Source organism: Kitasatospora sp. NPDC001309 (assembly GCF_042896295.1).
In the GTDB taxonomy this organism is placed as follows: domain Bacteria; phylum Actinomycetota; class Actinomycetes; order Streptomycetales; family Streptomycetaceae; genus Kitasatospora.
Genome location: NZ_JBIAXC010000014.1, coordinates 111,696 through 169,366 on the forward strand (window position 1 = coordinate 111,696; position 57,671 = coordinate 169,366).

Sequence of the window (57,671 nt, forward strand, 5' to 3'; positions counted from 1 at the left end):
CTCTTCGAACCCTTCCAGCGCGGCCCGGAGCACCGCACCGAAGGCGCGGGGCTGGGACTCGCCGTGGTCCACGCCGTCACCCTCACCCACCACGGCACCGTCACCGCCGTCCCGCGCCCCGACGGCGGCCTCACCGTCCGGGTCGAACTCCCGCTCCGCGATGCCCCGGAGACCGGGAGCGGCCCCGCCTGAGGACGGGGCGCCGCCTCGACGAGCTGACGGCGATCGTCCGGAGCGCGCCGCCGTCACGGCTGCGGCGTCACGGCGCCTTCGTCGGGGTGTCGACGAGGAGGTCGAAGGCGAGGCCGCTGGAGCCCTCGCCGCGCCCGGCGCCGCGAGCGGCGCCGAGCCACACGCAGACCCGTCCGTCGCGCCACCTGGTCCGGTGGTAGGCGACGGTGAGGCGGGTGCCCGACTGCGGCACCTCCTCCTGGTTGACGAAGTACGCGTGCGGCGTCGTCGCGTCCAGCCCCTCCCGCAGCAGCGAGGTCCTCGGCTGGACGGGCGGCAGGACGCCGACGACGTCGGGCATCGCCGCGCGCTGGAGCTGGATCGTGCGGTTGTCGCCGGGCACGTGCACCGGGATGAACGGGATCCAGTTCTCCGGGACGGAGTTCATCGCCTCGTAGGCGATCGGCGCGAGCGGCCCGTCCGGTGGGGCCGGCGGGTGCAGCCGCAGGTGGTACGCCTGGATCTCGGAGGCGACCTCGCTGCCCCGGCGGCCCTCGCCGGTGGCCTGCGGGACGGTCAGTTCGATGCCCCAGACCAGGTCGGCGTTCTCGTCGCGGACCAGCGACACCTCCTCCAGCGACGGGCCGTCGGCGATCTTCGGCACGCTCGCGGGCAGCAGCAGGCCGGTGTCCGCGGCGGTGGCGGGGCCGGCGCCGACCGTGTCGAGGGTGAACATCGACCAGCGCTGCCAGTCCTCCTCCCGCCCGGTGCCCGCCGGGGTGATCCACAGCCGCTGCCCGAACACGTCGGTGATCGCGAGGCCCTGGATCGACGCCAGCGTCCCGACCGGCAGCTCGCACGGGAGCTGGAACCAGTCGTTGCTGTAGACCAGCGCGAACTCCAGGAAGATCAGCCGGGCCAGGTCCGTGCTGTCCGGCGACACCGCGGCGAAGTTGGTGCCGCCGTCCTCCACCGCCCACCAGCGCGACAGCGGCATGCCCGAGTAGCGCAGCCGCGCCGGGAACACCGTGCGGTTGATCGGCGGGGGCGGCGGCTCGGTGCCGCCGACCGGGGCGGTCGGGTCGTTCGAGAAGGCGTACCAGTCCAGTTCGCCGCCCGGGTACTCCCGCGCGGTGAGGACCTTCTCGGCCCCCGAGGGATCGGTGCCGGCCACCGAGAACCGGTGCTCCAGGCGGCGCGGGTCCCAGGCGTCGTCCGCCTGCGGCTGGTCGATCAGGTCGTCGAACCAGGCGACCAGGCCGTCGCCGAGCGCGTCGAGCGCGGCACCGTGCAGGTGCAGCAGGTCGTCGACGCCGTCCGAGGCGCGGCCGCCGTCCTTGATGTGCCGGTAGAGCAGGTAGCCGTCCATCCGGCGCCCGGCGACGGCTTGCAGGGTCGCCCAGACCTCCGGGTGGGCGACCCGGGGGGCGTCGCCGTCCCGGGTCGGGTCGGGCAGGGCGACCGGGTACAGCCGGACGTACTGGCCGCGGAAGTCGAAGGCCACGCTGCCCAGCAGCGGGTCGCTGCCCAGCAGTTTGAGCCACCGCCGGCCGATCGACAGCCGCAGGTCGAAGGCGATCCGGTCGGCGCCCGCCACGAACGGCACCGCGCGCCGCTCGGCCAGGGCCTCCAGCGGCCGGTCCGGCGGGAGCGGTTCGGCGGCCCCGTCGGCCGGGCGGAAGCGGCTGGGCCGGGCACCGGCGATCGAGTAGGTCGCGGTGACCGGGGAGCCGGCGTCGCTGCCGCGGAACTCGCCGAGCTGCCACTGCCGGGTCAGCAGCCAGAGCGGGTCGCGCACTTCGGCCCGCAGCGCCCGCGCGAAGTCGGTGGTGCGCGGCCGGCCCTCCAGCCGGTTCCAGATCCCGACGGTCGGCCGGGCCCGGTCGGTGAGCGCCTGCGCCAGGTCGTCGATCCGGGGCTCAGTCATGGGCGGCCTTCCAGCGCTGGTTGGCGATCGCGAGGTCGGTGGAGATCGTGATCGGCTGCCGGGTGGCGGACAGGACGGTGGCCGGCAGCAGTTGGGCGTAGGCGGTGCCGTCGAGGTGCTCGGGTTCGACGCCCCGGGACTTCGCCAGGTCGAGGGTCTCCCCGATCGCGGCGATCAGGTCGTCGGTGTCCCAGGTGCCGGTGCGCACCGGCGGCACGACCAGCAGCATGGCCTGCGGCGGTTCGGAGTCCGGCCCCTGGTAGTGCACCGCGATGCCGGTGGTCTCGCGTTCGGCGGGGACGACCTCCGTCCACTCGTCGAACAGCAGGCCGACCCGGGTGGGCGGGGGGACGAGCGGGTCGGGTGCGTAGTGGGCGGTGAACAGCACCTTGTCCTCGGTGATGGTCGTGCCGGGGGCGAACTCCATGGCCAGCCAGTGGTCGTCCGGCCGGTACGGCAGCTGGATCGGCGTCAACTGCGGTTCGGCGGAGCCGAGCAGGTCGCCGAGGAGTCCGCCGGGCCCGCGCAGGGCGTCGCTCAGCAGGACGGCCTTCTCCCACAGCCGGGGCTTCTCGCGGACCCGCGCGATGCCGTGCGCCCAGTCGTCGACGGGGAAGTCCCGGCCGAACGGCGGCCGGGTGAGGTGCCGGACGAGCTTGTCGCTGTCGCCGAGGGCGTTCTTCCAGTCCGCGGCGAGCTGCGGGTCGGGGGTGAACTCCGGTACGGCGAGGACGTCCTGGCCGAGGAGGGCCTTGAGCGCCTCGATCGCCGCGCCGACCTGGTCCGGCCCGGTGACCGCCGCGTCGTGGTCGGCCAGGGCCTTGTCCGCGGCGGCGAGCCGGGCGAGGATCTCGGTGCGCAGCGCGTTCGCGCGGTCGAGCAGGTCGCGGCCGAGCAGGACGACCCGGTCCTGGAAGGGCTGGAGGCTGAGGTCGGTCGGGTCGAAGTCGGTCAGCGGGAGCTTCGCGGCGACCTCGGCGAGCAGCGCGCCGAGCGTGGTGCTGGCCGTCCCCGCCTGCGCCCTGAGCGAGCGGAGCTTGAGGTCGAAGGCCTGCCGCCGGTTGGCGACGACGAGGCGCAGCTCCGCGGGCCGGGCCGGCAGCGGCGCGGTGGGCCGGGTGGCGATCAGCCGTTCCGCCTGTTGCAGCAGCCGGAAGCGCTCCGCGTCGGAGGTGCCGGCCGGCAGCCTGTCGTAGCCGGCCAGCAGCGCGTCGGCCTTGGCCAGGGCCGTGGTCATCCGGGTGGCGGCCCCGGCCACGGCGGTGAGCACGTCGGTGAAGACGCCGCGGCGCCACAGGGCGAGTTCGCTCCAGCCGCTGCGGACCGTGCCGAAACCGGAGGCCGTGGTGACCAGGCCGGCGTACCCGGTGAGCAGGGTGTCGATGCCGGCGAAGATCTTCGGGCGCTGGGGCGGGGCGCCCGCCGGGTAGAGCGGTGCGAGCGCGGCGAGGTAGGTCTCGACGTCCTTGCGCAGGGCGTCCAGGGAGGCGCGTACCGCGGCCGGGCGTTCCCGGGGCAGCGAGACGGCGGTGTCGGCGGCCCGGTCGGCGGGGGCGGGCCCGGCGGCGGGCACCAGGTCGCTGGGGCGCAGCGGCCGGGCGGTGGTCAGCAGCGAGCGCAACGCGCCGATCAGCAGGGAGAGTTCGAAGAAGGTGACGGGGTCGAGGAGCTGGCCGGCGGCCGGGCCGGTGATCCGCTCGGTGTAGCGGATGGTCAGTTCGGCGTCCGGCCGGGGGTTCTCGGCGGTGATGACGACGCCGACGATCCGGTCGTCGAGGTCGGTCATGACGCTCTCGCCCGCCGGGCGCAGCGCCCAGAGCAGGTCGATCGGTTGCAGGCCGGTGTCGGCCTGGCTGACGGCGCGGCTGCGGGCCAGTCCGGTGACCGGGTCGGTCCAGGTGACCAGGGCGACGACGGAGGTGGGCGGCGGGAGCAGGGTGGGCAGCCAGGCGTTGACGGCGGGTTCGGCCTGGGCGCGCGGGGTGGTGCGGGTCAGCGGCGGCACGCCGTGGTCGGGGGCGAGGCCGGGGGTCAGCCGCAGGCCGAAGCGGTGGGTCAGGGTGGTGCCGCTGCGGGGTGTGGTGACCACCGCGGGTTCGGGGGGCAGGCCCTCCTTGGCGTACGCGTCGAGGGTGGTGGAGGCGCGTTCGTGGTTGCCCAGCAGCGCCTGGTGGGTGCTCTCGGCGACGGCGAGGTCGGCGAGCGCGTCGTGGACGTCCAGCAGGTCCTGGACGGCCTGGTCGACGACGGCCTGCTGGTCGGGGTTGACCGCGGGGAGGCCGTCCAGGCCGAAGGGGTACGTGGCGGGGACGTTGTTGCGGGTCACGTGGCGGACCAGGGCGAGGCCGTCGACGACGTTGTGGGCCTCGATCTGTTCGATCGCGAGGGGTTTGGACGGGTCGGGCCGGTCGGCCTGCTGCGGGACGGTCTGCGCGATCCGGCCGGCCCGGAGGGGGAACCTGAGGCGCAGGGCGGAGATCAGGAAGTCGACCTCGGCCCGTTGGTGGCTGTCGTGCAGGGCGCGTTCCAGCCGGTAGCCGAGCAGGGCGCCCAGGGACTGGCCCTGTCGCATGCCGTCGAGCAGGCCGAGCGCGATCCGGACCCGCCCGGAGCTGAGGTTGACGGCGAACGAACCGGGGTTCTGCGGTGAGCCGTTGGCGAGGTAGCCGGCGCGCAGGACGGCCGCGGTGCGGGCCTGGCCGGGGGACGGCGCGTGCAGGTGGCCGCCGTTGCGGTCGTCGTGCACCAGCGGTTGGCCGCCCTGGAAGACCTGGGCGAGCGGGCCGGTCAGGGTGACGGGGGTGAGCTGTGTCCCGCTGGGACGGACGGACTCCAGCCAGCCGTACGCGCCGAGGTGGAGGCCGCGTTCGGCGGGGGCGGTGCCGTCGGGGCCGTACCGCAGTTCGGCGAGCCGTTCGTTGGCCAGGCCGAGGCGCCAGGCGTCGAGCCGGTAGGTGGCGCAGTCCAGGTGTTCGGCCAGGACGCGTTCCAGCCGGGCGGTGGGCAGGGTGGCCAACAGGTCGAGGGCGGCGGCCTGTTCGGCCAGCCGGGCGGTGCCGGGGGCGGTGCCGAGGACCCGCGGGATGTGGTCGACGACCAGGCGGCGCGGGTCTCCGGTGATCTCCGGTGCGGGCGAGTAGAGCCGCCGGAACCGGCTCTCGCTCGGGAGGGTGCGGCCGGGCGCCGGGATCCTGATGTGGATGAACGCCGGGTCCGCCGCGGCGATCTCGGCGGGGCTCGCGATCCGGGCGGCGATGGCGAGTTCGGTGGCGGCGTCCGCCCAGCCCAGCAGCAGCGCGTGGCGCAGCAGCAGGTAGAGCAGCGCGGACGGCCGGTCGTCCGCGGGGAAGCCGGCTTCGGTGCGGATGGTCTCCAGGTCGGTGCGGGCGTGTGCGGCCAGCCACTGGAGGTAGTTGGCGCCGTCGGCGGTGTAGGGCCGGACCGGGTCGGTCTCGGAGAGCGGGCGGTCGTCGACGGAGGGGGCGAGCAGCGGGTGCTGGGTGTCGACGAAGAGGCGGCGGATCAGGTCCGGGTCCTGGGCGGGGCCGCTGTCGGGGTAGCCGAAGCGGGTCAGCAGGGCGCGGATCGGGCCGGGCATGTTCAGCCGTTCCAGGGCGGGCAGCACGGTGGAGCCGAGCGCGCCGAGGTTCTCCCGGTTGAAGACGTCCTCGACGCTCTGGGCGTACCGCTGGTAGTACTCGGCGGAGGTGGGGTGCAGGGCGAGGATGTCCAGCAGGTGCTGGTGGGCGTCGTCGGCCCGGCCGCCGAGGTGGGCGACTCCGGCGGCGGCGGCCTGCCAGTCGGCGGCCGCGGCCTGGAGCACGGTGTGCAGGCCGCGCCGGTGGGCGGCGGTGGGCGCGGTGTCCGGCCAGGCGAGCCGGGAGAACGCGGTGGTGGGCAGGATGCCGTAGGGCTGGCGGCCGATCCGTACGGTCGGGACGGGGCCCCGGCCGGAGACGTGGCGGAGGTGGAACTGCCGGGTCTGCTCGACGACGTCGCGGCCGAACACCGGGTGCAGCGTGGTCTGCAGGTGGTAGCCCCAGGTGGCGGGCCACAGGGCGGTGTGGGCCGCGCGGGCGTCGCGCTGGTCGGTGCCGTCGGCGTTGGGCATTCCGGCGAGGTCGGCGGGGTCGATGCCGAGCAGTTCGGCGAACCACTGGCCGTCGGTGCGGGCCGTCCAGTCGGTCCCGGCGGGGGCGGCGCGCAGTCCGGCGGCGGAGCGCAGGCCCGCGTCGGCCTCCTGGGCGCGGTCGAGGCCGGCGGGTGCCTGGGTGGTGTTGTTGGTGGGGGTGCCCTGGGGCAGCAGGCTGAGCCCGGCGGGGCTGCGGAGTTGGCGGGTGAGCAGGGCGGTGAGGTCGGCGGCGGACTGGTCCGGGGTGGACTGCCGGCGCAGGCCGAGGACCACCAGCCGGTCGAGTCCGCCGGCGAGGTCGGCGGTCAGCGGGATCCGGAAGCCCATGCCGACCGTCACGGCCCGGTCGAACTCGATGAGCCAGCGCAGTGCGTCGGGGACGGTCAGCACGCCGGTGCTCTCGTCGACCGTCAGGTCGGTGGAGGTCGGGTCGGGGCTGACCGGCAGGCTCGCCGGGACGGGCCGGCCGTCGATGTCGACGACCTTGCGGCCGCCGGCCCAGCCCAGCACCCGGAAGCGGTCGGGCAGCAGGCCGGCCCTGGCCGCGACCGTCCAGGATGTGGGGGCGATGCCGTCGGCGGGTGGGCGGGGCACGACCAGGAAGGCCACCAGTGCGGTGCTGCCGGTGTCGAGCGGGGCCGCTTCGATCCCGGCGGGCCGGCGGGCGGCGATCGCCGCCGCCCTGGTCGGGCCGACGGCGGCGAGCAGCGCGGTGTCGGCCGCCCGCAGAGCGGCCCGGTCGCCGCGGGCGCGCCAGACCGCCGTCCAGTGGTCGACGGTGGGTTGGCGGTCGGCCGCGGGGAGCGCGGTGTCGCTGCGGACGACCAGCACGGTGGTGCCGGCGGGTACCGGCACGGGCCGGTCGGCCGGGTCGGCCGGCCGGTGGTCGCGCAGTAGCCAGCCGGCCCGGCCGGCGGCGATCCGGCCGACCAGTTCGTGCCAGGCCGCCCGGTCGCCGACGGGGTCCCCGCCGGTGCGCCACAGGGCCGTCCAGTACGCGTCGAGGGCGGAGAGTTCGGCCTCGGTGGGCCGGGGTTCGAAGGAGTCGACCGCCCACTCGTCGGGGAAGACGCGGACCAGCAGGTCGGTCGCGGTGAACCTGGTCTCGATCCGTACCGGGCCGAGCAGGACGGGGTAGTCGTCGCTCAGGGCGTTGTCGGCCATACCGGGAGCATCTCCTGTGCGTGGATGGCGACCATGACCGGCGCCCGGAAGAGGATGTAGGCGATGTCGGCCGAGCTCAGCCGGGAGTACCAGAGCGGCAGGGCGCTGTCCTCGGTGCGCTGCTGCTGCTTCTCCAGTTCGTCCGGGGAGCCGTCGAAGGGCGCGAGCGGGACGTGGGTGGCGTCGGTGAACTCGACGAAGCCGAGGTGGTCGGGGTCGACGTGCTGCCAGGTGAGGTCGTTCCAGACCTTGACGGGCGGCAGCGGGCCCTCGGGTTCGTCGACGCCGAAGCGCGGTTCGCCGGGGCGCTCCTTGAGGACGAAGAACCAGCCGGGGTCGCCGGGGGGCCGGCCGCGGGCCTCGGCGGCGTCGAGGTCGAAGCCGAGCAGGTAGACGTCGGGTTCGACCTTGGCCTCGTAGAGCGGCAGCCGGATCAGCTCGGCGGTCGGGTGGTCCTCGTCGGGCAGCGGCGCGGGGACGCGCTCCCCGGTGGTGACCGGGTTGCCGTCGGCGTCGAGCGGCCAGGCGGCCCGGTGGGCGTACACCGCCGTGTTGGGGTACTTCTTCAACAGCTCGCCGCGGATGACGAGCACCAGGTCCTCCTTCTGCGGGGTGCCGGGCGGCTTCTGCGGGGTGCCGGGCTGCTGCCGGTTGTCGTTCTGGCCGAGCAGCGCGGCCGGGCCCCAGCGGTGGACCGGCTGGATGTCGTACAGCCGCTCGCGGCGCTCTTCGGGGGTCTCGCCGAGCTGCGGGAGCGCCGCGCGCGGGTCCCAGAACTGCCGGAACGGGGTGCCGCGTTGGTCGGTCGGGTACTCGCGCCAGAGCAGTTCCCGGGCCATCTCGTGGTTGAGGCCGACCAGGAAGGACTCGATGAACCGGCGGTTGTTGGCCAGCAGGGTGATCGAGTTCGCCGGGATCAGGTCCAGGTGGGGGACGAACACCTCCACCGAGAGGTCGATCAGCGACTGGTACATCGGCAGGTCGATCACCGGGTAGGCCATCGCCTCGATGAACTCCTCGGCGAAGGGCCGCAGCCGCTCGGGCACGTCGACGGAGCCGAGCAGGCTCCTCGGGACGGTGGTGTCGGAGCGCAGCCGGGCGAGCACCGCGTCGGTGGTCCCGGCGACGCCGAGCCGCTCCCGGGGCACCGGCCGGCCGACGGCGGCGGAGGCGTCCCAGCCGTCGTAGAGCTCGTGGAGCGCGCCCTTGTACCGCTGGGCCTCCGGGCTGTCGACGGTGCCGCCGGTGGTCGGCGGGACGGGGTCGCCGATCTCCTTGAGGACGAAGTCCGGGCTGTTCGGGAGGGAGCCGACGGGGTTGGTGGTCCCCTGGGCCGCCCGGGCGCCGCTGCCGGGGTGGAGCACCTGGTCGAGCTGGCCCGGGGTCACCAGGGCGGCCGGCTTGACCTTGGGCGCGGCGGCGGTGACCGCGCCGGTGGCGGCGTCCATCCGGGGCACCAGCGCCTCGCGGGGCTGCTCGGGCGGGAAGGTCAGCGAGCGCATCAGCCGGCCGCCGGGGCGGGTGAGCCGGCGCATCGCGGCGGACAGCGGGGCCGCCGCGACCTGGCTGGCCGCCACCTGGAAGCCGACGGCCAGTTGCTCCGTCAGTGGCTCCGCCGTGTCGTCCGCCCCGGCGGGCCGCTGCCCGGCCGCCGGGGCGGCGGCGGGGGTGGTGACCCGGGGGTGGGCGGGGGCGGTCAGGGTCAGGTACTTGCCGGTCGGCGGCGGTGCCACCGCGCCGGGCGGCGCGGTCGGCGGGTCCAGGTGCTTGACCTGGAGCCGGTGGCCGACCTCGCGGGCCAGGTGGGCCGCGCGGATCCGCGCGTTGGCCTCCAGGACGTCGCCGATCTGGGCCCAGGCGGCGTCCATGAACTCGTCCTGCCGGGCCTGGACGACCCGGGTGCCGAAGTTCGCGGCGACCCGGTTGCGCGGGTCGAGGTTGAGCCGGTGGACCCAGTTGCGGTTGGCGGGCGAGGGCAGCGGGTGACCGGCGTCGTCGACCAGCAGCTTGGAGGTGAGCGCGTGCCAACGCCCGTACAGCGGCGGGGTGATCACCGGGTCGACCCCGGCCGACAGCGCCCGGGCCTGCGCGCCGGGCAGGGCGGCGTGCGCGGCCGCCGGGGTGCGGTCCTGGTAGGCGTCGGCCAGGTTGACCAGGTTCGCCAGTGCCTGCTGGAAGGGGTGCGGGTAGGGCGCGGCGGGAGCCGGCGCGTCGTACCAGTTGTCCCAGTTCTCCCAGTCGTCGACCGGCCGGCCGGGTGGCCGGGGCACCTGGAGCGCGCCGCCGAGCCGGAGCACCCCGCCGATCGACGCCGGGGTGGTGATGGGGGGCAGGCCGGGGCCGGCCGAGCGGTGCACGTCCATGTCCCGGCGGCCGACCTCGTCGGCGGGGCGGCGCGGTTTCAGCAGTGTGACCAGGTAGCGGAAGTCGCCGTTGTCACTGGTGGTGAAGGACCACCGGAGGTAGTACGGCAGTCGGCCCTCGCCCTTGCGGTCGGGGTAGTGCGGGCCCCAGGCGGAGTACAGGGCGCCCGGCGCGAGGGCCGGGTCGAGGCCGAGCCCGGCCAGCCGCCCGGTCTCGAACGCGGGGACGAGGAAGGCCTCGTACGTCCGGTCGTGCTGGAGGTGGCGCGGGCAGACCAGCCGGGAGCAGGCCCGGTCCGGGTCGGTGCGCAGCACCTCGGCGAGGCTCTGGAGCACCGGGTCGCCGGGGCCGGAGAGCTCTCCGGCCACCACGGCGTCGTCCAGCGAGCCGTGGACGTGGACGTGCGCCCAGGCGCCGAGCTGGTCCGGCGGGGGCAGCGCGCCGGGGTTCTTGACGGTGACGAACGGCAGCGGGGCTCCCCCGGCGCCCTCCTCGAACTCGGCGGGCGCGCCGGTCGCGTCGGTCCTCGCGGCCAGCACGACGAGCGCCAGCCAGGGGGCGAGGCGGTCGGTGGAGCCGTCGGCCGCGGCCGGGCTGTAGCGCCAGGGGAAGTCCTCGTCGTAGAACTCGATGTGCGCCAGGTGGTTGGGCTCGATGTTGGTGGTGCCGGGCAGCGGCTCCCGCCGGGAGACCGCGCGGGGGTCGATGCCGACGACGTCGCCCGGCCCGTAGAGCTGCACCGGCCGCTCGACGGTCCGGCTGAGCGGGGTGCCGTCCAGGGCCTCGCCGGTCAGCAGCAGCTTGACCGGGACGGTGGCGCGCTCCGAGGTGCCCGGGTCGCCGGTGATCCGGGTGGAGAGGCCGGAGCGCAGCCAGGGCAGGAACGAGTAGCCGTTCGCGGTCACGCGCCGCTCCCGTCGAACAGTTCGGCGGCCGCGGTGAGTTCGGTGACCGTCGGGTCGGCGGCGGCCAGGCCGGAGCGGGCGGCGCCGCCGGCCGCGAGCACCCGGTTGTCGGGCAGCAGCGCGGCGGCGAAGCCCCACCGGCCGGTGAGCAGCCCCGGTTGGGTGCTCCAGGTGTCGGTGCCCGCGTCGTAGCGCAGGACGCTGCGGTAGCCGGCCTCGTCGGCGTCGCCGCCGGTGCCGCCGGCCACCAGGACCCGGCCCGGGCCGAGGGCCACGGCCCGGTGCCGGGCGCGCCCGGCGGGCATGTCTTTCGCGGCCGTCCAGGCGCCGGTGGCGAGGTCGTACTTCTCCGCCGTCCGCCGGCTGAGCGGGTCGAAGCCGCCGTCGTCCCCGGCGCCCGGTGCCCGGCCGCCGGTCACCAGCACGGTGGTGTCGGAGAGCGCGGTGGCCTGGTGCAGGGCGCGCGGGTGCAGCAGGTTCCCGGTCGGGGTCCAGGCCTTGTGGTCCGGGTCGTAGAGCTCGCAGAAGGCGAGCGCCGGGTCGAGGTCGGTGCCGACGGGGGCGGTGCCGCCGACCACCAGGACCTTGCCGTCCTTGAGCACCACCGCGGGGTGGCCGGAGCGGGCGTCGGTCATGTCGCCGACGGTCGTCCAGCGGGTGGCGTCGGTGGTGGCGGCGGGGTCGTACAGTTCGGCGGAGCGCAGGGCCCGGGTGGTCCGGCCGTCCCGGACGGCGCTGCCGCCGGCGACCAGCACCAGGTTGTTCGGCAGCAGCACGGCGCTGTGGCCCCAGCGGGCCTGGTTCATGGTGCCGGCCGGGGTCCAGGTGTCGGCCACCGGGTCGTAGACCTCGGCCGAGGCCAGGCCGGGCGCGGTGGAGCCGCCGATGCCGCCGGTGACGAGGACCTTGCCGTCGTTGAGCACGGTCACCGTGTGCAGGCGCCGGGGCGAGGGCTGGGTGGCGGTGGGCTTCCAGGTGTCGTCGGCCGGGTTGTAGACGGCGGCCCGCCCGAGTGCGGCCCCGCCGGCGTCCGCACCGCCGACGACCAGGACCTTCGTGGTGCCCTTGAGGACGACCGGCCCATCGTGCTGGCCGTACCAGGCGGTGGGCCCGGCCAGGTCGTGGGCGGCGGTCCACTTCGCTGCGGCCACCACGGTGGGACTGGTCATGGTGTCGAACCTTCCGTCGTCGGGGCTTGCGTCGTGGGCTACCGCCGTCAGGGTCTACGTCGTCAGGGGGCGTACAGCTCGGCGGTGGCGGCGGGTTCGGTCGGGGCGGGACCGGGGGCGGCAGCACCTGCCAGGGCGGTGCCGCCGGCCACCAGCACCCGGCCGTCCGCCAGCTCCACGGCGGCGAAGTCGGACCGGCCGGTGGCGAGGGGCCCGGTGGCCGTCCAGGTGCCGAGGGCGGGGTCGAGGACGGTCACGTTGCGGTGGCCCGCCGCGAAGGCGGGGCCGCCGGTGCCGCCGATGAGCAGCACCAGGCCGGAGCGCAGGGCCAGGCAGCGGTGGCCGCGGCGGCCGCCGGGCATCGGGCCGAGGGCCGTCCAGGTGCCGGTGGCCGGGTCGTAGACCTCGGCGGTGGCGAGGCTGTGCGGGTCGTAGCCCCCCGGATCGGTCACCGTTCCGGCCGCCGGGTCGCCGCCGGTGACCAGGACGCGGCCGTCGGCGAGCAGGGTGGCCTGGTGCCCCTTGCGGGCGGTCAGCAGGCTGCCGGTCGGGGTCCAGGAGCCCGTCGCCGGGTCGTGGAGTTCGCAGTGGGCCAGGGCGGCGTCCGGTCCGCCGGTGGGCAGTGCGCCGCCGACCACCAGGACCTTGCCGTTCCTCAACAGGACGGCCCGGTGCCCGGTCCGGGCGTCGGTCATCGGCGGGCCGGCGGCGGACCAGGTGCGGGCGACCGGGTCCAGCAGCTCCACGGTGGCCAGGGCCCGGCCGTCCGTTCCGGTGCCGCCGGTGACCAGCAGCCTGCCGTCGGGCAGGACGGTCGCCGCGTGCCCGTGGCGGGCGGTGGTCAGCGCTCCGGCGGTGGGCGCCCAGGTGCCCGGGGCCGGGTCGTAGACCTCCGCCGTGCCCAGCGCGGGGCCGGGCGCTCCGCTGTCGGCGGAGCGGCCGCCCACGGCGACCACCCGGCCGTCGCCGAGCCTGCTGACGCTGTGTCCGCGGCGGGCGGTCGCCAGGGGCGGGGCGGCCGTCCAGGTGGCGGCGACCGGGTCGAACAGGGCGGCGGTGGCCAGGGCCGCGCCGGTGGCGTCCGCTCCCCCGGCGACCAGCACCGTGCCGCTGGTCAGCCGGATCGCCTCGACGCCCCGGGCGGCGGACGGGAGGCTGCCGCCGGCGGTCCAGCTCCCCGGTGTGGCGGGCGAGCCCACCGCCTCCTCCTCCGGGATGACGTGCAGCCGGTCGGCGAGGCTGCCGTCCCGGCCGATCCAGTCGGCGAGGGCGTCCTGGGCGGTGGTCCGGCTGCGGAAGGTCGCGGCGGCGAGGCCGCCGGCCGGCGGGTGGGCCTGGACGTTGTTGCGGAGGTTGGCGACGACGTAACGACGGTCGGTGAGGCGGACGGTCTCCTCGGGCGGGAAGGGCTGCCGGAGCCTGGACTCCCGCTGCGAGACCGGCGAGCGGCTGGTGCTGCTGCCCTGGAGCAGCTGGTTGAACACCGCGGGGCTGACGTCGTGGAAGCGCTTGGGCGCGGCGGTGCCGGAGCCGGCCGCCATCGGGACGACCCGGCGGGCGGCGGCGGCGCTCGCGGGCATCCCGCTGTCGATGACGTGCAGGTCGTACCGGGCACTGCGGCGGACCACCCGGGGCGAGAGCAGGGTGCCGGCGGCCGCGGTCAGTTCCAGTCCGGCGTCCTGGTTCTCGTACGCCGGCCGGGAGAGCTTGGCGGCGTCGTCCATGTCCTGGAACTGCGCCATCGCGAACTTGTCGCCGGTGACGGAGACCCGGACCAGGCCGCTGTCCGGCGCCGGCGCGATGGCGAACCGCCGTCCGTCGCTGGGCCGTTGGGCGCCGATCCGGTCGAGGCGGACGTCCAGCGGGATCGCGCGCTGGCGGACGAGGAGCGTGCCGAGCGGGTGGAGCACCAGCTGGTCGGTGTCGGGCAGGTGCCGGAGGGTGACGAGGGGGTTGAGGCCACCGGTGGGCAGCCTGGTCTGCCACCCCTCGGTCTTGCCGAACTCGCCTTCCAGCAGCGGGAGTACGGCCACCGGCGGGAGCGTGGTGTTGTGCTCCTCGCCCCAGCTGATGTCGAAGTCAGCGGAGATCTCGAAGAACAGCAGGGAGATGGAGCCGCGTCCGTGCGCGCGCCAGGGCGAGGGGCCTTCGAGCGCGAAGTCCAGGTCGATGCCGAAGACCCCGACGCCGAAGGCCTTCAAGGTGACCCCGGCGGAGATCGCGATGGTGAACGCGAACGGCGAGAAGCGGAACATCGCGTCGAAGGAGAGGTGCCCTTCGATGCCGAACCCGCCGAAGCCCAGCCGGAGTTCGGCCGCCGCACCGAACTGGACGGTGTTGCTGGTGACCGCGAAGTAGCCGGAGACCCGGATCAGTTGGCCGGGGCGGTTGAGGATGTCCACCGAGAGCCGCTTGGGGACGGGGAAGGGCAGCGGCGGCGGTTTGAAGGACGGGTGGAACCCGCCGACCGTCAGGACGAAGTCCGGTGAGTCGCCCCAGGCGACGAGCAGGCCCATCCCGCCGTCGATGGTCATGGTGAGGATGTGGGAGTCGAAGAGTTCGGCGAAGAACCAGAGCCGCGACCGGTCGACCTCCAGCGCGCCCACGAAGTTGACCTGGAGCGCCAGCAGCGGGAGGTCCTGGCTGGGCAGGACGCACCGGAGCACCCCGAGGACGGCGATGTTCCCGGGCGGGATCTCGACGACGACCCCGAGCGAGACGCTGACCAGCGTCGGGGTCCCCCAGCCGATCTTCGCCATCGGCCCGATCAGGAACCGGCCCTCCTCGGGCGGGAAGAAGCGGCGCAGGTCGGAGAGGATCCGGGGGGCGTTGGCGATGACGTCCTTGGGGAACATCACCGATTCGACCGCGCCGGTCCGCACGCCCTCCGCCAGGGCCTGGAGGTTCATCCCGCGGTTGAGGCCGATCAGCCCGCCGACGGCGAGCAGGGTGAACCCGTAGCCGAGTTGGATACCGGTGGCGCCGAAGTCGGTGGTGATCACGATCAGCAGCGAGAAGCCGTCGCTGCCGTCGGGCATCCGGGTGGTGATCAGGCCGATCGCCTTGAGCTCGACCAGTCCGGCGAACTCCAGGTCGAGGGCGCCGGCGTACTCGCCGTGGTCCGGGTCGAAGGACAGGTACCCGCCGCCCTTGACCGGCCCGGCGTCCACGGCCAGGCCCACGCCCTTGGGCGGTTTGAAGCCGAAGGAGAGGTCGACCGGGCCCAGGTTGCCGTCGCCCCCGGACCGGAACGCGATGTCCGCGGAGAGGCCGATCTGCTCCACGACGGCGGTGACCGGGCCGAGTCGGGCGCGGAACGACACCCCGAGGCCGATCGGCAGCCCGTCCGGGCCGGGCGAGGCGGAGATGGTCAGGCCCTGGATCTCCAGCGGGCCGAGCTCCAGGTGGGTCGGGAGCTGGATCTCCAGGTTGGAGGTGCCGCGGAAGTAGAAGCCCTGCCGGTAGGAGACCCCGACGGTGAGGTCCGCGCCGACGGTGAACCCGCCGGCCGGCAGGACGGCGCCGACGAAGCCGTCCGCGCCGGCCGGCGAGAAGACGAACTCCAGCCCCTCCAGGCCGAATTCGGCGAAGAAGTCGACGGCATCCCCGACCAGCCGGACCCCGCCCGCACCGGCGATCCGGCGCAGCTGGAGCCGCGTGCCGCCGGCCGAGCCGAACAGCACCTGCGGCTCGCCGGTCAGGCCGGACCGCTCCACCTGGACGTCGATCGACCCCTTGGCGTGGACCGGCCCGGTGGACGACTCGAAGCCGAGGACCATCTCGATACCCCGGCCGGGCCGCACCAGCAGCGCGACGCCGCCCTGGAGGTCCAGGTCCCCCCGGATGATGACGGCGATGTCCGGCCCGAGTTCGAAGCGGAAGCCCTGGCGGCCGGTGAACGAGGGCAGCAGCGCGAGGCCCGGCGGGGCGCCGCCGGCGGCGGGCAGCGGCAGCAGCCGGACGGCGGCGGCCATCGAGGCCGAGGGCTGGACGCGCTGGAAGAGCACGGCGGCCAGCGTCGTGGGCGGCGGGCCGAACGGGTCCGGCGGCGCGCCCTGGAGCGCCAGCGCGGTCGACGGCGGGACCTCCCCGGTCTCGACGTTGGCGCCGATGGTCCGCAGCAGGTTGTCCAGCTGGGAGAGCAGCGCCGGCTGGTCGAAGTCGGCGGTGCCCCAGCCGAAGGCGTCCTTGAACACCTGCGAGGGGTCGGCGAGCGTCCGGGGCAGGTCGCCGAGGTCGAGGCCGAGGTGCACGTACGGCGGGCGGTTCCCGGCGGCCGGGGCGTACCGGGCCTTGACCACGCCGAGGCCGCGCAGGGCGAAGCCCAGTGTCGGGTGGTAGCGCTGGAGGTAGGTGACGATCAGGAAGTCGAGGAGCTGGCCGGGGAAGAGGGTGGGGAAGCCGTCCGCACGCAGCACGTCGGGGATCGCGGAGGCCGGTGCGTCGGTGATCGCGTGGATGCCCTTGACGACCGCCTGGACGGCGCCGAGGGCCCGCTGCACGTCGTCCGGCGAGAAGGAGGCCGCGGCGGAGGCACCGCCGTCGCCGACCGTGCCGTCGACGTTCAGCCCGCCGTCGCCCAGCAGGGTGTGCAGGCTGTCGTAGAGCGTCTCGACGGCGCCGCGCAGGTCCACGAATGGCTGCGGGACGTCCGTGACGGACCAGCCCAGGCGGCGCAGCAGCCCGGCGAAGGCGGCCGGTCCGGCCAGCGCGTCGCGCAGCGGCAGCAGCGCCTGCCCGACCTCCGCCAGGATCCGTTCGAAGGTGCCCGGCTCACTCATGCCGCTTCGCCTCCTCCTTGGACTCCGGGTAGAGCTTGCTGTCGAGGAGCGCGTGGAAGGCGGGGTCGACCCGGTTGACGATCAGCCAGGCGCAGACGTGGCAGAAGTCCTGGGCGCTGCCGCGCATCTTGCAGCGGCCGGTCGGCCGGTAGTGGGAGGCGGAGTAGGTGGCGCCGCCCTCGTAGATCCCGATCAGCCGGGCGCCCTTGCAGGGCGGGCTGAAACCCGGGATGTCGACGGGGGTGTCCTCGCCGGAGTTCCGCTTCCTGTTGTCCGGGTCCAGGTTGAGCGGGGCGCGGCTGTTCCGGAGGAAGGTGAGGACCTCCGGCTCCACCACGAGGAGCGGCTGGTGCTGCCCGTCCTTCAACGGCGCGAAGACGATCGATCCGGCCCGGAACGTCGGGAAGGGGGCGCTGCCCGCCCTGGTGAGGATGATCGCGCCCTCCGCGGGGAGGACCTTGCCGACGATCAGCCCGTCCAGGTAGTGGGCGGGCTTGGTCTCCAGCGGGAGTTGCTGCCCGAGGGGTTTGATGCCGAAGTCGCGCAGCCGGACCTCGGTGAGGAGGGCCTGGGCCTGCTGCCACTGCGCGGTGTCGCGGGTGCCGATGGCGAGCCGGACGCCCTGGACCGGGCTGGTCACGTTCTGCGAGTCGGCGAGCAGGACGGCGGCGAGGCGGATCCGGGGCAGCTGGAGCCACTTGACCTTGTCCGCGTCGATCCGCCGGTCCTTCGGGTCCGTGCCCGGGCCGATCCGCAGGAATCCGAACACCGAGACGTTGTCCGCAGGCAGGTCCGCCGCCAGGCTCCCGTCACTGCCTTCACCGTCGAACTCCTCGTACTCGTCGGCCAGGTTGAAGCTGTGGCCGAACTCGTGGGAGACCGTGCCGATGATGTCGTCGACGTCCACGGCTATGTCGGAGGGCGGGTCACGGCGCAACTCCCGGCGGTCCGTCGCATTGGCGTAGACGTAGGAGAGCCCCTGGTACTGGTTGACCGTCTGGGCCGTCACCGTCCGGCCGTTGAGATTGGTCCCGCCGGTCACGCCGTCGTTGACGATCATGGCGATCAGGCCCCGGCTGCGCTGGAACCTGCCGTCGTCGGGCTGCCACTGGTCGCCGACCGCCACCGCCACCGTCGAGTCGGCGACCTGGAGGCTCCGGACGTAGCGCAGGAGGGTGTTGGCGGGGTTGACCAGCCCCGCTCCCATGTACAGCTCCGGCGGGTGCCGACGCGGGTCGAAGGTCAGGCTCCGGGTCGGCCCGCTCTCGTAGAACTCGTACAGCCTGGCGACGAACTCCTTGACCCCCGCGGTTCCCACGCCGTCGTCGGCGGGCCTGCCCACCGGGCCCGTACCCGAGGAGCGGTCGGCGAGCCGGCGGCCCAGCTGGAAGCCGAAGACGGTGTCGCGGGCGTGCAGGATCCCGACCGACTGGTGCTTCTTCCACGCCGTGACGAGGTCCTCGCTGACCCTGGCCGGGTCGACGTCCAGGTCCTGCGCCCGCCACGTGGCCACCAGGCCGGACCGCTGGTCCCCGCGCATGGGCAGCCCCACCCGGCGGACCAGCTCCTCCAGCGTGTAGAGCGCCCCGCCGCCGATCGCGTTGGACGGGATCGGGAACCCGGTGCCCCTCGCCCGGCCCGCCTCGACCGTCTCCTCGCCCGCCGCGACCCGGAATCCGCAGGTGACGGTGTGCTGTGCGGAGGGGGTGAAGGACGCGAAGGCGTTGAAACCGCCCCCCAGCATCCCGTACGGCTCGTGCGCGGGCTTCTCGAACAGCTCGTGGATCGTCCTGGTGACGATGGAGTCGAACTTCGCCCGCTCCTGCTCGCGGAAACCCTCGGCGAGGAACAGCACGTTGTGCTTGCGGTCGAGGACCGTCAGGTCCTTGGCGCCCCACTCCTGGGTCACCGCGTGCGGCGCGGCGTAGTCGACGACCTGGACCGGCAGGAGCTGCGCCCCGCCCAGGCCGGGGAACAGGCCCGACAGCACCCAGGGGGCGCCCGGCTGGGTGGCCGCCACCCCCCGGACCCGGCCGTTCGGCGTCACGGCGAGCTGCCGGGTGTCGGCCGGTACCAGCTGGACGTACCCGTGCCCGGTGATGTCGCCGATCAGGTCCGTCCCGGCACCGGCGTCGTCGCTGAACTTCGCGTACAGCGACGGCTGGGCGTGCGCGACGGTGGAGTCCAGCGCGGTGGTGAGGGAGTCGTTGCCGAACCACCAGCCGACGACCGACCGGTGGACCTGGAGCCGCCCGACGAGGTACTGGCCCCCGGTGTGCGCCTGGAAGAGGAACACCCCCGGGGTCGTGGCCGTGACCACCCCGGTGTCCTTCCGGTACGTCGGCACCCCGTCGAACCGGTGCCCCTTGGCGTTGAACGGTGCGAAGAACTCGACGTCGCACGCGCTGGACGGGACCGGTACGACGTCGAACCCGCCCGTCGCGGGCGTGCGCTCCGTACGGGTGGCCAGGGTCAGGGTCAGCGGCGGCGTACCGGCCAGCGCCATGTGCAGGTCGCAGTGCGGGAAGAGCACCAGGTCGGCAAAGGGAACGGGATCGGTCACGGCGGCGACTCCTGTCTGCCGTCCACACGTCGGGCCCACCGGCGCCCGCGGGTGCCGGTTACTCCGCAACCATAATGACCGGGACATGCGAATCCAACGATCCGTCAAGTCAATGCCCTGAAAGGGTATTTCCGCGCCGAGTGACGATCGGCCGGTGTCGGAGCACCGGCGGTTCGCTGCCACTTCCCGCCCCTTCCAGCCCGTTTCCGACCACCTCCGGTCGGAGGTGGTCGGCGGGCGCCGCAGCCCCGTCCCGTCCCGTGGCGGTCAGCCGAGGGGCTTGTCGAGGACGGCCTTGGCGTGGCTGAACGTGTCGATCGAGTACTCGCCGTGGTAGCGGCCCATGCCGCTCTCGCCCACGCCGCCGAACGGCAGCTCGGGGACGGCCAGGTGGGAGACGGTGAGGCCGAAGACGAGGCCGCCCGAGGAGGTCTCGGTCGCCAGCCGCTGCTTGGTGCGCTCCGACTCGGTGAAGGCGTACAGCGCGAGCGGCTTGTCGCGCTCGTTGATGAAGGCGATCGCGGCGTCCAGGTCGGGCACGGCGATGATCGGCAGGATCGGGCCGAAGATCTCCGACCGCATCACCGGCGCCTCCGGGGAGACCTCGGCCAGCACGGTCGGCGCGAGGTAGCGCTGCGCGCGGTCGTGGTCGCCGCCGATGACGGTCCGGCCGTCGCCGAGCAGGGCGGTGAGCCGGTCGTGGTGGCGCTCGTTGACGATCCGCCCGTACTCCGGGCTGCTCGCCGGGTCCGCCCCGTACAGGGCGTGCACGGCCTCGGCCAGGTGCGCCTCCAGGGCGGTGGCGGTGTCGCCGATGGCGAGGATGTAGTCGGGGGCCACGCAGGTCTGCCCGGCGTTCTGGAACTTGCCGCGCGCCAGCCGCTGGGCGGTGACCGCGAGGTCGGCGCCGGGCTCGACCACCACGGGGCTCTTGCCGCCGAGCTCCAGGGTGACCGGGGTCAGGTGCTCGGCGGCGGCCGTCATGACGATCCGGCCGACCTGGCCGTTGCCGGTGTAGAAGATGTGGTCGAAGCGCTGCTCCAGGAGCGCGGTGGTCTCCGGCACACCGCCCTCCAGTACGGCCACGGCCTCCCGGTCCAGGTAGCGCGGCAGCAGCCGGGCGATCGCCGCGGAGGTCGCCGGGGTGAGCTCACTGGGCTTGACCAGGGCGGTGTTGCCCGCCGCGAGGGCGCCCACCAGCGGGGCGAGCGCCAACTGCAGCGGGTAGTTCCACGGCGCGATGATCAGCACCACGCCGAGCGGGTCGCGGACCACCCGGGCCTCGGCGGGCAGGAAGGCGCCGGGGACGGCGGCCGGCCGCGGCTCCAGCCACTCCTCCAGGTGCGCCACGGTGTGGTCGATCTCGTTCAGCGTGAAGCCGACCTCGCCCCGGTAGGCCTCGGTCGCGCTCTTGCCCAGGTCGGCTTGGAGCGCGGCCAGGAGGGCCTCGGACTGCTCGTTGAGCAGCGCGCGCAGCGCACCCAGCTGGGCGAGGCGCCAATCGAGCGGCCTGGTGCGGCCGGTGGCGAACGTGGCGCGCAGGCGTGCCACCACGGTGGCCGGGTCGGTGGACACGGCGGCGACCAGGGTGCGGGCCAACTCGGCGGAGGAGCCCGGGTTCTGGCCGGTGTAGAGGTTGCGGTCGATCACGGTGTGCGGCGTGAAGGGCGCGGCCTCGACGAAGTCGGCGCCGAGCTCGACCAGGCGGTCCTGGACCAGCCACTCGGCGCCCGCGGCCAGGCCCACGGCCTGCTCCTCGGCGTTGGTGAAGGCGGTCATCCGGTAGCCGGCGAACGGCCAGCCGCCGTCCTCGTCCCGGGCGGCGAGCAGCGCGGCGGGGGCGTGGCAGACGACGCCCAGCGGCTTGCCCGAGGCCAGCGCCCGGGTGAGCAGCCGACCGGAGTCCTCGTCCACGGCGAGGTCCTCCATCGGGCCGTGGCCACCCGGGTAGAAGACCAGGTCGTACGCCTGCGGGTCGACCTCCGCCAGCTTCGCGGGGTGCTCCAGGTCCGCGCGGACGGCCTCCAGGTAGGCGGCCAGCCACTCGGCCTTCTCCTGGCCCCCGCCCGCGGCGCCGCCGTTGGCCTCGACGCTCAGGCTGCCCCGGTCGACGGGGGCCGGGACGCCGCCGGGGGTGGCGATGGTGATCTCGAAGCCCGCCTCGGTGAAGATCCGGTGCGGCTCGGCGAGCTCCTCGGCCCAGAAGCCGGTGGGGTGCGGGGTGCCGTCGGCGAGGGTCCAGTGCGTGGCGCCGGTGACGACGAAGAGGGCGGAAGTCATGGGTGGTGCTCCAGGTCGGCAGGGAAGGGGCGTTGTGGGGTGGGGAGGGGTGGGGCGGGGTCGGCCGGTCGGTCAGGACTTGTCGGGGCCGGCCTCGGCATCGGCCGGCACGGCGACCGCCGCGGCCTGCGGCTGCTCGTCGGCCCGTGCGCCGGCCTCCGTACCAGCCTGCGCGGTGAGCGGCCGGTGGTGCTTGCTGAGTCCGACCATCGCGACCCCGGCGGCCAGCAGCAGCGCGACCGCGGCGATCACGAAGCTGAGGGTGAACTGGCTCTCCGCGGGCAGCGCGGCGCCACCGAGCGCGGCGTAGCTGACCGTCTTGGAGGCGAGCAGCGAGGTCACCACCGCGCTGGCGATCGAGCTCCCGACCGAGCGCGAGATGGAGTTGATCCCGTTGGCGATGCCGGTCTGCTCCAGGGGCACGCTGGCCGCGATCAGCGCGGGCATCGCGGCGTAGCCGAAGGAGATCGCGATGCCGGTGAGCATGCCCGCCGTGATCACCGCGGCCTCGGCGCCGTGCCCGAAGGCCAGCCAGGCGAAGCCCGCCACGCCGATCAGCGCGCCGACCGCGAGGGTGGAGCGGGCGCCGATCCGGCGCACCAGCAGTCCGCCGACCGGGGCGGCGGCCAGGGCGATCAGGGCGCTGGGCAGCAGGTACTCGACGGAGGCGCGCAGGACCGAGGCGGTGAAGCCGTAGCCGGTCAGCCGGCCCGGCATCTGGACGAGGTAGGAGATGCCGATGAACTGGGCGAACGAGGCGAAGCCCACGAAGAGCCCGGTCAGGTTGGTGAAGAGCACCTGGCGGTGGACGAACATCCGCATGTCCACGAGCGGGTTGCGCACCCGTCGCTCGACCAGCACCCAGAGGGCGGCGAAGACGGCGGAACCGGCCAGCGAGCCCAGCGTGCGGGCGGAGGACCAGCCCCACTCGTGGCCCTGCGAGATGCCGAGCAGCAGCAGGACCAGGAAGACGGCCAGGGTGAGCGCGCCCAGCACGTCGACCCGGCCGCCGGTGGGCGAGCCGCCGTGCGGTACCACCACGGCGACGGCCGCCAGGGCGAGCACGGTCAGCGCGGTGGAGAACCAGAAGACCAGGTGGTAGTCGGGGTGCGAGCCCTGGGTGAGCAGCCCGGTGGCCACCAGCGAGAGGCCGCTGCCGAACGCCAGCGTTCCGCTGACCAGCGCCATCGCCCCGTGCAGCTTCTCCTGCGGCACCTCGTCGCGGATCACGGAGAGGGCGAGCGGGAAGATCGCGGTGGCGGAGCCCTGCAGCACCCGGCCGATGATCAGCAGGGCCAGCGAGGTGGTGGTCGCGGCGATGACCGAGCCGACCACCATGACGGCGAGGACGGCGAGCAGCGTGCGCTTCTTGCCGAACTGGTCGCCGACCCGGCCCAGCAAGGGGGTGAAGACGGCAGCCGAGAGCAGCGCGGCGGTGGTCACCCAGCTGACGCCGGCGGCACCGGTGTGCAGCTCCTTCTGCAGCAGGGCGAGGATCGGGACGACCTGGGTCTGCGCCATGGCCACGACCATCGCGGCCAGGCCCAGCGCCAGGATCAGGGGCGTACTGCCGCGCCGCCCGGTGGCGGCGGTGGCCGTGGCCGTGGCCGTGGCAGATCTGGGCACGGCGCGATCGGCGGCGTGGCTCATCAGGTGGGGGTCCTTCCAGGAGGGGCCGGCCGCGCGCAGGCATGCGTCGGGCCGGCGCTCGAAGACAGCGGGCGGGACCTGGACGGTTGAAGCCTGCAAGGTTGATGTCTTCAAGCAATGCCTTGAAGGTAGACCTGAAAGATTGAAGAAGTCAAGCAATCCCGCCTACACTCGACCCATGACCCAGAGCGCCGCCCCGACCGCCACCCCGACCGCCACCGGCTCCGCCGCCCCCACGCCGGTCGAGCTGATGGACCAGGTCGCCGGCGCCGCGGCCGCCTACTACCGGAACTTCGCCGCACTGGCGGCCGAACGCGGCCTCACCCTCATGCAGGGCAAGACCCTCAGCCTGCTGCGCGAGCCCCGCCCGATGCGCACCCTGGCCGACCTGCTGGCCTGCGACGCCTCCAACGTCACCGGCATCGTCGACCGCCTGGAGGCCCGCGAACTCGTCCGCCGCGAGGTGGACCCGGCCGACCGGCGGATCAAGAACGTGGTGCTGACCGAGGAGGGCGAGCGCACCGTACGGCAGATCCGGCTGGACCTGATGTCCGGCCTCACCGGCCTGGCCCAGCTGGACGAGGCGGACCGGCACACCTTCCAGCGGCTCCTGGGCCAGGTCTTCCCCGGCTGACCGAGGCCCCCCGACCGGCGGGGCCCTCAACTCCCGTTCAGCGAACCGGCGGCCGCCTGGGCCACCGACTCGACCAGGGCGATGCCCCCGGACTCGTCGGCATTGCCGTCCGAGAGCACCGCGATCAGCAGCTGGTGCCCGTCGTGCTCCACCGTGCCGATGCTGTTGATCACCCACAGGCCGTCGGCGTCACGCGGCAGCCAGCCGTCCTTCACCGCGGACGTACCGCCGGTCGCCGCCGCGCTCACCCCCCAGCGCTGGTCGCTCTCGACCTGGCCCAGCAGCTGCTGGACGTAGCCGCGCGAGGCCGGGGAGAGGATCGAGTCACCGGTGAACACCTGGCACAGCAGCTGGGCCTGGTCGGCGGCGGTGGTGGCGGTGAGACCCCAATAACCGTCCGCGCCACCGGTGGTGGCGGTCAGCCCGAACCGCCGGTCGGCGGCGTTCAGCCCGCCGTCCTGGCCGATCTCGTTCCACAGGGCCGTCGCCGAGTCGTTGTCGCTGTTCTCGATCATCGCGGTGGCGAGGTCCTGCTGCGCGGCGGTCAGCGCGGTGCCGCCGTCCTGGGACTGGAGCAGCAGGGTGGCCAGGATGTCGACCTTGACGATGCTGGCGGTGGCGAAGCCGTGGCCGGGCGCACCGTAGGTGAGCGACTGGCCGGTCGTCAGGTCGGTGACGGACACCGAGAGCGCGCCGTCCGCCCGGGCGGCGGCGCTGCGCAGCGCCTCGTCCGCAACGGGGGCGGGGGCGGGCGTGGGCGTGGGCGTGGGCGTGGGACTGGGCGCGGGACTCGGGGTGGCGCTCGGGTCACCGGTAGCGGTAGCGGTCGGGGCGGCAGTGGCGCTCGGAGCGGAGGTGGCGGGCGCGGAGGGCGCCGAGGGCGCGGACACCGCGGCCGGGTCGGCCACGACGGACATCCGCGGCCGGCTCTCGGCGGCACCGGAACTCCCTTGCAGCACCCCGCTGATGATGCCTGCGGCCGCGAGGATGCCGACGGGTGCCAGCAGCCTCGACCGGGGGACGCTTCGCTTCGTCATGTCCAGTGACGCTAGAGAGCGCCGCTTTGAGCAGTCTGAGGACGGGATGGGTGTTTCCTGACACCTGGTCCGCTCCGCCGGGCCGTCACCCCGCCGGGTGGCGGACCGTCACGTGACGCCGAGGACCCGGGCGACGTGGCGCGCCAGCTGCGCCCGCAGCTCCTCGCGGGAGGCGTGCTCCGCGCCGGCCAGGTGCTCCACCAGGTCGGCACGGGTGGCCGCGAGCAGCGCGTGGGCGGTGAAGTCGCCGTCGGCCGCCCCCGGGATCCGGTGCAGGAGCTCCCGGACGAGGGTGTGCCACTGCTCGTAGTGCTCCGTCCGGTAGGGGCTGTCCGCTCCGGTCCCCTCCAGGGCCAGGGCGAGGTGACGGTTGTCCAGCTTGAAGCACAGCAGGGCGTCGAGCAGGGCCGGTACGCGCTCCGGCGCAGGCGTGCCCGGGCCCAGCGGGGGCGGGCCGGCCTCGACGGCTTCCGTGAGCGGCTGGAGCCGCGCCGCGTACAGGGCCCGGATCAGGCCCGTGCGGTCGCCGAAGGCGCGGAAGAGCGTCCCCTTGCCGACCCCGGCCGCCGCCGCGATGTCGGCCATGGTGACGTCCTCGGCGCTTCCGCCGTGGGAGAAGAGCTCGTCGGCCGCCGCGAGGGCCGCGGCCCGGTTGCGGGTCGCGTCCTTGCGTGGCTTGCGCTCGGTCATCTGCTTCCTCCGATTGCGATCCGGACCGCCGGTCCGTATCGTTCTTGAAGCGGACCACTGGTCCGTATCGTAAGCGACGGAGGACCCATGCCCGCGAACACCCCACCGGCGGAGCTGTACCGCCACGGCCTGCGCCTGCTGCTGGACAAGGACATTCCCGCCTGGGTCGGCCTGTGGGCCGAGGACGGCGTGATGGAGTTCCCCTTCGCGCCGCCGGGCCTGCCCCGGCGCCTGGAGGGCCGGGAGGCCGTCGCGGCCTACATGCGCGACTACCCCGACCACATCGACCTGCACGACTTCCCCGAGTTGCGGATCCATCGGACCACCGACGCCGCAACGATCGTGGTCGAGATGCGCGGCGTGGGCCGCGTCGTCCGCACCGGGGACCCCTTCGACATGTCCTACATCGCCGTCGTGACCGTCCGGGACGGGCGCTTCACCGCCTACCGCGACTACTGGAACCCGCTCGCCGTCCAGCAGCCCGGTCTCGACTTCACGGGGAGCAGCGCGGGATGAACGACACCAGCACCGTCCTGGTCACCGGCGCCACCGGCACCACCGGGAGCCGCACCGCCGCGCGGCTCGTCGCCGCCGGACACCGCGTCAGGGCCGCCGGCCGCAGTGCCACACCTCTGCCCGGCACGGAGCCGGTGCGCTTCGACTGGTTCGACCCCGCCACCTTCGACGGCGCCCTCGCCGGCACCGACCGCGTCTACCTCGTGCCACCCGTGGGGGACCCGGAACCGGCCACGGTCATGCTGCCGTTCCTCCGCCGGGCCCGGGCCGCCGGCGTGCGCCGCGCGGTGCTCCTCAGTTCCTCGGCCGTGCCCGCGGGGGGTCCGGCGGTGGGCGTGGTGCACCGGGCGCTGCCGGGCCTGTTCGACCAGTGGGCGGTGCTGCGGCCGTCCTGGTTCATGCAGAACTTCACCGGCGAGCACCTCCACGCGCGCGGCATCCGCGCGGACGGCACCATCCTGACCGCGGCCGGGAACGGACGGGTCGGCTTCGTGGACGCCGACGACATCGCGACCGTGGCCGTGCACGCGCTCACCGACGACCACGCGCCCGACACCGACCTGGTCCTGACCGGGCCGGAGGCGCTCAGCCACGACGACGTGGCCGCCGTCCTCACCGAGGTCACCGGCCGTTCGGTCGTCCACCGCCACCTGACGTACGACGAACAGCGCGCCCGACTCGCCGCACTGATGCCGGAGGAGTTCGCCGCGATGCTGGCCGGGATGGACCGGGCCATCGCGGAGGGCGCCGAGGACCGCACCACCGACACCGTCCGCCGCCTCACCGGTCGCCCCGCGCGGAGCTTCCGGCTGGTCGCCGAACGGGAGTTGACCGCCGACCGCTGACCCGCACCACCCGCCCGCCCGGGTACGGCCGGGGCGCCGGCCCCCGGCCCGAGGTCCTCGGGCCGGGGGCCGGCGGGGCGTCACTGCCAGGCGCGGTTGACCGCGTCGCGGGCCTGGCCCAGGTACTGCTGGTAGGTGCCGAGGTTCCAGGCCGCCCAGGAGGCCCAGCCCCGGCCGGTGCCGTCGTTGTCGATCCGGTAGGCCTTGCGGGCCGACCAGCCCATGTCCTGCCAGTTCTCGGCGGTGACGATCTCCGGGTCGTGGTAGTGCACCTCGGGGTACCAGCGCTCGTTGATCTGCCAGGCCCCGAGGTCCTTGGTGCCCGGGTCGGGGTCGGTGGGCAGGTTGGTGTGGACGGCCAGGCGGTTGCAGCCGGACTCGGCCATGGCGATCGCGACGGCGTAGATCGCGTCGTCGTTGCGGCCCTCACCGGACCTGTCCTTCGCGAAGCCCGCCGCCTTCGCCTCCCGGGCGCAGGCGTCGATGCCGCTCTGGTCCCCGGAGGCGTGGGCGGTGAAGCCCGTCGAGCTGACGGTGAGCGCCAGGGCGACGGCCGAACCGGTCAGCAGTGCACGAGTTCTGCGGAGCACGAGTGTTCTCCCTTCGACGGCGGCCCGGGATCGGGCCGGGTACGAGGAAGGACGCTAGGCGGCACCGGTAGACAAGCGGTCAACGCGGAACGCCCGTACCGCAGGCCCCGTACGGCCGCCGCCCCGGCCACCCTGGCACCCCGTGGGCGCGCGGGAGCGGCCCGGATAGGGTGGAACGGCACGTCAGAGGGCCGGGAGCGGCCGGGAAGGGCCTGGGGCATGGGGAAGAAGAGCGAGCTGGACGACCTGCGGGCGCGGGTGGCCACGCTGGAGGCCGAGGTCGACCGGCTGCGGGGTGAGGCGGCGGCGGCCGGCCGGGCGCCGGCGGTGACCGCCGGGCAGCCCCAGTCGATGACCCGCATCGCGGACGCCGTCGGTGTGATGGTCTCCGGCGGCCGGGCGGAGCAGCCGACCCGGGTCCTCCAGGCACGGACCGGCAGCCCGGAGCGCAGGACCGTAGCGGCCCCGCAGGCCCCGGAGGCCCCGGAGGCCCCCGAGCCTGCGGAGACCCGGAGCCTCCCGGTCCCCGCGCACGGCCAGTTCCTGGAGAGCCTGCTGTCGGGTCGTTAGGACAGTCGGCGGCACTCAGATGCCGAGCAGGCCCGCCAGCCTCCCGTGCTCCTCCGGGGTGAGCGGGCGCACCTGGCAGGTGCAGCCGCGCAGGTCGGAGGAGCCCATCTCGGCGTTCGAACCGGCGTCGGTGGTGAGGAGGTTGACGTTGGAGAGGCGCCAGGAGTCCGGGCCGTCGAGCTCGGGGTACCACCAGGAGGCGGAGACGCAGACGCTGTCGTCGCGCAGCCGGTCGGTGACCTTGACCCGGAAGTAGGCCGCCCGGTCGTGCCGGGTGACGGCGGCCCAGGCGCCGTCGGCGAGGCCCCGGTCGGCGGCGGCGCGCGGGGACAGCTCGGCCCGGGGGTGGGGCTCCTTCTCGCGGAGCTGGCCGACCTGGCGGAACTCCGAGTTGAAGTAGAAGGTCGAGTGGCGCGAGGTGAGGATCAGCGGGTGGTCCTCGTCCGGCTGCTCGCGGTCGGTCCACCCGGGCAGCGGGTCGTAGCCCATCATCCGCAGGCCGGGGTGGTGGAAGGTGAACTTGCCGGAGCGCGTCCTGAACCCCTCCTGTTCGTACTTGCGGTAGCGCAGGCCGGTGGCCCGGTACTGCTGGGCCTGGAGGGCCTTCCAGTCCATGCCGATCGGCGCGAGCCGTGCGTCTAGGGCGTCCTGGGCGCTGTCCCAGAACCCCTCCAGGCCCAGCCGGTGGGCGAGTTCGTTGAGGATGGCCTCGTCGGGCCTGCTCTCGCCGAGGGGGTCGACGACCCGGTTGCGGCTGGCCACGTAGTTGGCGTGCTCGACGATCTGGTCCCGCTCCGTCCAACTGGGCACCGGCAGCACGATGTCCGCGTAGCGCACCGTCGGCGTCAGGAAGAGGTCGGCGGCCACGATGAAGGGGACGGCGCGCAGGGCCGCCTCCACCTTCGCCGAGTCCGCGTAGCTGACCAGCAGGTTCGACCCGAAGATGAGCAGGCTGTTCACCGGGTACGGCTCGCCGGTGAGGCAGGCGTCGAAGACCGCCCCGGGGTGCGCCCAGCCGGACATGCCCAGGATGGAGTGCCCGGCGACGAGCCGGTCGCCGCCGGCGCCGTCCGGGAGCAGGTCGTAGCCGGGCATCGCGCGCCTGCCGATGATCCCCGGGGGTTCCCACAGCACGTCGCCGCCGGGGACGTCGACGTTGCCGCACAGTCCGGAGAGCTGGACGAGCAGTCGCGCGGTGCCGAAGGAGTCCCGGCTCTGCTGCGCCCCGGTGCCCAGTTCGATGCCCGCGCTCGCCGCGGTGCCGTACGCCGTCGCGGCCCGGCGGATGAGGTCCGCCGGGACGCCGGTGATCCCGGCCGCCCGTTCCGGTGTCCACTCCCGGACGTGGGCGCGCAGTTCCTCGGCGCCGGTGGCGTACCGGGAGACGAACTCCCGCTCCTCCAGGCCCTGTTCGACGATCTCGTGGAGGAGTGCCAGGGCCAGGGCGGTGTCCGTCCCGGGCCGCAGTTGCAGGTGGAGTTCGGCGCGCCGGGCGACGGGGGTGCGGACCGGATCGACGACGATCAGTCTGGTCCCCCGGCTGACGGCGTCGAGCAGCCGGGTGCCGATGACGCCGTCCCCGTGCGTCGCGGGCTTGTTGCTCCCCCACAGCACGACGAGTTCCGGACCGCCCTCGTAGTCGACGAAGCTGAACGCGCCCATCGAGAGGATCCCGGCCATGACGCGCGGGTAGAAGCACACGTGGGCCGGCCCGATGACGTTCGGGGTGCCCAGCGCGTTCCCGAAGCGGAACAGCCACTCCTGGTAGTTGCGGTCGGTGCCCTGGGCGAGCACGATGCTGCGCGGCCCGGCGCCGGCGAGGTCGGCGCGGAGCCTGGCGGCGATGGTGTCGAGCGCCTCCTCCCAGTCGATCTCCTCGAACTCGCCGCTGCCCCGGCTGCCGACCCGCCGCAGCGGGCGGGTCAGCCGGTCGGGGTGGCGGGCGAGCGCGGGCGCCGCCCGGCCCTTCGCGCAGAGGAATCCGCGGTTGTTCGGATTCTCCGGGTCCCCGGCCACGGTGAACTCGTCACGGTTCCCGGGAATTAGCAGAACCCCGCACCCGCCGTGGCAGCTGCGGCAGATGGATCGGACGGCTTCGTTGGTCATTCGGTCGGCCCCCACGTCGAATTAGGGAGAAGCGACGGCGCCCGCTATCGCGAGATCTTGGAATTCACGATCTTGGAATGGTCGTGCACCCGTGGACCGCCGACGGTGTTTTCGACGGTGACCTGTCAAGTCGGGTCGGGCTGAATCAACGTCAACTGTACTGTCCGGAAGCTGACTTGGCAGTGAAGTTCACCGTCGTCGACCACCCTGCTTCCGGGCGTTATGCGGCTTTTCCACCGGATGTTCCACGGGCCGCACGCCCTTTTTGCCCACGTTTTCGAAGTCCTGCATGATCCTTGAAACAGGAATCTTGCGCCCCGTTCAAAGCTGGCCCTAGGATGCCGCCAGTAGGCACCATGCGAAGTCCTTTTTGGAGGGCGTCATGGCATCCTTATCCCCGAAGAATTCCCGGGTCGACTTCTTGCCGGGCGCCGTTCCCACGTCGGACAATCGGTCTGATTCGACTCTTCCCAAACGTTGGTACAACTTTCTCGGCGATCTTCCCGGACACCTGCCGGAAGTCCGCAACGAGGGCAATCCGAGCCCTGCCGAGATTGCCGCGAAGGTGCGCCCGAAGGCCATCCTGGAGCACGACCGGCCGGCCGCACCGTGGGTCCCGATCCCGCAGCCGGTGCAGGACTGGCTGCGGCACGTCGGCCGGCCCACCCCGCTGCACCGGGCCCGGCGCCTGGAGCAGCGGCTGGGCACCGGAGCGCGGATCTACCTCAAGCGCGAGGACGTGCTGCCGACCGGCAGCTTCAAGCTCAACTCCGCCATCGCCCAGGCGTACTACGCCGCCGAGGAGGGGCGCCGGACCCTGGTCACCGAGACCGGGGCCGGCCAGTGGGGCATGAGCGTGGCGCTGGCGGCCGCCATGTTCGGCCTCGACGCGGAGGTCTTCATGGTGCGCTGCTCCCTGGAGCAGAAGCCCTACCGCCGGCACTACATGGAGCTCCTCGGCGCGAAGGTCCACCCCTCCCCCTCGCCGTTCACCCCGGTCGGACGCGAGCTGCTCGCCCGCGTCCCCGACCACCCGGGCAGCCTCGGCACCGCGATCAGCGACGCCATCCAGTACGCGCTCGGGAAGGAGTCGGCCGCCTACCTCTCCGGCAGCGGCACCCCGCACGTCTACCTGCACCAGACCCTGCTCGGGCTGGAGGTGCGGGCGCAGCTGGAGGAACTCGGCGAGGACCTCGGCGCCCCCGGGCGGGGCGACCACCTGGTCGCCTGCGCGGGCGGCGGCAGCAACCTCTGCGGCCTGATCGGGCCGTACCTGCGGGCCCGTACGGACGGCGCCGACCTGAGCTTCCTCGCGGCGGAGTCCACCGCGGCGCCGCGGCTCACCGCCGGGGTCTACCGGTACGGCCGCTCCGACGTGGCCGGCTTCACGCCCGAGGTGATGGGCTACTCGATGGGGATGGACTACATCCCCCCGGCCGTCCACGCCGCGGGCCTGCGCAACCACCACAGCTCCGCGATCGTCAGCCTGCTGCGGCACGAGGGCGTCCTGGACGCCGTCGCCTTCGGCGACCCCGAGTCCTTCGCCGCCGGGAGGCTGCTGCTGCAGACCGAGGGCATCCTGCTGGCGCCCGAGTCCAACCACGCGCTCGCCGCCGCCCTCGGTGTGGTGGCCGAGGCCGACGCGCGGCGGCAGCGGCCGGTCGTGGTGGTGCTCGCCAGCGGCTCGGGCCTGCTGGACCTGCAGAGCTACCACGACGTCGGCCGGCCGGCGTAGCACCCGCACCGGGGCGGCGCACGGGCGCGCCCCGCACCACTGGAACTCGTTGCTAGGGGGGGCAATGCGGTTGGCACTACAGGCGCGGCCCGGCGTGCACTGCGAGACGACGACGCTGGGGGCCATGCTGCGCCACGCCGGCGCCGACGTCTCGGAGCCGATGCTGTTCGGGCTCGGGCAGGGCATCGACTTCCAGTACTGGGAACCGCCGGCACCCGGGCTCACACCGATGCTCACCGGGCGCACCGGCGCCGGGGAGCTGGCGCGGAACGCCTGCGCCGCCCTCGGCGTGGAGCTGCGGGAGTCGCAGGAGGCGGACCAGGCCGCCGCCGAGCAGCGGGCCGCCGAGCTGCTGCGCGCCGGGTCCGTGGTCGGCGTGACGGTGGACATCTACTACCTCGACTACTTCACCTCCAAGAGCCACTTCGCCGCCCACTGCATCGCGCTGTACGGCCTCGACGACACCACGGCCTATGTCATCGACACCGAACAGCAGGGCGGGGCGAGGGAGTTGAGCGTCGAGTCGCTCCGGCTGGCGCGCGGCTCGACGGAGGGGTTCATGCCCTCGCCGAACCGGCAGCTGCACCTCGGCCCGCTGCCGGAGCGGCTGACCGCCAACCCGGAGCCGCTGCTGCTCGACCGGGCGTGGGGCGCGATGCGCGCGGCCGCGCGGACGGTGCTCGACGACCGGGGGCCCCGGTTCGGGATCGCCGGGCTGCGCCGGGCGGCGGCGGAGATCCCCGGCTGGCGGGACGCGCTGGCGTCCGACGTCGAGCTGGTGCCGGCCACCGGGCGGTTCTGGCGCTACGCCGGGACCGGCGGCACCAACTTCCGGGGCCTCTACCTGGACTTCCTCCGCGAGGTGCGAAGCCGCTCCGGGGAGGTCCGGCTCGACCCGGTGATCGGGGCCTTCGAGCAGCTCCGGCAGGACTGGGACGAGGTGATCGAGCTGCTGCTCGGCTACGGCGACGCCGGCAACGGCGCGGCGGGCGGACCGGAGCAACGGCAGCAGCAGCTGAACACGGTCGGGGCCCGGCTGGCCGCGATCGCCGACGCCGAGCAGGCCGCCTTCGGCCGGCTGCTCGACGTCACCACCGACATCGCGGGCTGAACGGCCCCGGGGGATCGCAGAAAGCGGGTCGACCATGGCTGGTGCGCGGGGCAGGGCCGCCGATCGCGTCCACGAGACCGAGGACGGTCTGCAGGGCGACGAGATCGCGGTGAAGTACGACGAGATGCAGCGTCACATCCGGGACCACGGCTGGCTCCAGGAGAAGGTGGACGACGTCCTCGGGGCCGGCATCCGCTCCGGGTCGGTGCTCGAACTCGGTTGCGGCCCAGGATACTTGGGGCTGGAATGGATGAAACAAACGGAAAGTCCGGGTAAACTCACCGGGGTCGACATCTCCGAGGCGATGCTCCGGCGGGCGCGTGCCAACGCCGCCGGTTACGGCCTCGCGGAGCGCTGCACCTACGACTGCGCGGACGTCCTGACCCTGCCCTACCGGGACGACTCCTTCGACCACGTGTTCAGTTCCGCCTCCCTCCACGAGTGGGCGGACCCGGTCCGCGCGCTGTCCGAGCTCCACCGGGTGCTGCGGCCCGGCGGCCACTACTGCGTTACCGACCTGCGCCGGGACGTCGACCGCGTCACCTTCCAGTTCATGAAGGCCAACATCGCGGCGGACATGCGGCCCGGGTTCCGTTCCTCGATCAACTCCTCGTACGTCAGGAGCGAGGTCGAGCAGCTGCTCCGGCAGGCCGGCCTCGTGGCCGAGGTGAAGGAAGTGCTGTTGGGGCTGGTCATCACCGGCAGGAAGGAAGCGTCGTGAACGCACTCGCAGGGAGCACGCCGAGACTCTCCACCACCTACGACGGACGCTTTCCCGGGCCCGCGGACTTCGACGCGGTCTGGGAGGCCGTCCTCGACGCCTCCGGCAGCTGGCAGGACGTCGACTGCGCCGAGCACCTGCGCGGCTGGTGCGGCCCCGGGACGGACCGCCTGGTCACCGGGCTGGCCGACGGACTCGCCCGGGTCAACCACATCGGGATCTACCTCGGCGACTACGAGCGCGACGACGCCGTCCTGGACTGGCACGCCCACCTGGTCGGACTCCGCGCGGCCGGACGGATCGCCGAGGTCGAGACCGGCCCCTCGTACATCTCGCCGCGCCAGTACGGCACCCAGGGGTGGTGGAACTCCGTCGTGCTGCCCGACGGCCGCGCCATCGAGACCTTCGCCTGCAAGCACTACGGCAGCTGGCGGGAGCGCAGCACCGAGGAGCGCCGACTGCTGATGTCCCACCTCGCCGTCGAGGTCCGCGCCGAGGCCGACGTCCGGCGGACCCTCGACACCCTGGCGCGGGACGCGGCGCACCTCGAAGTGATCGCCTTCACCGAGGCCGACGAACTCGGCCACACCTACGGCCACCTGCGCAACAACGCCGACGGGACGGTGCTGGAGATCGTCCACCAGGCCCCGCGCGAGGGGAGAACCGCCTGATGGGGACCACCGCTCCCGCCCCCTACTCGGGCGACCACTGCGAGTCGACGGCCCTGGTCAACATGCTCCGCACCAAGGGCATCGAGCTCAGCGAGCCGCTGGTCTTCGGCCTGGGGCAGGGCCTCTCCTTCCTCTACTGGCACTCGAAGCAGATGCCCGGTCCCTTCCTCGGCGGCCGGGTCAAGCCCGACCACCTGATCCGCAATGCCGTCCGGGCGCTGGGCCTGGAACTCCACGAGCAGGAGACCACCTCCCGGGAGCGCGCGGAGGCCGGCCTGCTGGCCGCCCTCGACGCGGGCGAGGTGGTGGGGTTGAAGCTCGACCGCTTCCACCTCGACTACGCCGAGGAGAGCCACCACTTCGCCGCGCACTACGTGACCTGCGTCGGCTACGACGGGGACGCCTTCCTGCTCGCGGAGACGGCGCCGCTCGGCGTCCGGCGCACCTCCCGGCAGAGCCTGCGCGAGGCCCGCGCCGCCAAGGGGCCGATGAGCTCCCGCAACCTGGCCTTCCGCCTCGGCGCGGGCGACTTCGACCCGGCCGGGCTGCCGGAGGGCTGCCGCGGCGCGGTCCTGGCCACCGCCCGGGACTTCCTCGCCCCGCCGATCACCAACCTCGGCTTCAAGGGGATCGCCAAGACCGGCTCGCTGATGCGCAGGTGGTCCGAGCAGCTGGACGACCCGGTCGCGGCGGTGCGCCGGATCGGCGTCAGCATGGAGGACGGCGGCACCGGCGGCGGCTTCTTCCGGGCGCTCTGGGCCCGCTTCCTGGACGAGGCGCACGGTCTGACCGGCATCGAGGCCTACCGCCTCGCCGCGGCCGACTACCGCCGGACGGCCGACCGCTGGACGGAGGTCGCCACCCTGCTGCGGAAGGCCGACGAGGCCTCCCTGCGGGGCTCGCTGGAGGAGGCGGCCGCGGTCGTCGGCGAACTCGCCGGGCAGGAGCGCGCGGCCATGACCGCCCTGGAGGAGGCGTCCCGATGACGACCGCCACCACCACCGCCGGGCACGCGTCGACGGGCCGGCTGCGCGACCGGGTCGCCGCCCGCATCGCCATCGCCCGGCGGGTCGCCGAGGTGAGCGCACTCGACCGGCCGGGGCTCGACGACTGGGCCCGGCAGGCCCTCGCCCGCGCCGTGCGGCACGCGTGCGCCAACTCGCCCTTCTACGCCGCCCACGTGCCCGGGGAGGTCGCCGAGGCCGCCGCGGCGGGCCGGCCCGGGGCGTTCCGGCGCCTGCCCTTCACCACCCGCGAGCACCTCAAGGCCGGGTACCCGCTCGGGCTGCTGGCGGTACCGAAGCGGGAGGTCATCCGCTTCGACGAGAGCTCCGGGACCGGCGACGGCCGCTCGATCGGCGCGTTCTTCACCGTCGAGGACTGGCTGGAGAACAACCTGACCGTCGCGGGCCTGCTCGCCGCGGTGGTCGACGCACGGGACGTGGTGGCCGTCGCCGTCCCGTACGAGCTGGCCGGCGTCGGCCAGGACCTGGACCGGGCGTTCGAGATCCTGGGCTGCACGATCGTCCCGCTCGGCGCGGCCTCCCCCGGCTGCCCGCCCGAACGGATGGTCCGGGCGCTGCGCAACGCGGGCGCCACCACCCTGGTGTGCTCCGGGACGAGGGCGCTGTTCCTGGGCGAGACCGCCCGGCGGGCCGGCCTCGACCCCCGCCGGGACCTCGCCGTCACCCGGATCCTGATGGCGGGCGAGGGGTCGTCCCCGGCCAAGAAGCAGCGGCTGCACGACCTCTGGGGCGCGACCGCCTACTCGATGTTCGGCATGACCGAGACCAACACCCTGGCGATGTTCTGCGCGCTCGGCGACCTGCACCTGGTGGAGACCCGGAGCTACTTCGAGGTCGTCGACCCGGCGTCGGGCGCACCGCTGCCGGACGGCTCCGTCGGCGAGCTCGCGGTGACCACCCTGGCGAGCCGGGCCATGCCGCTGCTGCGCTACCGGACCGGCGACACCTGCCTGATCGAGGCGGCGCCCTGCGCCTGCGGCTCCCCGCTGCGGCGGCTGCGGCACCGGGGCCGGATGGGCGACCGGATCCGGGTCGGCACCCGCTGGACCTCCCAGCTGGAGGTCGAGGACATCGTCCTCGGGGCGATGACCGCCGCCCCCTACTACTTCGCCTTCGACGTCGACGGCGACGCACTGGAGATCGCCCTGCCGCCGTCCTCCGGCGACGACGCCACCCGCGCCCTGATCGCCGACCGCGCCCGGGAGCGGCTGGGCGCCCCGACCCGCTTCCGCGCCCTGGACGTCGCCCGCTTCGAGCAGGCGCTGCGGACCTCGGCGAAGCCGACCATGCGGAACTTCACCGCGCCGCACGGCCGGCCCGGGGGCGAGGGGGGCGGCGGGACGTGACCGAGCTGCCGCTGCCGACCGGGCTGCCGCTGGACGGGAGGTTCACCATCGACGAGACCTGCATCGACTGCCGGCTCTGCCAGGACCTCGCGCCCGAGAACTTCGAGGGCGACCTCGACAACGACGTGCACTACGTCAGCAAACAGCCGGAGACGGACCGCGAACTCGACTGCGTGCTGGACGCCGTGGACTCCTGTCCGACCGACTCCATTCGATACGTGGCGACGACCACCGGGGGATGATGTGAATGTCAAGGCCGGATCCGCAGGGCTCCCCCGTGGCAGAGGCTGAACCCGCCAGGGGCGGTCCGAGGACGACCGCGCTCGGCCCGGTGGCCGAGAGCTACGACCAGCTCCACCGCATCGACCTGCTGGCCCGGGCCAGGGCCGGCGGCGGGGTGGCGCCCGCCTCGTACGAGTCGCTGGTGCGCGCCGTCTTCCAGGCCGCCGAGGTGTCCCTGCGCAACCTGAGCCGGCTCGCCGAGCGCACCCGGGCCGGCACGCTGGCGGGCGAGCTCGGCGACACCGCGCGGTTCAGCCGCTGGAGCATCGGCTTCCACCGGCTGCTGCGCCACCTCGGCACCGCGCTGTTCGACGCCCGCAGCGTCTTCGGGCAGGGCGACCTCGCCGGGACCTCCGAGATCGGCCTCGCCGAGTCCGCCGGGTACCGGACGTACGTCGAGGCGGTGCGGGGCCTGGAGCAGGCCGTACGGACGGCCCTGCTGGAGCGCGACCAGAAGGCGGTCCGCTCGACCATCGCCACCCGGAGCATCGACGACCCGCTGTACTCCTTCCTGCACGACCTGCGCACCGGCAGCCACGACGCGACGAAGTGGGAGAGCGACCTCTCCGGCGTGCGGGTGCGCAAGCCCGTCGGGCAGACCCTGGACGAGTTCACCCGGGCCGCCCTGCTCGCCGAGGCCGTGGCCGCCACCGAACTCCACGGCGCCACCCTGCACGGCGAGTTCGTCGCCCTCCACCAGATCCCGGAGCTGCTCTGCGCCGAGGCCAACGACCACCTGGAGGCCGCCGTCCGGGCGCTGCGCGCCGCCGACCTGAGCCGCGCCGTGGAGCACCTCGCGGCCTGCCGGGCCCTGCTGGTGCCGGTCGTCGAGGCGCAGCGGGTGATGGCCGAACTGCTGGCCACCGGCGAGTACCACGGCTTCCGGGAGAACCTCGGTCCGGCCAGCGGCACCCACTCGCTGGCGATCAAGCAGCACATGTTCCGGGACCTCTTCAAGTGCTTCTGGGGGGACCTGGAGAGCTGGCTGCTCTCCTTCCACCAGGGCTCGCTGAGCGACGCCGTCCGGTCGGTCGACGAGGGGCGGCACAAGGATCCGGAGCTGTGGCTGCGGCACTCCGTGATCGACCACGCCTTCCGGCTGCACTTCGTCCACCAGCAGTGGCGGCACGAGCACCTGCACATGCCGCGGAACTGCCTGGGCAGCGGCGGCACCAAGTCGATGATCGGGATCCCGGACGGACCGCAGGCGGTCTACAAGATGCGGGACGCGGCGAACGCCCAGCGGTCGCTGGTGGCGATCCACGCGGCGCGCGGCGTGCGGCTGTCGAACTCCGTCCCGGACTCCCCGCTCAACCGGCTGGTGGCCGGCCCGGCCTCGGTCGACGCCGAGCTGATGCGACTGGTGGGCGAGGCCACCCGGGAGTACTTCCCGGACGTCCAGGAGCAGAGCTACAAGCCGTTCCATTCCGGCGCGGCCGAGCGCAAGCCGTAGGAGAGAGGGCAGTGACGACTACTCAGTCCGCGGCAGCCGACGGGGCCGCGTCCACCCCAGGGGTCGAGCTCCTGCCCGGGTCCCCCGGCGGGGCCTGGCGGGGGCAGGACTTCATCCGCAGCATCGACGACGGTCGCGAGGTCTGGTCCGACGGCCGGCGGGTCGACGTGGTCGGGGATCCGAGGTTCCGGCCGATGCTGGACTCGCTCGCCGCGCTGTACGACCTCCAGCACGCGCCGGAGCACTCCGCGGAGATGCTCTGGCGGTCGGACCTCTCGGGGCGGCCGGTCAGCCTGTCCTACCTGGCGCCGAGGACCCGGGAGGAGCTCGACCGGAAGTGGCGCAACTCGCGCCGGTGGGCCGAGGCCTCCCACGGGCAGTTGTCCCGGCTGCCGGACTTCATGGCGAACGTGGTGGTGGGCCTCTACCACTTCCGTTCCCAACTCGCCCAGGTGGATCCGGAGTTCGGCCGTAATGCCGAGCGCTACTACCACTGGTGCCGGGAGAACGACATCGCGCTCACCCACGGCCTGGGGGACCCGCAGATCGACCGCTCGTCGACCCCGAGGGAGCGCCCGGAGATCGGGCTGCGGGTGGTCAAGCGCGACGCGGACGGCATCGTGGTGCGCGGCGCCAAGCAGATCGCCACCCTGGCCCCGTACGCCCACGAGGTACTGATCTACCTCTCCCCCGCCAACTACCTGCGCGAGGACCCGAGTTACGTCTGCTGGTTCGGCATCCCGCTGGCCACCCCGGGGCTGCGGATCCTGTGCCGCAGGTCGTACGCCGAGGGCTCCGGCGGCCTCGCCGCCCGGCTGGACGAGCAGGACGCCATGCTGGTGTTCGACGACGTGTTCGTCCCCCGGTCGCGGGTGTTCCTGCTCGACGACGCCGGTGTGGCGGCCCGCGGGTTCCACGAGCTCAACCGGTGGTCGCTCTACACCGGCCAACTCCGGTTCCACCAGCGGCTGCGGACCCTGCTCGGCACCGCCTCGCTGCTGGCGCGCTCGATCGGCGTCGACCGCTTCCGCGAAGTGGGCGCCATGCTGGGCGAGTTGACCTCCTACGTCGAGCTGGTGCGACTGGGACTGGCCGCCGTGGACGCCGAGAGCGCGGTCACCTCCTCCGGCCTGCTCGCCCCCGGCTCCACGGCCGCGCTCGACGCCGTCGCGGGGGACTTCTCCACCCGGGCGTCGGCGATCGTGCGGCAGATCGGCGCCTCGGGACTGATCATGCAGCCCTTCGAGGGCGATCTGGCGGCCCCCGAACTGCGCGGCGCGCTGGACGCGTACATGGGCGGGCGGGACATCGGCCCGGACGAGAAGTCCCGGATCTTCCGGCTCGCCGCCGACCTGGTCATCGACCGCTTCGGCACCCGCCAGGAGCTCTACGAGTCCTGGAACCGCGGCGACCCGGCCCGGGTCCGCGCGGTGCTCCACTCCACCTACCCGGACCTCGCGGCCTGCGAGGGCCAGGTCCGCGACCTGATCGAACGGGGGCGGCAGTGAGTCCTGACAGCATCGTCCTTGAGGGCGTCACGACCCACAACCTCAAGTCGGTCGACGTCCGCCTCCCCAAGGGGAAGCTCATCGTCGCCGCCGGCGTCTCGGGGTCGGGTAAGTCCTCGCTCATCATGGACACCCTCTTCGAGCACTCGAAGTCGCTCTACCTGGGCGCCCTGTCGAGCAAGTCCCTGGACCTGGGGGACGGTGACTACCAGTTCGACCGGATCGCCGGGACCCAGCCGCCGGTGGCGCTGCGCCAGCGCGACGGCGGCCACTCCAACCCGCGCTCGACGGTCGGGACGCTGACCGGCCTGGACGGGCTGTACCGGCTGCTGTTCGGCGCCGGCTCCAGGCCCGTCTGCCCGGTCTGCTTCGGCCCGACCGGCCCGGACCTGCGCTGCGGGACCTGCGGCTGCTTCGCCGAACCGCACTCCGCGAAGCACTTCAGCGCCAACCGGCGCGAGGGCAAGTGCCTGCGCTGCGACGGGGTCGGCGAGCTGATCGGGTTCTCGCTGGAGCGGATCGTCCCCGACCCCTCGAAGACGCTCACCGAGATCTGGGACGGCGCCGACCCGGGGACCTTCGCGATCCCCAATGTGCGCAAGGCCTTCGAGACGATGGCCGCGGACATCGGCCTGGACCTCGACACGCCCTTCGCCGAGCTCAAGCCGGAGCAGGTCGAGCGGGTGCTGCACGGCTCGGACACCGTCTACACCATCAAGATCCGCAAGGTCACCAACGACGTCCGCTTCGAGGGCATCCTCGGCTTCGCCGAGCGCGCCTACAAGAACGCCTCGACCGCGGCCCGGCGGGGCGCCTTCTCCAACTACCTGGCGAAGGAGACCTGTCCCGACTGCGGCGGCGGGCGGCTGCGGCCCGAGTCGCTCCGGGCGACCGTGGCCGGCCACACCTTCCACGCCTTCCAGAGCGACGAACTCGGCGACTCCGTCGTCCGGTTGCGCGAGGCGCTGGCCTCCGGCGCCCTGCCGCCGCAGGTCCGCGAACTCGCCGCGTCGATCATCCGGCAGAGCGAGAACATCGAGGAGGTCGGCCTGGGCCACCTCCAGCTGCGGCGGCCGGTGCCCACCCTCTCCGGCGGCGAGCTCCAGCGGCTGCTGCTCGCCCAGCACCTCGCCAGCGACCTCACCGGCGTCATGTACGTCCTGGACGAGCCGACCGCCGGACTGCACGAGAGCGAGACCGGCCGGATCATCGCCTCGCTGCGCCGGCTGCGGGACCTCGGGAACACCGTCATCGTCATCGAGCACGACGAATCGGTGATCCGGGCCGCGGACTGGATCGTGGAGCTCGGCCCGGGCGCCGGTTCCCGGGGCGGGCAGGTCGTGGTCGAGGGCCCCTTCGCGGAGGTCCTCCGCACCGAGGGCTCGCCGACGGCCGCCGCCCTGCTGTCGGACCCGCCCACCCGGCGCCGGGTCGACACCGCCGGCACCCCGTGGCTGGAGGTCCGCGACATCTCCCGCAACAACGTCCGCAACCAGGCCGTCCGACTGCCGCTCACCGCGCTGACCTGCGTCTCCGGGGTGTCCGGCGCTGGGAAGAGCTCGCTGGTCGCGGGCCTGCACGACAGCGTCGCCCGGGCCGTCGCCCGGGGCGCGGACAGCGCCGTGGTCACCGGGGCCGGCGCCCTGACCGACGTCATCCACGTCGAGCAACGGGCCATCGGACGCTCCAGCCGGAGCACCCTCGCCACCTACATCGGCATCGGCGACCACCTCCGGGACGCCTTCGCCGCCAGCCCGGACGCGGTCGAACTCGGCCTCGGGCGGGCGGAGTTCAGCACCAACGTGGCCGGCGGCCGGTGCGAGGCCTGCAAGGGCCTGGGGCTCGCCGAGATCGACCTGACCCTCTTCAAGAGCGAGTCCGTGGTCTGCCCCGAGTGCGACGGCCGGAAGTTCCAGGAGCACGTCCTCGCCGTCCGGCTCAACGGCGCCACCATCCACGACGTCCTCGCCATGACCGTCGAGGACGCCGTCGGCTGGTTCGACCCCCAGGCCCACGCCAAGATCGTCCGGGCCCTCACCGTCCTCGCCGAGTTCGGGCTCGGCTACCTCCAGCTGGGGTGCTCGACGACCGTGCTCTCCGGCGGCGAGGCACAGCGGCTGAACCTCGCCGGCGAGCTGCTCAAGCAGCGCCGCAGCGGCACCCTCTTCATCTTCGACGAACCGACCCGCGGCCTGCACCCCGCGGACATCCGGCACCTGCTGGCCCTGTTCGACCGGCTCATCTCCACCGGCAACACCGTCATCGCGATCGAGCACAACCTGCGCGTCCTGGCGATCTCCGACTGGGTGGTCGACCTCGGACCGGGCTCCGGCGCCGAGGGCGGGCAGGTCATCCACTGCGGGCCCCCGGAGGCGCTCGCCGAACACCCGGACAGCGTCACCGGCCGCCACCTGCGCGGGCGTTCCGAGCCGACCGCGCCCGTCCCGGTGGAGCCCGGCGGCCCCCGGGACCTCGCCGGCCTCGCCGAGCTGCTGCCGCGGTCCGTCGCGGTGGTCGCCGGCACCCGCCACCGCCCCGAGCAGGACGGCCCGACCCCGTACGGACTCGCGATCGGCTCGCTGACCGTCGTCTCCGGCGAACTCGCCCTGCTCGGCTTCGTGGTGGCGTCCGGGAGTTCGAGCTGGTCCGCGCTCGCCGACGGGCGGCCATTCTGCCTCAACGTGCTCGCCGACGACCAGCGCGAGCTGGGCACCAGGTTCTCCCGGACCAGGCCGGACCTCCGCTTCACCGCGCTGCCGTGGGCCCCGACGTCCAGCGGCAGCCCGCACCTCGCGGGCGCCTACGCCGTCCTCGAATGCCGGCTGGAGGGCACCTACCGGATGGGCGACCACGACCTCGTGCTGGCCAAGTGCCTCGGCGTCGACGTCAACCCCGCGGCCGGGTGCGCGCCGCTGCTGCGCACGAATGGGCCCGGCGGCGCGCTCCAGGACTACGGGTGGCGGACGCCGGACGACCAGGGCACGGGGGTGTGACCGTGGCGACGACCGCTTCCGGGATCTACGAGCACTTCCTCGGCCTGCTCGGGCCGGGCGACGGCGGAGCGCACCGACCCGGCCCGCGCGCCGGGGCCGAGGCCTGGCGCGGTTCGGCCCGCGCCCGCTACGGCGAGTGGTCCGACGCCGCCGGGCACACCCACTCGGCCTTCCTGACCCGGGACGAGTGGGTCCGCAACCAGATCGACCTGGCCCGCTGCCTCGACGGCCTGCTGACCGAGGACGACGTGGTCATCGTCGCCGTCCCGTACGAGCTGTCCTTCGTCGGCGCCGAGGTCGAGCGCGCGATCGAGCTGGTCGGCGCGGCCGTGATCGGGGTCGGCACGAGCGACACCATCTGCCCGCTGCCGCGGGTCCTCGACCTGATGGGGCAGTACGGGGCGACGGTGCTGGTCTGCTCGGCGACCGTGGCGGCCAGGCTGGCCGCGCTGGCCGTCGCGCGCGGGCAGCGGCCGGCGGACTCCGCGGTCCGCCTGGTCGTCACCACCGGCGAGGCCAGCTCGGCCGAGCGCCGCGAGCGGGTGGCGGCCCTGTGGGGCGCCGACGCGTCCGAGCTCTACGGGACCGCCTCGACGCCCACGGTCGCCGTCCCCTGCGCGGCCGGCGCGCTGCACCTGTGCGACCACCGGCTGCGGGCGGCGGTCCGGACCCCCGGAGCCGACGGCCCGGCGGCGTTCCGCGGTGAGTTGCTGCTGGCCTTCGGGACGGCGGACACCCCCGACACCCCCGACACCCCGGACGCCCCGAACGGCGCGAACGGCGCGAACGGCGCGGCGGAACCGACCGGGCAGTTCGTGGAACTGGGCCCGGCCGACGGCGGCTGCGGTTGCGGCGCCCGGAGCCCGGTGCTCGCCCCGCTCGGCCGGGTGGCCGAACTGGTCGGCTCGGCGTCCGGCCCGGTCTCGGCGGTCGACGTGGAGCGGATCGTCTTCGGCTTCCCCGAGTTCGCCCCGTACTTCGCGGCCGAGCTCCGGCCCGGCGGCTTCACGGTGACCTGCGCGGTTCCGGACGGCGCCGCGGCCGCCGCCGACGAGGTGCTGCGGCAGGCGGTGGAGGCCGAGGTCCGTCGCGGCCTCGGCATCGACGTCGACGTCCGGATCGTCGAGGCGAAGGACTGGGAGGCCGTGACGTCATGACCCGCCTCCGGTGGTGGGACCGGCGCGAGCCCGAGGTACCGATGGCGCCCTTGAGGAGGCGACGCACATGAAGGTAGCGGTGGTACAGACCCTCTGGGTCGAGGATCCCGCGGAAGGTCTGCAGAACGCGTTCCGGGCGGTCGAGGAGGTCTGCGCCGGCGGTGACGTCGACGTCGTCTGCTTCCCGGAGTTCTTCCTCGGCCCCCCGTGGTACATGCCGGGGCAGGACCACCTGAGGGGGCGCACCGACACCCCGATCCCCGGCCGGATCGTGGACGGCTTCCGGGAGCTCGCCCGCGGGCTGCGCACCAACGTGCTGCTGGGCTCGATCGTCGAGGACCTCCGGGACGGCATGTACCGGAACACCTCGCTGTTCATCGACCGGCAGGGCGTCGTCGCGGACAGCGCGATCAAGGCGCACGCGTTCGGCAACGAGATGGTCGTCTGCCGCCAGGCCGAGTCGCTGGGCGTGATGACCACCGAGTTCGGGCTGGTCGGGGTGGCCGTCTGCTCGGACTTCTGGATCCCGGAGGTCATCCGGCTGCTCGCCGTGGCGGGCGCGCGGACGATCTTCGTGCCGGGCGGGACGCTGCTGCAGAACCAGTCGCTGATGGTGAACGCGCTGAGCTCGGCGGCCTACCTCAACGACGTGAACATCGTCTACGCCAGCTCGGTGGGCGTGGTCCGGGGCAAGCGCGGCGACCGCCTGGTGGAGGTCCGCTTCGCCGGCACCAGCCTGGTCACCGGGCCGGAGGGCGTCATCGCCCAGGCCGGAACGGACGAGCCGGAGGTGCTGGTGGTCGACCTCGACCCGGACGGCACCGACCCCGGCGACGCGGGCTCCCCGCCCGGCGACGGCCGGCGCTGGATCGGGATGCGGCGGCCGCAGGCGTACGGGGCGCTGCTGGGCGACTACGTGGGCGCCCGGCGGGACCTGGCCGCCGAACTGCGGACGGCCATCGCCCCGACCGGCGGGGCGGACGGCCGGGACCGGGGCGCCGGTCCGACGGATTCGGGCGAGAGGACTGGTTCGTGACCATCATCGTCGCGCAACACGCGCGCCGGGCGGACGAGGCGGCGACGGTCGAGGCCGTGCTCGCCGACCTGGAGCGCCGGGTGACGCCGGAGGCGTCGTTCGTCGTGCTCCCGGAGAACGCCTTCGCCGTCGGTGACGGCGTCCGCGCACTCCCCTCCCGGCTGCGGGACCAGGCCCTCGAACGCCTGGCGGAGCTGGCCCGGACCCGCCGCGCCCACGTGCTCACCGGCTCGTGGGCGGAGCCCGCGGCCGGCGGCGGTCTGGAGCAGGTGGCCCGGCTGCTCGACCCGGACGGCTCGGTCCGGGTGGAGCTGCGGCGGGCGGTCCTCGCCGACGGCAGCACCGGCACCGGCGACGACTTCCCGGTCGTGGACACCGAGTCCGGCCGGGTCGGGGTGCTGCTGGGGCCGGACTTCTGGCTCGTGGAGCCGCCGCGGATCCAGTGCCTGAACGGCGCGGAGCTGCTCCTGGTGGCCGGTTCGCTGGACGGCCGCAACCGGGCCGCCCAGGCGGCGGCGGTCTGGGGCATCGCCACCCTCAACACCGTGGCGGTCGCCTTCGCGAGCGCGCTGGGCGCCCGCTCGGCCGGCTCCAGCGCGATCGCGATGCCCGAGCGGTTCCTGGCCCGGGCGGGGGCCGAGGAGTGCCTGCTGGAGGCCGGGTGCGAGGTCGAGCACATCCGCTACCTGCGCGAGCCCGACCTCCGCTTCCAGCAGACGCTCTGGTTCGGGCTCTGGGCCCGCCGCCCGCAGCTGTACGCGGCGCTGACGGACGGCCCCGCCCCGGGCACCGGCGCGGACCACCGTGAGCGGGTGAGCTGACGTGGAGCACGTCGGCCTGTCGGCCTCCGAGGTGAGGCGCCGGATCGCAGCGGAGCTGGAGGACGACGTCCCCTGGAACCGGGTGCTGAACTCGATCTGTACCGAACCCCACCCCCTGGCCGTGGAGATGGCGGCCGCCGCCGCCCGCACCAACCTCGGGGACGTCCGGATCTTCCGCGGGACGAAGCGGATCGAGCGGGAGGTGGTACGGATCCTGCTGTCGTTCCTCGGGGGGCCCACCGGTTCGGGGACGCTGGTGTCGGGCGGGACGGAGGCCAACCTGCTCTCGATGGCCGCCGCCCGCGAGTCCGCCCGGGCGGACGGGCGGCTCACCGACCGGCCGGAGGTGATCGTCAGCAGCACGGTGCACTTCTCCTTCGCCAAGATCTTCGCGATCCTCGGCCTGACGCCGGTCGTGGTGCCCGTCGACGACTCGCTGCGGCTGCCCGCCGACGAGGTGCTGCGGCAGGTCACCGAGCACACCGTCGCCGTGGTGGCGACCGCGGGCAGCAGCGAGTTCGGGGTGGTCGACGACGTCGAGACGATCGCGTCCCGGCTGGCCGGCCTGGGGCCGCACCTGCACGTGGACGCGGCCACCGGGGGGTTCATCATCCCCTTCGCCCGCGAACTCGGCCGGGAGCTGCCCCGGTTCGACTTCTCGGTGGACGGCGTGGACTCGATCACCATCGACCCCCACAAGTACGGGCTGGCGCCCGTCCCGGCGGGGGTGATCCTGTTCCGGGAGCCCGAGGGCGCGCAGCGGTTCGCCTTCGACTCCTTCTTCAAGGACACCCCGACCCACCACACCCTGCTGGGGACCAGGCCCGGCAGCGCGGCCGTCGCCACCTACGCCGTGCTGGAACACCTGGGCCGCTCGGGCTTCCTGGCGGTCACCCGGCACAACTACGAGGTGACCGACCACCTGGTGGCCCGGCTCCGGGAGGCCGGCCACGAGCTGTTCGTCGAACCGCAGCTCAACATCGTGGTGGTGCGGATGCCGCACGCCGCGCGGATCTCGGAGCGGCTCGAAGAGCTCGGGTGGATCGCCTCGACCTCGACCCGCTTCGTGGAGACCCTGCGGCTGGTGGTCGCCCGGCACGTGACGACGGAGATGGTGGACGCGTTCCTGCCCGTGCTCGAACGGGCCCGGCGGGATGTGGCGGCGGAGGTGGCGTACCCGTGAGCTTCCTGCGCACGCGCAACACCCGGGTCGCCGCGCTCCAGATGCGGATCACCCCCGGCGAGCCGGACGAGAACCTCAAGTGCGCCGCCGGACTGCTGTCCACCGCGGCCCAGCGCAAGGCCGAACTCGCCTGCCTGCCGGCGAACTTCGCGACCGGCCTGAACTTCCCGACGCTGCGCCGGGACGCCACGCCGGCCGACGGGCCGGTGGTGGAGTTCCTGGTGGACCAGGCGCGCGGCCTGGGCCTCCACATCGCCGCCGGGGTGCTGCTGGCCGAGGGCCGGGAGGTCTACGACGCGGCCGTGCTGGTGGGCCCCTCGGGCGAGGTGCTGAGCTGGTACCGGCGGCCGTGCGTGTGGGCCGGGGAGGCCGACCACATCACCCCGGGGGCGCCCGGCGAGGTCGTCGACACCCCGGTCGGCCGGATCGGGCTGCTGGTCGGCTACGACCTCCGGTTCCCGGAGGCGAGCCGGCAGTACCTGCTCCAGGAGGTCGACGTCATCGTCTGCGTGGCCACCCTGTTCGCGCCGTTCTCGCACCAGGTGCGGTCGATCTGCCGGGCCCGCGCCGCCGACGCCGAGTGCGCCCTGGTGCTGGCCAGCGGTGCGGGCGAGAACCGCTTCGCGATGATGCCCTACCTGGGGCGCAGCATGATCGTCAACGGGCTGGTGCAGGACGCCGCGCAGCCCCCGGACGCGGACGTGCTGGCCGAGGTGGAGCGGGGCGCCAGGGAGGCCGTCATCGAGGCGGACATCCCGTTGCGGACGCAGCGCAAGGTCCGCGAGCGGCTGCCGTTCCACGACGACCTGCGGTCCACCTGGACCACCGGGTACGGGGGGCGGTCCTGATGGCGGGGGTGCAGGCGGCCCGGCCGCGGCGGCCGAACTGGTTCACCGACGTCCTCGGGCTGGTGGTGATCGACCTGCGGCAGTTCTTCGACAACCGCCTGTTCGCGGTGTCGACCTTCCTGACCTCGGTGTCCATGGTGCTGGCCTTCGGCGCGGCCACCCAGCAGATGGGGAGCCCCTCGGTGGGGGCCGCCAACTACTTCGGCTTCGTCTTCCCCGGGATCCTCGCGGCCGGCATCATGTTCAGCTGCACCTACACCGTCGGCTACACGATCATCATCGACCGCAACCGGCGGACGATCGAGGACCTGATCCTCTCCCCGCTGTCCTACTCGGGGTTCCTGCTGGCCCGGCTCATCGGCGTCGTGGTGAAGTGCCTGTTCCAGTTCGCGCTGGTGCTGGTGCTCGGGGTCGCGGTGTTCGACGCGAGCATCGACTCGCCGGGGCTGCTGGTGTTCGACTTCCTGGCCGGCTGCCTGGCCTTCGCCGCGCTGGGGATCCTGGTGGCGACGTACACCACGGAGATCTCCTTCCCGGCGGTGGTGAACATCATCGTGATCCCGCTGATGTACTTCGCCGGGATCTTCTTCCCCCTCGGCAACCTGGGCTGGCTCGGGAAGGTGATGGAGCGGCTGCCGCTCTCGGTGCACGTCGACGTCTTCCGGGCCGCCCTCGGGCAGGGGCCGTCACCCTCGGGCCTGACGCTGGCACTGACCGCGGTGTACGCGGTCGGGGGCTGCGCGCTGGCCGCCTACGCCTTCCGCAGGAGGATCGGACGTGGCTGAGTCGCGAACGGACGCCGGGGTGCCGGTGCTGGCGGTCTCCGGACTGGAGTGCCGGGTGAGTTCCGCCTTCGCGCTGCGCGGCGTGGACTTCTCGGTGGCCGCCGGGGAGGGCGTCGCCGTGATCGGGACGAACGGGGCCGGCAAGACCACGCTGATCCGGCTGCTGGCCGGGCTGCTCCAGCCCACCGCCGGCCAGGTGCGCATCTGCGGTACGCCGCCGCGCAGTTGGGGGCGGGCCAGCCGGCACCTCGGCTACGTCCAGCAGGCCAAGGAGCTGCCGGACGGCGTCACCGTGGAGACCTACCTCAGGCACCAGTTGCGGCTCCGGCGGGCGGACCCGGGCCGCTACCGGGAGTTGGTCGGCCTGGCCGGGCTGGGGCAGTACGTCGACCAGTACGTGCGCCGGCTCTCCGGCGGGAGCCAGCGCAAGCTGCACATCATCAGCGCCGTCGCGCACCGGCCCGACCTGCTGATCCTGGACGAGCCGACCACCGGGCTGGACCCGACGGCCCAGGAGACGGTCCTGGACCTGCTCCGGGGCCTCAAGGCGGAGGGCACCGGGGTGCTGTTCGCCAGCCACCACCGGGAGGAGCTGGTCGCCCTGGCGGACTCGGTGGTGATGCTCCACCAGGGGCAGCAGGTGAAGGAGGCCTCGCTCGCCGAGGTCGTCCTGTCGGGCGGGCGGTCGAGCCTGACGCTGCACGCCTTCGCGGACTCCGACGTCGAGCAACTGCGGGTGTGGGCGGCGAAGTCGGCGGCCGCGGACGGCCCGGCCGGGGCGGTGCGGCCGGTCGACGGCGGGGTGACGGTCGAGCTGTCCGGCAGGGCGCGGCCCGACGCCCTCGGCGAACTCGTCGCCCGCGCCCACGCCGACGGGCTGGCGCTCCGCTCCGCGTCGTACGGCTCGCCCACGCTGGCGGAGGTCGTCCGATCCATCGTCGAGCAGGTTGAAGGGAACGGGACACAGACATGAGCATCTCCACGACGACGACCAGCATGCCGTTCTGGAAGGAGTACCCGGAACGGGACAACGAGTGGGTGCGGCAGTACCCGACGAAGCACGTCGCGGTGACCGAGGAGGAGGTGTTCGCCCGGGAGCAGATGGGCGTGTACGTCCACATCCCGTTCTGCAACCGGCTGTGCTTCTCCTGCCCGTACATCAAGTTCCAGACCGACCGGGACCTGACCCGGACCTTCCTGGACGCGCTCAAGGCGGAGATCACGCTCTACGCGCAGCGCCCGTACGTCCAGGACCACGTGATCACCCTGGGGTACATCGGCGGCGGCACCCCGACCTCGCTCACCGCGCCCCAGCTGGACGAGCTCCTGGGCCACCTGTTCGGCAGCCTCAACACCGCCCCCGACGCGGACTTCTCGATCGAGACCACGCCGATCGACATCAGCGAGCGCAAGGCGCGGGTGCTGCTGGACCGCGGGGTGCGGCGGATCAGCCTCGGCGTCCAGACCTTCGTCGAGGAGGAGTTGAAGAGCCTGGGCCGGCCCAGCGACCCGGAGATGCTCAAGAACAGCATCCGGCTGCTGCGCGACTGCGGCTACGAGAACATCAACATCGACCTGATGCACGGCATCAACGGGCAGACGATGGAGAGCTGGGAGTACAGCCTCGACGTCGCCATCGAGCTCGGGGTGACCTGCGTCTCCTTCTACACCTACATGGAGTTCGCGCAGATCTCCACCAAGCGCCGCAAGCTCCCGCCGGTGCCCGAGCGGGCGCTGGTCGACGAGATGTTCCTGTTCGCCGCCGAGAAGCTCACCGCGGCCGGCTTCCTCGGCTACTACGGCGACTGCTTCGCCAAGCCCGGGTTCCAGCCGAAGTACGGAGAGACCTCGTGGAGCGAGGACGTGCCGATCATCCCGCTCGGCCCGACCGCCACCGGACACCTGCGCGAGCACTGGTACTTCAACGAGCCCGACATCGGCCGCTACGTGCAGACCGTCATGGAGGGCCGGCTGCCGATCTCCATGGGCAAGCACATCACCAGGTCGGAGTCGATCCGGCGGTCCATGGTGCTCGGGGTCAAGGCCGGGCGGGTCGACCGGGAGCGGTTCCGCCGGCTGCACGGGGTCGACTTCCTGGAGATGTTCCGCGAGGAGATCGCCGACCTCGCGGGGAAGGGCCTGGTCACCGTCCGGGAGGACGGGATCGAGGTCACCGGCCCGAAGGGCTGGTACTACCTGGACAACATCTCCAAGGCCTTCTACTCGCCGGAGTTCCGGCGCTACCCGCAGCACCTCGGGGCGGACATCACGGGCTTCATCAACCCGCAGATGAGAACGCTCCCGCTGACCGTCGTTTCCGGTTCCCCGCAGAAGGGTGACGCCTGTGAGCACCACTGAGACGCCGCTGCTGGACCTCAGCGTGCGGGTCCCGCAGACCGCGCCGTACGCCGACCTCGACGGGACGAGGGCCTACGACCTCGGCATGCGCCGGTCGGCGCTGATGGCGTACAAGCGGCCGACGGACCGGATCACGGCGAACGTCCGCGAGGGCATGACCGACCTCGTCGAGGTGGGCTTCAACACCGGACTGCTGTCGCTGCACGTGGCCGGCCGGCTCCCGGAGCTGGCGGTGTCCGGGGTCGAGGAGATCCAGAACCTGGTCGAGGTCGCCGAGGACAACCTGACCCTGGCCGTGTGGGCGAACGCGGCCGGCGACGTCGAGTTCGAGATGGGCCGGCTGAGCCGGCTGCCCTTCCCGGACGCCTCGGCGGACATCGTGTTCTCCTTCTCCTCGCTGCACCGCTGGTCCCGGCCGGTCGAGACGCTCAGGGAGTGCGCCCGGATCTGCAAGCCCGACGGCGTGGTGATCATCGAGGACATCAACCGGCACGCGGAGGAGGGGCACATCACCTTCATCCTCCAGTTCGTGAAGGAGGGCGGCGAGCAGTTCATGCGCTCGCTCCAGTCGGGCTACACCCGCGACGAGGTCGCGGAGCTGCTCCGGCAGGCCGGCCTGGACGGCTGGCAGGTGGTCGAGGAGGACCTCGGCCTGGTGATCTCCTCCCGGCCGCTCGACCCGGTGGCCCCGTGATGGCGGCCGTCACCATCGCCGTCGTGCAGATGGAGTCCAAGCTCGGCCGCAACGCCGCCAACCAGCGGCGCGCGGAGCGCTTCGTCGCCCAGGCGGTCGAGCAGGGCGCGGACCTCGTCTGCCTGCCGGAGGCCTACCTGACCTCCGGCAACATCCTCGAAGTCGCGGACGTGTCGGTGCCGATCCCCGGGCCGGAGACCGACCGGCTGTGCGAACTGTCCCGGGAGCACGGCATCCACCTGGTGGCCGGCCTGCTGGAGCGCGGCGGGGACGGGAAGTACTACAGCACCTCCGTGCTCACCGGCCCGCAGGGCGAACTCCTCGGCCGCTACCGGCGGGTGCACTGCCACGAACTGGAGAGCCGCTACCTGGCCGGCGGTTCGGAGTACCCGGTGTTCGACGTCGGCTTCGGGCGGATCGGCCTCCTCCAGGGCTACGACATCAACTTCCCGGAGGCCGCCCGCGAGTACCTTCGCCGCGGCGTCGACGTCCTGGTCTGCTCCGCCCTGGTGCCCGAGATGTTCGCCTACGTGGCCAACCTGCGGCTGCCGGTCCGCGCGGTGGACACCGAGTGCGTGCTCGCCTTCGCCTCCGGGGTCGGCACCAACCTGTACGCGGGCTTCGGCTACATGGGGCGCAGCCAGGTCCTGGCCGACCCGCTCTTCCTGGAGGCGGAGCGCTTCGACTTCGTCGACGGCGACGAGCGGATGGTGCTGATCGAGGAGGGCGAGGGCGTCGGCGTGGTCCGGGTGGACCTGGAGCGGATGCGCCGGTACCGGGTGAAGGCCACCCTGCGGCACGACCTCCGGCCGTCCACCTACTGGGCCGCCCTCAACGACCGGGCCCGGCCCGCCAGCGGCGGGGGGGAGTGACCGGCGATGCGGGTACTGCTCATCTCCACCAACAAGATCCGGGTGCCGAGACCGGCGCTGCCGATCGGCATGGCGTACATCAGCGCCGCGCTCAAGCGGGCCGGCCACCAGGTCGACGTGCTCGACCTGCTGTGGGAGTCCCGGGAGTTGAAGGCCGTCCGGGAGCGGCTGACCTCCCAGCGGTACGACGTGGTCGGCATCGCCGTCCGCAACCTGGACAACCTGACCTTCGTCGACCCGATCTTCTTCGGCCCGATGACGGAGAAGATCGTCCAGTGCGTGCGCAAGTACACCTCGGCCAAGGTCGTCCTCGGCGGCTCGGGCTTCTCGGTCGAACCGCTGGCCTTCTTCGAGTACGCCCAGCCGGACTACGGGATCGCGGGCGAGGGCGAGGCCGGGATCGTCCAGCTGATGGAGCACCTCCAGGGCGGCGGGCGGAAGCTGGAGGAGATCTCCGGGCTGTGCCACCTGGACGGCAACGGGCACTTCGTGCAGAACCCGGCGGACTCCGCGTTCGACCTCGGGGCGCTCGAACCCGACCGCTCGGTCTACGACCCCCGGTACTTCGAGGAGGGGGTCTCGGCCGCCTCCGACCTCACCCGGGACCACCAGCCGGCCATCGAGACGCTGCAGACCAAGCGGGGCTGCAAGCTCTACTGCTCGTACTGCATCATCCGCAAGACGGAGGGCAAGGGGAACCGGTTCAAGGAGCCCGCCGAGGTGGTCGGCGAGATCCAGCGGGCGATGGCGGAGAACCCGGCCGTCCGTGAGTTCGAGATCGTGGACGCGACCTTCAACTTCCCGATCGAGTACGCCTCGGAGGTCTGCGCGGAGATGATCCGCGCCAAGCTGGACGTCGCCTGGTACTGCCAGCTGACCCCCAACGCGGTCACGCCGGAGTTCGTCGACCTGCTCGCCGCGGCCGGCTGCATCCGGGTCGACCTGGGCACCGACGCGCTGACCGACGAGGCGCTGGCGGACCTCCAGAAGGGCTTCGACATGGCCAAGGTGCTGGAGGTGGACCGGCTCTTCACCGCCAGTCCGATCGAGCACACCCACTGCGTCTTCCTCGGCGGCCCGGGCGAGACCCCGGCCGCGCTGCGGGAGTCGATCGGCTTCACCGAGCGGTTCCTGAACCCGGCCCAGATCTACGCCAACCTCGGCATCCGCATCCTGAGCGGCACCAAGCTGCAGCAGCAGGCGGTGAAGGCCGGGATCCTCACCGAGGGGCAGGGCACCTTCGTCCCCGCGTACTACGTGGAACCGGCCATCGTCGAGGATCGCGACACCCTCGACTTCGTCCGCAACGCCTACCTCGGCCACCGGAACTGGTACTTGTGGTGGGGGCTGCGCGGCCAGAGCCTGTCGGACCGCGCGGTCCACTCCAAGCGGACCGTGGCCGACATGCAGCGCGAGTACGACTACGTGATGAGCGCAAAGCCCCGGTTGGAGAAGGCACCGAAACGGACGACCGGAAAGCCGGTCATGCTCAACCTGGGAGTGGTCTAGGTGAACACGGAAGCGGTCGCCGGCGAGCTGCTGGCGTCCCTCGCGGCCCGGGGCGACGCGGACTTCGCGGTGGGGATGCAACGCTACTTCCCCCACGAGATCCGCGCCCTCGGCGTCGGCAACGCCGCGGTGGTGGCGCTCGCCGGCGACTTCTTCCGGGAGCACGGGGACGTCCCCGCGGCCGCCAGGCTCCGGTTGGCGGAGGAGGTGCTGGCGCGCGCCGAGCACCACGAGGAGGTGCTGCTCGGCTTCGCGCTGCTGCACAAGGTCGCCCGGACCGGGCTGGGCGACGAGTTCCTCGACCGCTGCGAGGGCTGGCTCGAACGGTACGTGTCCAACTGGGCGCAGTGCGACGACCTGTGCCTGAAACTGCTCTACCCGTACTTCCTGGGCCACCTCGACCGACTCCCCCGGACGGCGCGCTGGGTCGGATCGGAGTCCCCCTGGGCGCGGCGGGCGGCGAACGTGGCGGTGGTGAAGTTCGTGCGGCGCAAGGTCGGCAAGGTCACCTACGAACTGCCGGTCGCCCACGTCCTCGACAACTGCACCCGGCTGATGCACGACAAGGACCCGTACGTGCAGAAGGGGTCCGGGTGGCTGCTCAAGGTCACCGCGCAGGTCCACCCGGCCGAGGTGGAGGCCTACCTGCGGCGGTGGCGGCCGGTCATGAAGCGGGACACCTTCCGGTACGCCCTGGAGGGCCTGGACAAGGAGACCCGGGGAGCCCTGATGGCCCTCGGCGGGAAGGCGGAGGCTTGAGTACCGGCGGTTACGTGCACCGGCGCGGGATCCACTGCGAATCGGCGTGCCAGTGCAACATCCTGGCGGCCGCCGGCCACGAGGTCGACGAGGACGTGGTGTTCGGCCTGGACGGCGGCTTCGGGTTCTCCTTCTTCCCCGCGCGGGGCGGCGCCCCGGACATCGTGGTGGGCAAGCAGGCGATCATGCCGCTGCGGGCCGCCCGGCTGATGGGCGTCGAGGTCGCCGCGCACGCGCCCACGTCCGGCAAGGGGCTGGCCCAGCTGCTGGAGTCGGCCCCGGCCGTCATGGTGCGGGTGGACCTCGGCCGGCTGCCGTACTGGGGGCTGGAGGGCCGCTCCTCCTTCGGCGGGTACTTCGTCAACGTGGTCCGCGCCCTCGACGACGACCGGTTCGAGGTGTCCGACCCGGCGCTCGACACCACCGTCCTCGTCACGGCGGCGGACCTGGAGGCGGCCCGCTCCAGCCGCGACTCGCCGCCGCTCAACCCCGACCGCAAGGCGTACGTGTTCGGCGCCCGGCGGAGCGCTCCCCAGCTCGGCCTGGTCGGACCGGTGGCGGTGCGCAACCTCTGCCGCGACGTCCTCAAGCCCGGCAGCCGGAGCCTGGGCCTGGCCGGGATGAAGCAGCTGCAGTCGACCGCCCCGACCTGGCCGCGGACCAAGCTCGGCGAGGTCGACGACGTGGACGCCGCGGGCCGGGTGGTGCGCACCGACGCGCTCTCCCGCCAACTGCTGCACCTGGGCCGCCAGATCGAGACCTTCGGCACCGGGGGCGGGCTCTTCCGCCCGATGATCGGGCGCTTCCTGGCCGCCGTCGCCGAGGCCTCCGGCGACGCCCGCTACACCGGACCCGCCGAGCTCTTCCGGGCGAGCGGCCGGCACTGGCAGACCCTGGGGCGCGCGCTGCTGGACGGCGCCGCCACCCCGGGCGGGGACCGGCAGCAGCTGGTGGACGCCGTGGTGGACACCGTCGGCACCGCGATGGACCTGGAAAAGCGGGCGCTGCGCGCGCTCGGCGGCGTGTAGGGCGGGAGGAAGCCATGCCGAGCGCGGACGAGACGATCCTGGCCCAGGGCCCCGACCGGTGGAACGAGTACGCCCGCCGGCGCCGGGCCGAGGGCCCGTTCCGCCCCGACCTGCGGGCCGCCCGGCTGCACGGCGCGGACCTGCGGGGCGCGGACCTGGTGGACGCCGACCTCAGCGGCGCGGTGCTGACCGAGTCGTACCTGATGTCCGCCGACCTGCGCGGAGCCAACCTCCAGGACGCCGACCTGGTCGAGGCCTACCTCATCCAGGCGGACCTGGCGAACAGCCGGCTGGTCGGGGCGGACCTCGACGGGGCCGACCTCAGCGGGGCCGACCTCACCGGCGCCGTGCTCGACCCGGGCTTCCGGCGCCGGGGCGTCATCTCGGACTTCCTCACGATTTGGCCGCAGGACCTCTGAGGCCCCGACCCCTGCGGCTGCGGCCTGGACCCGAGCCGGGGGCGGACCGCCACCGTCAGCACGCGAGCAGGAGGAGACAGCAGTGACGGCGACTTCGTCCACCGACGAATGGGGCGTGGACCAGCTCGACCTGGACGCCTACCTGAAACGGATCGGCCGACCGGACCTGGGCGACGCCAAGCCCAACCGGGAGACCCTCCGGCGGCTGCACCGCGCCCACGTCGAGTCGATCCCCTTCGAGAACATCGACATCGTGCTGGGGCGCGAGGTCCCGATGAGCACCGCCGACATCCAGCGCAAGCTGGTGGCCGCCGCCCGCGGCGGCTACTGCCACGAGCACGGGCTGCTGTTCGGCGCGGTGCTCAACCGGCTCGGGTACCGGGTCGACCGGCTGCTCGCGCGCCCCCGGGAACGCCCCGGCCGCCCCTGGCCGTGCACCCACCTCACCCTGCTCGCCTCCGGCGTGGACGGCGACTGGCTGGCCGACGTCGGCTTCGGCGCGGGCCTGCTGGAGCCCCTGCCGCTCACCGAGGACGGCTGGAGCACCCAGGGCGAGGGCTGGTCCTTCGCCGTCGCCGCCCACGAGGAGGGCCGGCAGCTGATGGAGCGGGCGGTGCCCGGCACCCCGGCCGGGAACACGCCGGGCGCCCCGGCCGGGAGCACCCTCTACTCGTTCTCGAACCGGGCGCAGCGGGCCGCCGACGTCGACGCGGCCAACTACTACACGTCCACCCACCCGGACTCGCCCTTCACCGGCCAGCTGATCGTGATGCAACGTTTCAGCGGCGAGATGCGGCGCCTGCTCAACCGCGACTTCTCCCGCGTCCGGCCGGACGGCACCGCCGAGCGCCGGCAGCACCTCGACGACGGGCAGTTCGCGGCCGTGCTGACCGAGGAGTTCGGACTGGCCCTGACGGCGGAGGAACTGCGCGGGCTCGCCGCGCGGGTCGGCGACGTCCGCTCCAGCCTGATGGGCGGCCCGTGAGAGCTCACTGCGCGGCGGTGGCCCCGGCCGGGGCCACCGGCTGGCGGAGGATGGTGCGCAGCCGGCTCGGGTGCGCCCGGCGGGCGTCGGAGAGGTAGATCTCGTGGTGGCGCCCCCGGAGGGTCAGCCCCTGGGCCGGCACGAACTCGTCGTGCATCCGGGCGATCGTCGGCCCCTCCTCGTCGTACGGTCCGACGTGCAGGACCTGGACGCTGGGCCCCTCGGTGAACTCCTCGAACCGCACCAGCTTCACGGCGCTGAGGTCCTTCGTCCGGTGC

43 protein-coding genes (2 of these 43 cut by a window edge) are annotated in these 57,671 nt (G+C 73.5%); 30 read left to right on the forward strand and 13 right to left on the reverse strand.

Annotated elements, in window-relative coordinates; genetic code table 11:
* On the forward strand, positions 1-192 hold the final stretch of the coding sequence (locus ACFY2K_RS16985) for a sensor histidine kinase (protein ID WP_387712090.1). It extends 1,083 nt beyond the left edge of the window; the window shows 192 of its 1,275 coding nt (coding positions 1,084-1,275); its start codon lies off the left edge, out of view; its stop codon occupies positions 190-192.
* A 67-nt stretch (positions 193-259) separates the two neighbouring features.
* On the opposite strand, the gene ACFY2K_RS16990 is transcribed toward ACFY2K_RS16985, so the two are convergent.
* From ACFY2K_RS16990 to ACFY2K_RS17025, 8 genes are all read right to left on the reverse strand, one after another.
* The gene (locus ACFY2K_RS16990) at positions 260-2,098 is read right to left on the reverse strand and encodes a hypothetical protein (RefSeq protein ID WP_387712092.1); all 1,839 of its coding nucleotides are present in this window, start codon (positions 2,096-2,098) and stop codon (positions 260-262) included.
* The gene (locus ACFY2K_RS16995; RefSeq protein ID WP_387712095.1) at positions 2,091-7,394 is read right to left on the reverse strand and encodes a hypothetical protein; all 5,304 of its coding nucleotides are present in this window, start codon (positions 7,392-7,394) and stop codon (positions 2,091-2,093) included. Before ACFY2K_RS16995 ends, ACFY2K_RS16990 begins: the two co-directional genes overlap by 8 nt.
* Positions 7,376-10,663, reverse strand: coding sequence for a hypothetical protein (locus ACFY2K_RS17000; protein ID WP_387712097.1), 3,288 nt, complete (start codon positions 10,661-10,663; stop codon positions 7,376-7,378). Before ACFY2K_RS17000 ends, ACFY2K_RS16995 begins: the two co-directional genes overlap by 19 nt.
* Positions 10,660-11,832, reverse strand: a complete 1,173-nt coding sequence (locus tag ACFY2K_RS17005; protein ID WP_380532974.1) for a Kelch repeat-containing protein — start codon at positions 11,830-11,832, stop codon at positions 10,660-10,662. Before ACFY2K_RS17005 ends, ACFY2K_RS17000 begins: the two co-directional genes overlap by 4 nt.
* A 62-nt stretch (positions 11,833-11,894) precedes the next feature.
* Positions 11,895-16,613: a DUF6603 domain-containing protein gene (locus ACFY2K_RS17010; protein ID WP_387712100.1), complete on the reverse strand. Its 4,719-nt coding sequence runs from the start codon at positions 16,611-16,613 to the stop codon at positions 11,895-11,897.
* On the reverse strand, positions 16,606-19,176 hold the full coding sequence (locus ACFY2K_RS17015; protein ID WP_387712103.1) for a hypothetical protein: 2,571 nt from the start codon (positions 19,174-19,176) through the stop codon (positions 16,606-16,608). The genes ACFY2K_RS17010 and ACFY2K_RS17015 overlap by 8 nt, the downstream gene beginning before the upstream one ends.
* Positions 19,177-19,443: 267 nt before the next feature.
* A complete protein-coding gene (locus ACFY2K_RS17020) occupies positions 19,444-21,456 on the reverse strand; it encodes an aldehyde dehydrogenase family protein (RefSeq protein WP_387712106.1) in 2,013 nt (670 codons plus the stop codon).
* A 72-nt stretch (positions 21,457-21,528) separates the two neighbouring features.
* The gene (locus tag ACFY2K_RS17025) at positions 21,529-23,106 is read right to left on the reverse strand and encodes an MFS transporter (RefSeq protein WP_387712109.1); all 1,578 of its coding nucleotides are present in this window, start codon (positions 23,104-23,106) and stop codon (positions 21,529-21,531) included.
* 178 nt (positions 23,107-23,284) lie between these two features.
* On the opposite strand from ACFY2K_RS17025, the gene ACFY2K_RS17030 reads away from it, so the two are divergent.
* A complete protein-coding gene (locus ACFY2K_RS17030; protein WP_380523305.1) occupies positions 23,285-23,740 on the forward strand; it encodes a MarR family winged helix-turn-helix transcriptional regulator in 456 nt (151 codons plus the stop codon).
* A 26-nt stretch (positions 23,741-23,766) separates the two neighbouring features.
* Here the strand turns inward: ACFY2K_RS17030 and ACFY2K_RS17035 are convergent, their stop codons facing one another.
* Together ACFY2K_RS17035 and ACFY2K_RS17040 are read right to left on the reverse strand one after the other, a co-directional pair.
* Entirely contained in the window at positions 23,767-24,777 is a 1,011-nt protein-coding gene (locus ACFY2K_RS17035) for a serine hydrolase (RefSeq protein ID WP_387712113.1), read from the reverse strand.
* Positions 24,778-24,885: 108 nt separating this feature from the next.
* Positions 24,886-25,467, reverse strand: a complete 582-nt coding sequence (locus tag ACFY2K_RS17040; protein ID WP_380594731.1) for a TetR/AcrR family transcriptional regulator — start codon at positions 25,465-25,467, stop codon at positions 24,886-24,888.
* Between the two features lie 87 nt (positions 25,468-25,554).
* On the opposite strand from ACFY2K_RS17040, the gene ACFY2K_RS17045 reads away from it, so the two are divergent.
* Together ACFY2K_RS17045 and ACFY2K_RS17050 are read left to right on the forward strand one after the other, a co-directional pair.
* Positions 25,555-25,983 (forward strand): nuclear transport factor 2 family protein, encoded by a 429-nt coding sequence (locus ACFY2K_RS17045; RefSeq protein WP_380523309.1) that lies wholly within the window; start codon positions 25,555-25,557, stop codon positions 25,981-25,983.
* Positions 25,980-26,828, forward strand: a complete 849-nt coding sequence (locus tag ACFY2K_RS17050) for an NAD(P)H-binding protein (protein ID WP_387712116.1) — start codon at positions 25,980-25,982, stop codon at positions 26,826-26,828. Before ACFY2K_RS17045 ends, ACFY2K_RS17050 begins: the two co-directional genes overlap by 4 nt.
* 80 nt (positions 26,829-26,908) lie before the next feature.
* On the opposite strand, the gene ACFY2K_RS17055 is transcribed toward ACFY2K_RS17050, so the two are convergent.
* Positions 26,909-27,418, reverse strand: coding sequence for a hypothetical protein (locus ACFY2K_RS17055; protein WP_380593574.1), 510 nt, complete (start codon positions 27,416-27,418; stop codon positions 26,909-26,911).
* 219 nt (positions 27,419-27,637) lie between these two features.
* On the opposite strand from ACFY2K_RS17055, the gene ACFY2K_RS17060 reads away from it, so the two are divergent.
* Positions 27,638-27,988, forward strand: coding sequence for a hypothetical protein (locus ACFY2K_RS17060; RefSeq protein WP_380644857.1), 351 nt, complete (start codon positions 27,638-27,640; stop codon positions 27,986-27,988).
* Between the two features lie 15 nt (positions 27,989-28,003).
* Here ACFY2K_RS17060 and ACFY2K_RS17065 read toward each other — a convergent pair whose 3' ends face one another.
* Entirely contained in the window at positions 28,004-30,094 is a 2,091-nt protein-coding gene (locus ACFY2K_RS17065; protein WP_387712120.1) for a molybdopterin-dependent oxidoreductase, read from the reverse strand.
* A 421-nt stretch (positions 30,095-30,515) separates the two neighbouring features.
* On the opposite strand from ACFY2K_RS17065, the gene ACFY2K_RS17070 reads away from it, so the two are divergent.
* From ACFY2K_RS17070 to ACFY2K_RS17190, 25 genes are all read left to right on the forward strand, one after another.
* The gene (locus ACFY2K_RS17070) at positions 30,516-31,829 is read left to right on the forward strand and encodes a TrpB-like pyridoxal phosphate-dependent enzyme (protein WP_380523381.1); all 1,314 of its coding nucleotides are present in this window, start codon (positions 30,516-30,518) and stop codon (positions 31,827-31,829) included.
* 64 nt (positions 31,830-31,893) lie between these two features.
* Positions 31,894-32,940: a BtrH N-terminal domain-containing protein gene (locus tag ACFY2K_RS17075; protein ID WP_380523314.1), complete on the forward strand. Its 1,047-nt coding sequence runs from the start codon at positions 31,894-31,896 to the stop codon at positions 32,938-32,940.
* A 34-nt stretch (positions 32,941-32,974) separates the two neighbouring features.
* Complete coding sequence (locus ACFY2K_RS17080) at positions 32,975-33,661, forward strand: class I SAM-dependent methyltransferase (RefSeq protein ID WP_380523315.1); 687 nt, start codon at positions 32,975-32,977, stop codon at positions 33,659-33,661.
* On the forward strand, positions 33,658-34,332 hold the full coding sequence (locus tag ACFY2K_RS17085; RefSeq protein ID WP_380523316.1) for a hypothetical protein: 675 nt from the start codon (positions 33,658-33,660) through the stop codon (positions 34,330-34,332). Before ACFY2K_RS17080 ends, ACFY2K_RS17085 begins: the two co-directional genes overlap by 4 nt.
* Positions 34,332-35,318, forward strand: a complete 987-nt coding sequence (locus ACFY2K_RS17090) for a BtrH N-terminal domain-containing protein (protein ID WP_387712124.1) — start codon at positions 34,332-34,334, stop codon at positions 35,316-35,318. The genes ACFY2K_RS17085 and ACFY2K_RS17090 overlap by 1 nt, the downstream gene beginning before the upstream one ends.
* Positions 35,315-36,703: a phenylacetate--CoA ligase family protein gene (locus ACFY2K_RS17095; protein WP_380523318.1), complete on the forward strand. Its 1,389-nt coding sequence runs from the start codon at positions 35,315-35,317 to the stop codon at positions 36,701-36,703. Before ACFY2K_RS17090 ends, ACFY2K_RS17095 begins: the two co-directional genes overlap by 4 nt.
* Positions 36,700-36,945 carry a ferredoxin gene (locus ACFY2K_RS17100; protein WP_380398479.1) on the forward strand — a complete coding sequence of 82 codons (246 nt, stop codon included), beginning with the start codon at positions 36,700-36,702 and terminating at the stop codon, positions 36,943-36,945. Before ACFY2K_RS17095 ends, ACFY2K_RS17100 begins: the two co-directional genes overlap by 4 nt.
* 35 nt (positions 36,946-36,980) lie before the next feature.
* Positions 36,981-38,438, forward strand: coding sequence for a hypothetical protein (locus ACFY2K_RS17105; protein WP_387712127.1), 1,458 nt, complete (start codon positions 36,981-36,983; stop codon positions 38,436-38,438).
* Positions 38,439-38,449: 11 nt separating this feature from the next.
* The gene (locus ACFY2K_RS17110) at positions 38,450-39,946 is read left to right on the forward strand and encodes a 4-hydroxyphenylacetate 3-hydroxylase N-terminal domain-containing protein (RefSeq protein ID WP_380644856.1); all 1,497 of its coding nucleotides are present in this window, start codon (positions 38,450-38,452) and stop codon (positions 39,944-39,946) included.
* A complete protein-coding gene (locus ACFY2K_RS17115) occupies positions 39,943-42,939 on the forward strand; it encodes a flavin reductase (protein WP_387712130.1) in 2,997 nt (998 codons plus the stop codon). The genes ACFY2K_RS17110 and ACFY2K_RS17115 overlap by 4 nt, the downstream gene beginning before the upstream one ends.
* 2 nt (positions 42,940-42,941) lie before the next feature.
* Positions 42,942-44,096 (forward strand): hypothetical protein, encoded by a 1,155-nt coding sequence (locus tag ACFY2K_RS17120; RefSeq protein WP_387712132.1) that lies wholly within the window; start codon positions 42,942-42,944, stop codon positions 44,094-44,096.
* Positions 44,097-44,163: 67 nt separating this feature from the next.
* Positions 44,164-45,132 carry a carbon-nitrogen hydrolase family protein gene (locus ACFY2K_RS17125; protein ID WP_380593582.1) on the forward strand — a complete coding sequence of 323 codons (969 nt, stop codon included), beginning with the start codon at positions 44,164-44,166 and terminating at the stop codon, positions 45,130-45,132.
* Positions 45,129-45,953, forward strand: coding sequence for a carbon-nitrogen hydrolase family protein (locus ACFY2K_RS17130; RefSeq protein ID WP_380593583.1), 825 nt, complete (start codon positions 45,129-45,131; stop codon positions 45,951-45,953). Before ACFY2K_RS17125 ends, ACFY2K_RS17130 begins: the two co-directional genes overlap by 4 nt.
* 1 nt (position 45,954) lies before the next feature.
* Positions 45,955-47,136 carry a tyrosine decarboxylase MfnA gene (mfnA, locus tag ACFY2K_RS17135; protein ID WP_387712135.1) on the forward strand — a complete coding sequence of 394 codons (1,182 nt, stop codon included), beginning with the start codon at positions 45,955-45,957 and terminating at the stop codon, positions 47,134-47,136.
* Positions 47,133-47,984 (forward strand): carbon-nitrogen hydrolase family protein, encoded by an 852-nt coding sequence (locus tag ACFY2K_RS17140; RefSeq protein WP_380523326.1) that lies wholly within the window; start codon positions 47,133-47,135, stop codon positions 47,982-47,984. The genes mfnA and ACFY2K_RS17140 overlap by 4 nt, the downstream gene beginning before the upstream one ends.
* On the forward strand, positions 47,984-48,769 hold the full coding sequence (locus tag ACFY2K_RS17145; RefSeq protein ID WP_380523327.1) for an ABC transporter permease: 786 nt from the start codon (positions 47,984-47,986) through the stop codon (positions 48,767-48,769). Before ACFY2K_RS17140 ends, ACFY2K_RS17145 begins: the two co-directional genes overlap by 1 nt.
* Positions 48,762-49,742, forward strand: coding sequence for an ABC transporter ATP-binding protein (locus ACFY2K_RS17150; RefSeq protein WP_387712139.1), 981 nt, complete (start codon positions 48,762-48,764; stop codon positions 49,740-49,742). The genes ACFY2K_RS17145 and ACFY2K_RS17150 overlap by 8 nt, the downstream gene beginning before the upstream one ends.
* Positions 49,739-51,127, forward strand: coding sequence for a coproporphyrinogen-III oxidase family protein (locus tag ACFY2K_RS17155; protein ID WP_380523329.1), 1,389 nt, complete (start codon positions 49,739-49,741; stop codon positions 51,125-51,127). Before ACFY2K_RS17150 ends, ACFY2K_RS17155 begins: the two co-directional genes overlap by 4 nt.
* Positions 51,114-51,821: a class I SAM-dependent methyltransferase gene (locus tag ACFY2K_RS17160; RefSeq protein ID WP_380523330.1), complete on the forward strand. Its 708-nt coding sequence runs from the start codon at positions 51,114-51,116 to the stop codon at positions 51,819-51,821. The genes ACFY2K_RS17155 and ACFY2K_RS17160 overlap by 14 nt, the downstream gene beginning before the upstream one ends.
* Positions 51,821-52,693: a carbon-nitrogen hydrolase family protein gene (locus tag ACFY2K_RS17165; protein WP_387712143.1), complete on the forward strand. Its 873-nt coding sequence runs from the start codon at positions 51,821-51,823 to the stop codon at positions 52,691-52,693. Before ACFY2K_RS17160 ends, ACFY2K_RS17165 begins: the two co-directional genes overlap by 1 nt.
* Before the next feature lie 6 nt (positions 52,694-52,699).
* Complete coding sequence (locus ACFY2K_RS17170) at positions 52,700-54,202, forward strand: B12-binding domain-containing radical SAM protein (RefSeq protein ID WP_380523331.1); 1,503 nt, start codon at positions 52,700-52,702, stop codon at positions 54,200-54,202.
* Positions 54,203-54,961: a DNA alkylation repair protein gene (locus tag ACFY2K_RS17175; protein WP_380523332.1), complete on the forward strand. Its 759-nt coding sequence runs from the start codon at positions 54,203-54,205 to the stop codon at positions 54,959-54,961.
* Entirely contained in the window at positions 54,958-55,989 is a 1,032-nt protein-coding gene (locus ACFY2K_RS17180; RefSeq protein ID WP_387712147.1) for a DUF4872 domain-containing protein, read from the forward strand. The genes ACFY2K_RS17175 and ACFY2K_RS17180 overlap by 4 nt, the downstream gene beginning before the upstream one ends.
* Before the next feature lie 14 nt (positions 55,990-56,003).
* A complete protein-coding gene (locus ACFY2K_RS17185) occupies positions 56,004-56,408 on the forward strand; it encodes a pentapeptide repeat-containing protein (RefSeq protein WP_380398443.1) in 405 nt (134 codons plus the stop codon).
* An 82-nt stretch (positions 56,409-56,490) separates the two neighbouring features.
* Positions 56,491-57,393 carry an arylamine N-acetyltransferase gene (locus ACFY2K_RS17190; protein WP_380593586.1) on the forward strand — a complete coding sequence of 301 codons (903 nt, stop codon included), beginning with the start codon at positions 56,491-56,493 and terminating at the stop codon, positions 57,391-57,393.
* Between the two features lie 4 nt (positions 57,394-57,397).
* Here ACFY2K_RS17190 and ACFY2K_RS17195 read toward each other — a convergent pair whose 3' ends face one another.
* On the reverse strand, positions 57,398-57,671 hold the 3' portion of the coding sequence (locus ACFY2K_RS17195; RefSeq protein WP_380523337.1) for a GyrI-like domain-containing protein. The gene runs 362 nt beyond the window's last position; the window shows 274 of its 636 coding nt (coding positions 363-636); its start codon lies beyond the right edge, outside the window; the stop codon is at positions 57,398-57,400.

Excerpts from the sequence above, each read along its gene's own strand:
- ACFY2K_RS16990 (WP_387712092.1), bottom strand. The coding sequence starts at position 2,098 with ATGACTGAGCCCCGGATCGACGACCTGGCGCAGGCGCTCACCGACCGG.
- ACFY2K_RS16995 (WP_387712095.1), bottom strand. The coding sequence starts at position 7,394 with ATGGCCGACAACGCCCTGAGCGACGACTACCCCGTCCTGCTCGGCCCG.
- ACFY2K_RS17005 (WP_380532974.1), bottom strand. The coding sequence starts at position 11,832 with ATGACCAGTCCCACCGTGGTGGCCGCAGCGAAGTGGACCGCCGCCCAC.
- ACFY2K_RS17010 (WP_387712100.1), bottom strand. The coding sequence starts at position 16,613 with ATGAGTGAGCCGGGCACCTTCGAACGGATCCTGGCGGAGGTCGGGCAG.
- ACFY2K_RS17020 (WP_387712106.1), bottom strand. The coding sequence starts at position 21,456 with ATGACTTCCGCCCTCTTCGTCGTCACCGGCGCCACGCACTGGACCCTC.
- ACFY2K_RS17025 (WP_387712109.1), bottom strand. The coding sequence starts at position 23,106 with ATGAGCCACGCCGCCGATCGCGCCGTGCCCAGATCTGCCACGGCCACG.
- ACFY2K_RS17030 (WP_380523305.1), top strand. The coding sequence starts at position 23,285 with ATGACCCAGAGCGCCGCCCCGACCGCCACCCCGACCGCCACCGGCTCC.
- ACFY2K_RS17035 (WP_387712113.1), bottom strand. The coding sequence starts at position 24,777 with ATGACGAAGCGAAGCGTCCCCCGGTCGAGGCTGCTGGCACCCGTCGGC.
- ACFY2K_RS17040 (WP_380594731.1), bottom strand. The coding sequence starts at position 25,467 with ATGACCGAGCGCAAGCCACGCAAGGACGCGACCCGCAACCGGGCCGCG.
- ACFY2K_RS17045 (WP_380523309.1), top strand. The coding sequence starts at position 25,555 with ATGCCCGCGAACACCCCACCGGCGGAGCTGTACCGCCACGGCCTGCGC.
- ACFY2K_RS17050 (WP_387712116.1), top strand. The coding sequence starts at position 25,980 with ATGAACGACACCAGCACCGTCCTGGTCACCGGCGCCACCGGCACCACC.
- ACFY2K_RS17060 (WP_380644857.1), top strand. The coding sequence starts at position 27,638 with ATGGGGAAGAAGAGCGAGCTGGACGACCTGCGGGCGCGGGTGGCCACG.
- ACFY2K_RS17065 (WP_387712120.1), bottom strand. The coding sequence starts at position 30,094 with ATGACCAACGAAGCCGTCCGATCCATCTGCCGCAGCTGCCACGGCGGG.
- ACFY2K_RS17075 (WP_380523314.1), top strand. The coding sequence starts at position 31,894 with ATGCGGTTGGCACTACAGGCGCGGCCCGGCGTGCACTGCGAGACGACG.
- ACFY2K_RS17080 (WP_380523315.1), top strand. The coding sequence starts at position 32,975 with ATGGCTGGTGCGCGGGGCAGGGCCGCCGATCGCGTCCACGAGACCGAG.
- ACFY2K_RS17090 (WP_387712124.1), top strand. The coding sequence starts at position 34,332 with ATGGGGACCACCGCTCCCGCCCCCTACTCGGGCGACCACTGCGAGTCG.
- ACFY2K_RS17095 (WP_380523318.1), top strand. The coding sequence starts at position 35,315 with ATGACGACCGCCACCACCACCGCCGGGCACGCGTCGACGGGCCGGCTG.
- ACFY2K_RS17125 (WP_380593582.1), top strand. The coding sequence starts at position 44,164 with ATGAAGGTAGCGGTGGTACAGACCCTCTGGGTCGAGGATCCCGCGGAA.
- ACFY2K_RS17145 (WP_380523327.1), top strand. The coding sequence starts at position 47,984 with ATGGCGGGGGTGCAGGCGGCCCGGCCGCGGCGGCCGAACTGGTTCACC.
- ACFY2K_RS17155 (WP_380523329.1), top strand. The coding sequence starts at position 49,739 with ATGAGCATCTCCACGACGACGACCAGCATGCCGTTCTGGAAGGAGTAC.
- ACFY2K_RS17165 (WP_387712143.1), top strand. The coding sequence starts at position 51,821 with ATGGCGGCCGTCACCATCGCCGTCGTGCAGATGGAGTCCAAGCTCGGC.
- ACFY2K_RS17170 (WP_380523331.1), top strand. The coding sequence starts at position 52,700 with ATGCGGGTACTGCTCATCTCCACCAACAAGATCCGGGTGCCGAGACCG.
- ACFY2K_RS17185 (WP_380398443.1), top strand. The coding sequence starts at position 56,004 with ATGCCGAGCGCGGACGAGACGATCCTGGCCCAGGGCCCCGACCGGTGG.